The sequence below is a fragment of the Amycolatopsis alba DSM 44262 genome (assembly GCF_000384215.1).
Lineage (GTDB): Bacteria > Actinomycetota > Actinomycetes > Mycobacteriales > Pseudonocardiaceae > Amycolatopsis > Amycolatopsis alba.
Genome location: NZ_KB913032.1, coordinates 9,516,481 through 9,572,818, shown reverse-complemented (window position 1 = coordinate 9,572,818; position 56,338 = coordinate 9,516,481). Strand labels below are relative to the sequence as shown.

Sequence of the window (56,338 nt, the reverse complement as noted above, 5' to 3'; positions counted from 1 at the left end):
CCAGGGATTCCCTCCAGGTGGCGGGGGAACTGCCCGGAACGACGCCCCGGTTCCAAGCCTGGATCCCGTCCTCGACGCTGTTCCTGCGGCGTGCCGACGGGTCTCCCGTCTCCGGGCCGTCGGTGGCCAGTTCACCGGTGGTGCTCGCGGTCCAGGAGCCGGTCGCGAAAGCGCTCGGCTGGCCCGGCAAATCGCTGACCTGGGCGGATGTGCTCGGCAGTGCCGGGATCGCCGCCGGGATGCCGGATCCCGTGCGTGACCCCGTCGGTGTTTCCGCGCTGCTGGCGCTCCGCGACGTCGCGAAGGACTCCGTGGATCCCGCCGCCGCGTACGTGGCCCTGCTCCGGAAGTTCTCCGCCGGGGCCTCGCCGACGGTGTACCCGGCGTCGGAGAACGCGGTGCTGCGGCACAACTCCGAGCTCTCCGGGGGCGAGGTCGCGCTGGTGGCCGCGTACTCACCGGCTGCCCTGTCGCTCGACTACCCGTTCGTCGAGCTCGCGGGCGCGACCCCGCAGCAGGGCAGGGCCGTCGCGGAACTGAAACGTGCCCTGCTCTACGGCTCCGCGACCAGCACGCAGTCCGGGCTTCGCGGTTCGGGCGGGCAAGCGTTGCGGCTGCCCGAAACCGATCGGCGCGTCGAGGCGCAAGGGCAGCGCAGCGCCGAGATCCCGGCCGCGGTCGAGGTCGACAAAGCGCTCAGCGCGTGGGCCGGGGTGACCGCGAGCGCACGGGTCCAGGTGCTCATCGACGTTTCCGGTTCGATGAGCGCGCCGGTCCCCGGCACCGGCAAGTCCCGGCTGCGGATCACGCTGGAAGCGGCGGAGAACGCCCTGCACTTGTTCAAACCCGCGTCACAGATCCGTTTCCTGGCTTTCGCGACCAAAGTGGACGGTGAGCGTGACTACCGGGAGATCCTGCCGATGGCGCCGGTCGGGCAGCAGCTGAAGGCGGTGGACCGGTTGCGCGCGGTCCGCGCCGTCCCGGACGGGCAGACCGGGCTCTACGACAGCGTCCTCGACGTCTATCGGCTGGCGCGCAAGGAATGGGAGCAGGGGAAGCTGAACCTGGTCATCGTGATGACCGACGGCCGCGACACCGATCCCGACGGCATCGGCCGCGAGAAACTGATGGCCGAACTGGGAAAGCTGCGCGACCCGGAGCGCCCGCTGCCGTTGATCGCCATCGGGATCGGCCCGGAAGCCGACGAGACCGAACTCGCGCAGCTCGTCGCGCCGTCCGGTGGCCAGACCTTCCTCAGCCGCGATCCCGCGAAGATCGGAGAGGTGTTTTACGGGGCACTCGGCCGGATCGCCGGCGCTGGATGAAATAGACGCCGAGGATCACCGCCAGGCTGATCAGGCTCAGGTACAGCTGGGCGCGCGTGTCCGAGTCCACGAACAGCATCGACGCGACCACGGCCAGCGTCCCGGCGAGGGTGAGCCAGCTCAGCCAGGGGTAGCCCCACATGCGCAGCTTCAGCCGTTCCGGCGCTTCGGCCTCCAGGCGGCGTCGCATCCGCAGCTGCGAGCCCGCGATGATCGCGTAGACGAACAACGCGACCGCCCCGGCGGAGTTGATGATGAAGTAGAAGATCTTGTCCGGTGATACGAAATTCATCACCACGGCCACGTAACCGACCGAAGTCGACACCAGGATCGCCTTCCACGGCACGCCGCGCCGGTTCGTGTCCGCGATCCACTTCGGTGCCCAGCCGTTGCCGTGCAACGCGAACAGCATGCGGGAAGCGGTGTACAGCCCCGAGTTCAGCACGGACAACACGGCCGTCAGCACCACCGCGCTGACGATCGTTTCGGCGGCGGGGATGCCGAACCGGCCGAACGCGGCGGCGAACGGGCTGGTCGTGGTCGGGATGTCACGCCAGCCCGTGATCATCACCAGCAGGGTCACGGATCCGACGTAGAACACGATGACCCGCCAGACGATCGACGAGGTCGCCTTGCGTACGGCCGTTTCGGGCTCCCGCGATTCGGCGGCGGCGATGGTGACGATCTCCGCACCGAAATAGGAGAAGATCACGATCACCACGCCGTGCACCACCGAGAACGGGCCGTTGGCGAGGAAACCGTCCTGCGCGATGGTGCCGACCGAGAACGATCCGCCGGGCCAGGCCCCGAGCACGAACAGGATGCCCACCACGAGGAACACCACGATCGTGGCGATCTTGACCGACGCGAGCCAGAACTCCGTCTCCCCGAACGAACGGGCCGAGGCGAGGTTGGTCGCGGTCAGCAGCAGCATCAGTACCAGCGAGAAGATCCATTGCGGGACAACGGGAATCCAGATCTGGAGGATCTTCGCGCCGGCGACGGCCTCGAACGCGACCACCCCGACCCAGAAGTACCAGTACAGCCAGCCGACGGTGAAGCCCGCCCAGCCGCCGAGGGGGGTCCGCGCGTATTCCATGAAGGAACCCTGTGACGGCGCGGCCGTCGCCATCTCGCCGAGCATCCGCATCACCAGCACGACGATCAGGCCGCCGATGGCGTAGGAGAGGACCGCCGCCGGGCCGACGGTGTGGATGACCGCGCCGCTGCCGATGAACAGGCTCGCGCCGATGATCCCGCCGAGGGCGATCATCCGGACGTGGCGTTGCCGCAGGTCCGGGCGCAGGCCCGCTCGTTCGGGGGTGGTTTCTGCGCCCATTTCGCGGTTGCCTCCTGTCGGAGTGACTGCGGATCGCGGGATTGTCGCACCGCAAGCGCGAAAGGAAAAGTGTTTGCGCAACCCCCGGTGAACAGGTCGAAAAGGACTCTGCCAACCTAGGTCCCTCCACCGCGCGTTCCGAGGAGCTCTTCGATGCCGCACGCCGTCCTCCGGTCCCTGCCCGTCGCTCTGGCCACGGCACTGGCCGCCGTCGTGCTCGCGGGCTGCTCGGACGAGGCACCCCAGGCGCAGACGGCGCCTGCCGGGTCTTCACCGATGGCGCAGCAGGCCGCCGTTCCGTTCAACGACGCCGACCTCACGTTCGCGCGGCAGGCCCTCGCACATCACCAGCAGGGCGTGGATCTGGCTTCTCTGGCGGAAACCCGTGCGGCGAACGACCAGCTGAAGGCGCTCGCGAGGCGGGTCATCGACACGCACGAGCCGGAGATCGCGCGGCTTTCCGGGCTCATCGAGTCCTGGGGACAGCCCGCGCCGGACGACCCGAACCTCGAACACGTCCAGCGCGACGGGTACCTCAGCCCGGACGACATGGCGGCACTGACCGGACTGTCCGGAAAGGACTTCGACCGCCAGTTCGTCACGCGGCTGCTTCGCCAGCGCGAGGCGGGCGTCCGCATCGCCGACGCCGAAACCCAGCACGGCCGCAACCCCGACGCGCGCGACCTCGCCGCGACGACGTCACGTTCGCAGCAGCAGGAGATCAGCGACCTACGGGGCCTCCAGCACGGTTGAGTCCGTCTGGACCACGTTCGTGGTCAGCTGGACGATGTACGCGCCGGTCAGCAGTACCACCGCGCCCGCGGCCTGGATCCAGCTGAGCGCCTCGCCGAGCAGCAGCCAGGCGGCCGCCGCCGCGATCAGCGGCTCCACCAGCCCCACGACGCTCGCCACCGACGCCGGAAGGTGACGCAGCGCCGCCATGCCCGTCGCGTACGCGATGACGGTCGCGATCAGCACCAGCGCGACCAGCAGCGACCACACCGGCGGCCGCCACGGCCCGAACGTCGTCGCGTCGCCGAGGACGCCCCACGGAATCGTCCACGGCGGGGCGACCGCGCAGACCAGGACCGCGCCGATCGTCATCCCCCAGGTGACCATGCCGAGCGGATCCCGGTCCGCGACGCCACGCTCCCCGAGCAGGAAGTAGCCCGCCGAGCAGAAGGCCGCGCCCAGCCCGGCGAGCAGCCCGACGACGTCCAGGCTGAGTCCTTCCCAGACCTGAGCGACCAGGACGAGCCCGGTCATCGCCAGCGCGATCCCCGCCCACATCGCCTTCGGCAACCGCACCCGCCGCACGAACCGCACCCACAGCGCGATCAGCACCGGCGAGGTGAACTCGAGCAGGATCGCGATCCCGACCGGGATCCGGCCCGCCGCGAGGAAGTACATGAGCTGGACACCGGCCACGCCGAGCGAGCCGTACGCCAGCAGCAACGGCCATTCGCGTTTCGTCACCTTGAGCAGGTTCGGCCGGAAGACCGCGACGAGCGCGAGCAGGACGATCGCCGACAGTCCGATGCGGATCGCCGCGACCTGCTCCGGTGACAGGCCCGCCTGCATCGCCGGTTTGCCCAGCACGCCCGAGGTTCCGAAGAAGAGCGCGGCGAGCAGGATCAGCGTGATACCCCGGCCGCGATGCGCGACGTGCGGGGCGGGGGCGGCGGCGAGTTCGGCGGTCACCGCCGGAGGCTAGACGCCGACCCCCCACAAGGCGACCGCTTTTTCCCAGCCACTGGCCCTGGCCGGATGCCCCGAGCGCCACGCTCGGGACGCTGGGCGTCTCAAGCGTGGCGCTCGGGGCGTTCCCGGTGCCCGCGTCAGTAGCTCAGTAGGTCAGTAGGAGGTGCCGCCGTCGGTCCAGTTGGTCTGGGTGAAGTCCTCGTCGTCGACGGGGGCACGCCGTGGCCTGCGGGCGGGCGCCGGTTCCGGGGGAGCGGCGACGGGGTGCTCGGGTTCGGCGGCTTCGAGCGCCTCGGGTTCGGGGGTGCCGTTCGGCCAGACGCACGGCGAGGTCGCGCCGACGTAGAACTTGCCGAGATCGTTCGCCTGGACGGACATGTCGAAGGCGTCCACGTTGCTCCGGACGAACACGTACTGATCCTTCGGCCGCGAATCGGTCAGGACGGTGAAGTCGTGAGCCGACCACCACTGGACGACGGCGTCGAAGTACTCCGCGAACCGCGCCGGTTCGAGACCGGCCACCTCATAGGTCGAGGAAATCTCGAAGCGCCCGTGAGGACCGTCGTCGGTGGGGTCGGTGCATTCGGACCTGTTCCGGGTGAACGGCTTCAGCTCCGCTGTGCCGGGCAGCGCGGCGAGCACGGCTTTGAGGTATCCCTCCACCCTTTCCGTCGCCTGTTGTTCGGTGATGGTCGGTTTCACGGCGTCTCCACCTCCGGGGGAACAAGCCGACAAGAGCACGAGCAGAGCGGTCAGGAGCGGGAGTTTCACGAGGCGGGTTTCCCCGCGATGATCAGGCCGATGTTCCGCAGCGACGGGTTGTTGTCTTCCCAGTATTCGCTGTGCGCCTCCGTGCTGTACCTGCCCCATCCGTCCGTGCCCGGCGCCGAAGTGAACACCTGCCCGCCGAAGTCCGCGTCGGTCGGGTCCTGGCCGAGGATCGGGTCGTATCCGGCGATCTCGACGTTGGCCAGATTGATCATGTCGTGTTCGGCCACGGTCGCGTGCACATGCTTGCCGGTCTCGCCGGGGTCCACTCCATCGAGGTGCAGCTGGCTCACGTCGTGCGCGCCGACGCCGGGGCTCGCCACGAAGACGAGTTCGTCCGCGGCGAGACCGCCGTCGCGGGCCGCGTGGCCGACGACGGTGGTGCCGTAGCTGTGCCCCAGCACCGTGTTGTGCGAAGGCGGCCCTTGGTGTGTTTCCCTGAGCCCGTCTTGGAATCCGGCCAGTGCCGCCTTGCCGCCGTCGGCGTACTTGGCGCTCGCGGCGTCGGTGATCGCGTTCGGCGCGTCGTAGCCGAGCCAGGTGACCACGGCGGTCGACGGGGAGCCCGCGGTCGTCGCCATGGCCCACATCTTGTCGGAACGGTTGAGATCGCCGCCGATCTTGGCCAGTTCCGAGCCGGTCCCCGGCACATAGGTCGCGACATTCGCCGCCGTGTCGGGATTCCCCGCCGAAACGATCGCCTTCCCGTCGCCACTGGTGTCCAGCCCCAGCAAGAAAGCCGGCGGGTCCGACCGGTCCAGTCGCTGCTGGATGGCTTCCAGGCCCTTGAGTTTGGGATCGCCTTGGAGCCGCGCGATCTCGCTGGCGAGGACGGCGCGGTTGGCGGCATCGCGATCGGCCGCCGGGACGCCGTCGAGATTGCCGACCAGCCCCGGATTTCCCCGCAGCAGCGCGACTTTCGCGGTATCCGACAGGCTCGCCCACCAGGCCTTGTTGTCGCCGGGGGAGCCGTTCTCCGGCGGGCCGATGATCGACAGTCCGCTTTGCGCCGCTCCGGCGTCCGCGGCCTGGGCTAGGGTGCTGCCACCTTGTTCGGTGATCTCGCCGCGCAGGGCCCGGCGCAGGATGGCCGCGAAATCGGCGTCGACGTCGGTGGCGCGGCGCAGGATCTGCTCGATCCGGTCGGCGAGTTCCGCCTTCACCCGAGGTTGATCGGGCCGCGCGGGGCCTGATGGCCGGATCTCACCCCCGGCGTCGATGGTCAGGCCGTTCCGCTGCGCGAGTTCTTCGGTCTCCCGCACGTACGCGACGATCCGGTCCAGCGCGATCTGCACCTCGTGCGCGCCCCGCCGGACCGCGGCCGCCTCGGCCACCAGCCGCTCCAAAGTGGAGGTCAGCGACTTGCCCCGCGTCGACGCGGCGATGGCGGCGTCCCCGGACCAGTCCGTGAAACGGGCCATGGTCTCGACGTCGTCGTTCGCGGCGATGATCCGCGTGCAGCCGTCGTTGAGCGCGTCGGCGACCCGGCCGATCGCGGCCGGATCCCACCGGCGCACGTCACCCCAGGTGAGCATCAGACGCGAAGTTCCCGTGACGCCGCCAGCTCGTTCGAGCGGTAGCGGGCGGCCGCCTCGTCGAGTCGCGCGGCGTAGTCCGCGGTGTTCTCGGCCCAGCCCGGCACCGCACGGCCCCAGGCGTCCGCGAGCAGCCGCGCTGCTTCACCCGACACACCGCCCGGCAAACCCGCCGCGACGTCGGCGAGCGTGGCCGCCAAGGCCACCCGCCCGACGTCGTCCGAAGCCCGTTTCGCCGCGCTTGACGCGGCGCCGATCGCTTCCAGGACCACCTCGTACCCGCCGGCCATCCCGCTTCCTCCCCGTGGAGTGACGCTGTGTGACCACACTACGACGCAGGAGAAGAACGCGCGGTTCCCTTCACCCGTCCTTGAAAAGACCGTCGGCGACGTAGCGCGAGACGGTGGCGAGCCGCCGGCCCTGCAGGCGGAGGGCGTCCAGGGCGAGGTCGTCGGGTTCGGCGGATTTGCGCGAGACGAACGAACCGCCGTAGGGATTGCCCGATTCGAGTAGTCGCGGGTCGGTGTAGCCGAGCGGCAGGACGATGGCGCCCCAGTGATAGAAGATGTTGTTCGTCGCCAGCACCGTCGCTTCGAGCCCGCCATGCGCGGTGGACGCGGTGGTGAACGACGTCGCGACCTTGTTCACCAGCTTTCCCTTGGCCCACAGGCCGCCAGTACTGTCCAAAAAGGACTTCAGCTGGGCGGCGGGGCCGCCGAACCGGGTCGGGCTCCCGGCCGCGAAACCGTCGGCCCACTCCAGGTCGTCCAGCGTCGCGATCTCGTGGTGCGGCCCCGCGTCCACCCACGCCTGCCAGCGCGGATTGCTCGCCACCGCACCGGGTGGCGCGGTTTCGGGAACCGTGCGGACGCGGACTTCTGCCCCGGTCTCACGAGCGCCGTCGGCCAGCGCCGATGCCAGTTTCGCGGTGTTGCCTGTCGCGCTGTAGTAGGCGACGAGAATGCGGGTGCTCACGTACGCCGACCTTAGGCGAGCGTGAGCACCCGTCCCATGATCCGGAACTCAGTGCTTCTTCCAGGGACTGACCGTGTCGGTCGGCCGTGTCGGGTCGTGGAATCGCGGCTTGTGCAGTTCGTCGCGGCGCAGCGGCACCATGCCGTCGGTGATCGCCTGCATGATCTTGGCGTGCGCGCGGACCCCGGCGCCCGGCCGCTCCGGCTCGACGTCCGAGAGGTCCACCGGATCACCGAAGTGCACCTTGAACCGCGGGCGCCGCATGGGCGCGCTCAGCCCGGATTTGGCGAGCGGTACCAGATCGGCGGGCCCGTTGACGGTTTCCGTGCCCCAGTACACGGCTTCGTGCGCGCCCCACTGGCTGATCGGGATCACCGGGACGCCCGCCGCGAGCGCGAGCCGGGCCGCGCCGGTCTTGCCGCGCTCGGGCCACAGGCCGGGGTCGTGGCTGATCCGGCCCTCGGGATAGACGATCAGCGGGTCGCGGGTGGTCCGCAGCGCCTCGGTCGCTTCGGCGAACTGGCCGATGGCCGTCGAAGCCTCCTTGCGGTCGACCCGCAGGTGACCGCTGACCCGCAGCGCGGGGCCGATGACCGGCGCGTCGAGGATGCCGCCCGCCAGCATGAACCGCGGGTTGATGCCGATCCTTTTGCAGGCCGCCATCAGCACGAACGCGTCGAACACGCCGATGTGGTTGGCCGTCATGAGCAGGGGCCGCCGTCGCAGTTCCGCCGGGACACCGCCGGTCACGGTGAGTTTGCCGACGAAATTGACCAGCCCCCGGTCGATGTTCAGCATCGTGCGCCAGATCGCGGGGGCGCGGCGAGCCGAATTCTCATCCTGATGCAGCGCGAACATGGGTCAGAGCATGTCATGTACCGCTTTTCACCCGGATGGCCGCTCAAGCTGTGACCTGAGACGAATGTTCAGGATGTGCTCCGAGTGGCAGCCGGGGCTGGAGGGTCGAGGCGGTTACCGTGGAGACATGGCTAGCGGGTCGACGACCAGGAAGCGGAGTACGGCGCGAAGCGGCGGCAGCAAGGGGCCGGCGCGAAAGCCGCGTACCCCGGCGAAGCCCAGGTCAACGGCTGCGAGGAAGCCCGCTCCACGGCGTCCGGCGCCCCGGAAGAAGTCGTCCGGCACGTTCGCCAAGGGCGTGCGTGGCACCTGGAACCTGCTCGCGAAGGGTCTCGGCACCCTGGCGCGGACGGTGGGGCGCGGCCGCGAACTCGAACCCGAACACCGTCGCGACGGTCTCGCGCTCGGTCTCATCGCGCTGGCGCTGGTGATCGCGTTCGGCGTCTGGTGGCGGGCCGCGGGCCCGATCGGCGGCTGGGTCGAGGTAGGCGCCCGCTCGCTGCTCGGGGCCGGAGCGGTGACGCTGCCGCTCGTGCTCACCGTCGTCGCCGTCGCGCTGATGCGCTCGGAACCGGTGCCGGAGGCCCGGCCGCGGATGGTCATCGGCACCATCCTGGTCATCCTGGCCGTGCTCGGCATGCTGCACATCTTCACCGCGCTGCCCGAGACCAACGACGGCCGGATGTACGCGGGCGGGGTGATCGGCGCGTTCTCCGGCGGCCTGCTGACCATGGGCGTCACGACGTGGGTCGCCGTGCCGCTGCTGGTCCTGGCGCTGCTGTTCGGCACGCTCGTGTTCACCGGGACCCCGGTCCGCGAGATCCCGCACCGGCTGCGCAACTGGGGTCTCGACCCCGAAGAGATCGAAGAGGCCGAGGCCGAGCGCCAGGCCATCCACGAGGAACGCAACGCCGTCACCGAGGCCGATCCGAAGTCGGTCCGGCTGCGGAAACCGTCGCGGCGCCGCCAGGCCTCGGGTGACCACGAAGGCGAGCAGCTCGACATCGAGGCGGCTCTGGCCGAAGCGCCGACGCCGCTGCGCCCGCCGAAGGCCGTGCCCAAGCCTGTCGAGGAGAAGAAGCCGAAGAAGGCCGAGGCGCCGCTCTCGGTCACCAGGACCGTCGAAGGCGACTACAAGCTCCCGTCGCCGGACCTGCTGAAGCTCGGCGACGCGCCGAAGTCCCGCAGCAAGGCCAACGACGCCATGATCGAGGCGATCACCGGCGTGCTGGAGCAGTTCAACGTCGACGCGCAGGTCACCGGCTTCACCCGCGGCCCGACGGTCACGCGGTACGAGGTCGAACTCGGCCCCGGCGTGAAGGTCGAGAAGATCACCGCGCTGACCAAGAACATCGCCTACGCGGTGGCGACCGACAACGTCCGGCTGCTGGCGCCGATCCCCGGCAAATCCGCGGTCGGCATCGAGGTGCCGAACTCGGACCGCGAGATGGTGCGCCTCGGCGACGTCCTGCGCGCGCCGTCGACGGTCAAGGACAACCACCCGATGGTCATCGGGCTCGGCAAGGACATCGAAGGCCATTTCGTCACCGCGAACCTGACGAAGATGCCGCACCTGCTGGTCGCGGGGTCCACCGGTTCCGGTAAGTCGAGCTTCGTGAACTCGATGCTGGTGTCGCTGCTCGCGCGGTCGACGCCGGACGAGTGCCGGATGATCCTGATCGACCCGAAAATGGTCGAGCTGACCCCGTACGAAGGCATCCCGCACCTGATCACGCCCATCATCACCCAGCCGAAGAAGGCCGCCGCCGCGCTGGCCTGGCTGGTGGAGGAGATGGAGCAGCGGTATCAGGACATGCAGGTCAACAAGGTCCGGCACATCGACGACTACAACAAGAAGGTGCGTTCCGGCGAGATCACCGCGCCGCCCGGCAGCGAACGCGTGTACTCGCCGTACCCGTACATCATGGCGATCGTCGACGAGCTCGCCGACCTGATGATGACCGCCCCGCGCGACGTCGAGGACGCGATCGTCCGGATCACCCAGAAGGCGCGTGCCGCCGGTATCCACCTGGTCCTGGCGACCCAGCGCCCGTCGGTCGACGTCGTGACCGGCCTGATCAAGACCAACGTGCCGTCGCGGCTGGCGTTCGCGACCTCCTCGCTCACCGACTCGCGGGTCATCCTCGACCAGCCCGGAGCGGAGAAGCTCATCGGTATGGGTGACGCCCTGTACCTGCCGATGGGCGCCGGGAAACCGGTCCGTATCCAGGGCGCCTTCGTCGGCGACGAAGAGATCGCCGCGGTGGTGAACTTCGCCAAGGAACAGGCGCAGCCGGACTACACCGACGGCGTCACCGCGGCCAAGGCGGGCGAGAAGAAGGAGATCGACTCCGACATCGGCGACGACCTCGACGTGCTGTTGCAGGCCGCCGAACTGATCGTCACCTCGCAGTTCGGCTCGACGTCGATGCTGCAGCGGAAGCTGCGGGTCGGCTTCGCCAAGGCCGGGCGCCTGATGGACCTGCTGGAAAGCCGGGGCGTCGTCGGGCCGTCCGAGGGGTCGAAGGCGCGGGACGTGCTGATCAAGCCGGAGGAACTGGAGTCGGTGCTGTTCATGATCCGCGGTGGCGGGGATGCGAACGGCGGGGACGTCTCCGACGACTGAGTCTCACCCTCTTGAGTGGCGAGGCTGGTTGGGGCGGACCGGTATTTGCCTAATCTTCCCCGCTCGACCGCGCCGCCATCCGGTACAGGCTTCACTCGGCACCGAGACCGAGCGTGGAGGATTCAGGACGTTCAACGTCCCAAATCCTCCACACTCGACCGCCAGTCGCACCAATGGGCAGGTAAATCCGGGTCCGTCGGAACCGTCCTCACCACTCACGAGGAACCTCAAGAACCGATGCAACGGACCGGGGCCTCCGTTACGTCCTGACTCCGTGGACCCCAAGAAGCTGCTCGTCGTCCTCTGCGCCCTGGTCGGCTTCGCCTGTGGAGCCGGCAGTTCCGCCGCGCGTGAACAACCCGTGGCGACCCAGCCCACGCTGGTCCGGCCCGCGCCTGCGCAACAGCCGGTGCAGAGGCCTCAAAGCACTGTCGAGCTGGGGGAGACCGTCGTCCTCAAGGCCGGCGACACGACCGAGGTCGCGTCGAAGGACGTCAGTATCCGCTTCGCCCGGCTGGTGTCCGATTCCCGCTGTGCCGAGGGAATGGTCTGTGTCTGGGAAGGGGAGGCCGTGATCGAGCTGACCCTGGCCGAACCGGGACGCGGCGAGCGGACGACGGCGGAAGTCGCCTCCACCGGCCGGGGTGGCAGGCAGTCCGTCGAGTTCGCCGCCTGCCGGGTCGACCTGGTCGCCGTGAGTTCGGGGGGCGACCAGGTCACCCTGCGGGTGTCCAAAGCCTAAAGCGCGTTACCCCAGCCATCGAGATACGCGACTTCGGACAGCGGCACCCGCGACGCGGGCTTGAAGTCCGCCACCGTCGTGTACGCGACCGGCAGCAGCCCGACCTGCGTGACATCGGCGGGGATGCCGAGGATCTCGGCCGCTTCCGCCTCGTGCGTCAGGTGATACGTCGTGAGGGTCGAGTGCCGCCTTTCAGTGCCGCGCCGTCAGGAAGCGGTCGATCAGCTCGCTGATCGGTTCGACGTCCTCTTCCAGCGCGAAGTGCCCGGTGTCGAAGAAGTGAACCTCCGCCGAGGGAACATCATCCCGGAACGCCTCGGCCCCCGCCGGGAGGAAGAACTTGTCGTTGCGGCCCCAGACGGCGAGTACGGGCGGCTGGGTTTCCCGCAGCCATGCCTGGAACTTCGGGTACACGGGCGGGTTGTTCCGGTAGTCCCACAGGAGGTCCTGCATGGCCTCCGCCCGGCCGGGACGATCGAGGAAGTACTTGTCCAGCAGGTAGTTCGACGGATCGATGGTCTCCGGATCGCGGGCGCCCTCGGTGTACTGCCACTTGACCTGCTCCAGTCTGAGGATCTCCGCGAACCCGCGCTTCGCCTCGGCTTCGTCGGTCAGGTTCGCGAAGTCGGGCATCGCGGGCCCGAGCCCTTCGACGTAGGCGTTGCCGTTCTGCGTGATCAGCGCTGTGACCTGGTGCGGCCGTGAGACGGCCAGCCGCAGGCCCGCCGGAGCGCCGAAATCGAAGACGTAGAGCGCGTACCTGCGCAGTTCCAGCGCGTCGACGAAGTCGCCGAGCACCTCCGCGAGCCGGTCGAAGGTGAACGTGAACCCCTCGGGTGTGACGGTCTCGCCGAAGCCGGGCAGGTCCGGCGCGACGAGCCGCCACCGCCCGGCGAGGCGGCGCATCAGCCGTGTGAACTGGTGCGACGACGTCGGGAAGCCGTGCAGCAGGAGCAAGACGGGCGCGCCAGGATCGCCGGCCTCGCGATAGAAGACCTCGACGTCGCCGAGCTGGACGGAACGGTGCCGGATGGTCGCCATGAACGCTCCTAATGGTTAGAACTGTCTTGAACCATTAGTACCTGATAGTGTCAAGGCATGCTCGATCTGGACTCGCTCCCCGGTGACGATCTCGCGGTGAACCTCGCCGACACCGTCCTGCTGGCCGTCTCGCCGTCGATCGACCTGCTCGACGACGGTCACGCGAGGTTCTGGTCGGCACAGGCGTCTCTGCTGCCCGAAGGCGCCCGGCCGCCGTCGGTCGAGCAGACGAGGCGGCTGCGGTCGGCGGTGCGTGAGGTGCTGGAGGCGGCCGTGGCCGCGCGGGAGCCCGAGGCGTGGGCGGTCGAGCGGGTCAACGCGGCCGCGGCCGCCGTCCCGGTCAGTCCGCGGCTCACCGCACGGGGAGCCGAGACGATCTGGCACGGCGAGGACGGCGGCGAGATCGCGCTCGCCGCCGTGGCGGTGGCCGCGATCGACCTCGTGTCCGGACCGCGTGCCGCCCGGCTGCGGCGATGCGGCGCGCACGACTGCTCGATGCTGTTCGTGGCGGCCAACAGCAGGCGGGTCTGGTGCACGCCGTCGCTGTGCGGTAACCGGGTCCGGGTCGCCCGCCACGCGAAGAAGGCCTAGAGCTCCAGCAGCATCCGGCTGTTGCCCAGCGTGTTCGGCTTCACGTACGGCAGGTCGAGGAACTCCGCGACCCCAGGATCGGCCGAGCGCCGCATCTCCTCGTAGACCTCCTGGGTCACCGGCGTGCCGTCGATCTCGACGAAACCGTGACCCGCGAAGAAATGGGTTTCGAAGGTCAGCACGAACAGCCGCTTCAGCCCGATCTCGCGGGCGAAGTCGATCAGCTGCCCCACCAGCGCGTGCCCGATGCCGCGGCCGCGGGAGTCCTTGTCGACCGCGATGGTGCGCAGCTCGGCGATGTCCTCCCACAGCACGTGGAGCGCGCCGCAGCCGAGCACGTCGTCACCGTCTTCGACCACCCAGAACTCCTGGACGTTCTCGTAGAGGGTGACGAGGTCCTTCTCCAGCAGCACCGTCCCCGCGTCGGAGTCGACCAGCGCCTTGATCTTGCGGACGTCCGCGATCCGGGCGTGGCGAACGGCGGGGCGGCGGTGGAGGAGCGGGTCTGACGGCACGTCCACCATTAAGCCATCCCCGTGGCCCGGCCCGGTCGAGGGCTCGCCCGAGCGAGCGATCGGCGACCCCGCGAACAGGCCAGCTACCCTAAGGCACGTGCCTTCTCCCACCACAGATCCTGTCGCCACTCGCCGCGTGTCCTTGCTGACCCTCGGTTGCGCCCGCAACGAGGTCGATTCCGAGGAACTCGCCGGACGGCTGGCGGCGGGCGGCTGGGAGCTCGCCGCCGAGCCCGAGGACTCCGACGTCGTGGTCGTCAACACCTGCGGCTTCGTCGAGTCCGCCAAGAAGGATTCGGTCGACACGCTGCTCGCGGCGTCCGACACCGGCAAGAAGGTCGTCGCCGTCGGCTGCATGGCGGAGCGCTACGGCAACGAGCTGGCCGAGAGCCTGCCCGAGGCCGACGCGGTCCTGGGTTTCGATCACTACGCCGACCTCGCCGAGCGCCTCGACGACGTCGTGGCGGGCCGCAAGGTCGAGTCCCACACGCCGTCCGACCGCCGCAAGCTGCTGCCGATCAGCCCGGTCCAGCGCCCGACCGCCGCCGAGTCGGTCGAGGTGCCGGGGCACGCGCAGCACGGCTGGGGCCCGCGCGTGCTGCGGACCCGGCTCGACACCTCCCCGGTGGCCGCGCTGAAGATCGCCTCCGGCTGCGACCGCCGCTGTTCGTTCTGCGCGATCCCGTCGTTCCGGGGTTCCTTCGTGTCCCGGCAGCCGGACGAGATCGTCGCCGAGGCGATGTGGCTCGCGGAGAACGGCGTCAAGGAGGTCTTCCTCGTCTCGGAGAACTCCACCTCCTACGGCAAGGACTTCGGCCGTGACGGCGCCCGCGCGCTGGAGCTGCTGGTCCCGCGTCTGGCCGCGGTGCCGGGCATCGAGCGCGTCCGCGTCTCCTACCTGCAGCCCGCCGAGACGCGTCCTGGCCTGGTCAAGGCCATCGCGACCACGCCGGGCGTCGCCGACTACTTCGACCTGTCCTTCCAGCACTCCAGCGAGACCGTGCTGCGCCGCATGCGCCGCTTCGGCTCCACGGACTCGTTCCTCGCGCTGTGCGACCAGATCCGCGAGTACTCGCCGAACGCCGGCATCCGCACCAACGTCATCGTCGGGTTCCCCGGCGAGACCGAAGAGGACGTCGCCGAGCTGGAGCGCTTCCTGAACGGCGCCCGGCTGGACGCGGTGGGCGTGTTCGGCTACTCGGACGAGGACGGCACCGAGGCCGAGACCTTCGACGGCAAACTCGACGAGTCCGTGGTGAACGAGCGGGTGGCGCGGATCTCCGCGCTGGTCGAGGAGCTGACCTCGCAGCGGGCCGAGGACCGCATCGGCGACTTCGTCGACGTCCTGATCGAGCAGGCCGAGGACGGCGAGGACCCGATCGGCCGCGCCGCGCACCAGGCCCCCGAGGTCGACGGTGAATGTGTCCTGATCGAGACGGACGACCTGCCCTCGCTGGCGGTGGGTGACTTCGTGCGCTGCGAGGTCGTCGACTCCGAGGGTGTCGACCTGATCGTGCGGCCCGCGCCGCCCGAGGCCGACCGGTGAATGCCGCCCCGAGCGACGCCGGGGCCGGTGAGGGGACGGGCGGTGAGCACGCACGGGTACCCGAGGCCACTCCGGTCCCGACCCTGAACCTGGCGAACCTGCTCACGATGTCGCGGCTGGTGCTGGTGCCGCTGTTCGTGATGGCGCTGTTCACCGGCGACGGGGCGGACACCTTCTGGCGCGCGGTCGCCACCGCGCTGTTCGCGATCGCGTCGTTCACCGACCAGGTCGACGGCTGGGTCGCGCGCAAGTACGGGCTGATCACCGACTTCGGCAAGATCGCCGACCCGATCGCGGACAAGGCGCTGATCGGGGCCGCGCTGATCGGGCTGAGCGTGCTCGGCGAACTGGGCTGGTGGGTCACCATCGTCATCGCGGTCCGCGAGATCGGCGTGACGCTGCTGCGGTTCTGGGTGATCCGGCACGGCGTCATCCCGGCCAGCCGGGGCGGCAAGGCCAAGACGCTCGCGCAGATCGCGGCGATCACCGCGTACCTGCTGCCCCTGCCCGTCTCCGCCGAGCCGGTGCGGTGGGTTCTGATGGGTCTCGCGCTCGTGCTGACCGTCGTGACCGGGCTCGACTACGTCGTGCGCGCGGTCCGGCTGCGCTCCGCGGGAAGGCGTGCCGCGGGCGCATGAACGTTGAGACCTTGATCACTCACCTGATCGAGCGAAGGGAGACGGTGGCGACGGCCGAGTCGCTGACCGCCGGGCTGGTCTGCGCGACATTGACCGAGGTCCCCGGCTCGAGCGCCGTCGTCCGGGGCGGGCTGATCGTCTACGCCACCGACCTCAAGGCTTCGCTCGCCGGGGTCGACGCGGACCTCCTCGCCGCGCATGGCGCCGTCCATCCCGAGGTCGCGGCCCAGTTGGCCGCCGGCGCGCGGGACCGGTGCGGAGCCACCTGGGGCCTCGGCCTGACCGGTGTCGCGGGTCCGGCCGGACAGGACGGCGTCGCACCCGGCACCGTCCACGTCGGTCTCGCCGGGCCGGACGTGCTCACCGTCCGTACGCTGCGCTTGAGCGGCGATCGAGCCTCGGTCAGGGCAGGCGCGGTCCGCGGCGCGTTCGCCCTGCTGGGGGAACAACTCGCATGATCGCCGCGTTCGCCCTTGGCGTATTGCCGTGTCAACACCTGCGCCCAGGGCACCGCTCTGGGTAACGTAGGGGGTAGTCAGTCCTGGAAGGGAGGCGCGTGATGACCGTGCTGTTGCGCGAGGCGATCGGCGACCGGCTCCGACACGCCCGCACGAACCAGCGTCGAACGCTGCGGGACATCTCCCGCGCCGCCAGGGTGAGCCTCGGTTACCTGTCCGAGGTCGAGCGCGGGCAGAAGGAGGCGTCCAGCGAGCTGCTGGCGTCCATTTGCGATGCCCTGGACCTTCCGCTGGGTGAACTCCTGCACAAGGTCGCGGCGGATGTCTCGGCGATCGACAACGTCGAGGTCGCCCCGGTGGACGAGAAGGTCGAGGCGAGCAAGAGGCGTGCGCCGGAGCGCGAAAGCGCCGAAGCGGGTCTCGAAGGTGGCCGCCTGGTGTCCGAGCTGATCGGCAACGATCTGGCCGATCTGCGGATCTCGCCGCCGCCGCGGATGAGCCCCGCCCTGCGGACGACCATCTCCGCGCCGAAGATGGTCGCCGCTTAGCAAGCTGTGAACGCCGAGAGGCCCCAGGCAGTCCGCCTGGGGCCTCTCGGCGTTTCGCCTGGTCAGCTCGCGACGCTGTCGAACGTGCCTGCCTGGTAGGAACCACCCTTGGTATGCGTGATCACGAGCAGCCGGTTGGCGGCGTTGATCATGGCGACCAGGTAGACCAGCGCGGCGATCTGGTCGTCGTCGTAGTGCTTCCGCACCTGTGCCCAGGTCTCGTCCGAGACACCTCGGTGCGCGTCGGCGACGCGGGTGCCTTCCTCCGCGAGGGCGAGCGCGGCCTGCTCGGCCTCGGTGAACACGGTGGACTCGCGCCAGGCGGCGACCAGGTTGACGCGGACCGCGGGTTCGCCGGCGGCCGCCAGGTCCTTGGCGTGCGCGTCGACACAGAACCCGCAGCCGTTGAGCTGGCTGGCCCGCAGCGACACCAGCTCCTGGGTGACCTTCGGCAGCGTCGACCCCTTGATGGCGACGCTTGCGCCAGCGAAGCGCTTGCCGATCTTGGCGCCGAGCTCGTTGCTGTTCAGATCGAATCGGGAATCCATGACTTCGTCCTCATTCGTGGTCGTCGGTTGAACCGGACGACCACCAGATGCCGGTGGCCGGGGCACGCTGACAGGACGGGGACGTGACGTGTGCCACGGCGCCGAGGTGTCAGAAACCGGCCGGGCCCGGTGTCTGGTGAGAGACACCCGCGAGAGGGAACAGGAGTCGTCCATGTCCGCCACGGAGGCGTTCGTCGCCCACCGGAACCTGCTCTTCACCGTCGCCTACGAGATGCTCGGCTCGGCCGCCGACGCGGAGGACGTCCTCCAGGAGACCTGGCTGCGCTGGTCGGGCGTCGACCTCGGGACCGTGGAGAACCCGCGCGCGTACCTGGTCCGCATCACCACCCGGCAGGCGCTCGGCAGGTTGCGCACGCTCGGCCGCCGCAAGGAGTCCTACGTCGGCCCTTGGCTGCCCGAACCGCTGCTCACCACGCCCGACGTGGCCGAAGACGTCGAGCTGGCCGACAGCGTCTCGATGGCGATGCTGCTGGTGCTGGAGACCCTCACCCCGACCGAGCGCGCCGTGTTCGTGCTGCGCGAGGTGTTCGACGTGGGCTACGGCGAGATCGCCGAAGCCGTCGGCAAGACCCCGGCCGCGGTCCACCAGATCGCGCACCGGGCGCGGGCGCACGTCGCCGCCCGGCGGCCGCGGGGCGCGACGTCCCCGGCCGAGACCCGTGGCGTGCTCGACGCCTTCCACCGGGCGGTCCGGACGGGGGACCTGCAGGGACTGCTCGACGTCCTCGCCCCCGACGTCGTCTTCCTCGGCGACGGCGGGGGAGTGGTGCAGGCCGTGCTGGAACCCGTGGTGGGCGCCTCGCTGGTCGCGCCGCTGCTCGCCGCGAGCCGCCCGGCCCGCGACGACACCGCGACGATGCGGACGGTGCAGGTCAACGGCCACCCCGCGCTGATCCTCCGGTTCGGCGGCGAGGTCGACACCGTCATCGCGCTGCGCGTCGACGACGGGCTCATCACCGGGCTCTACGCGGTGCGCAACCCTGAGAAGTTGTCACGCATGGAAGAGGAGACCGCGCTGCGCCGCTGACCCAGGCCGTCTTCACCCAGGGTCACCGGGTGGTGAACCCGAAAGGTCGCGGACATCACAGTCAGGGGGATCCCTGAATTCCGTCGGGGTCGCCTGGAACGCGGGACGCCGACCTGACACGATGGAACTCAACGCCGGGGTCGGGACGTTGCAACATCACAGAGGGGACGCCCCACCTCGAGGTAACAGCCCGTGGGATGCGAGAAGGCAGGCGGAGGAGATGGCCAACCCGTTCGTGAAGTTCTGGAAGTACATGATGGCGGCGTTCTCGTCGAAGATCGACGAGCACGCTGACCCGAAGGTACAGATCCAGCAGGCCATCGAGGAGGCGCAGCGCAATCACCAGGCGCTGACCCAGCAGGCCGCCTCGGTGATCGGTAACCAGCGTCAGCTGGAGATGAAGCTGAACCGCCAGCTCGGTGACGTGGAGAAGCTGCAGGCTTCGACCCGCCAGGCGCTGGTGCTCGCCGACGAGGCGCGTGCCAAGGGCGATGAGCAGAAGGCGACAGAGTTCGAGAACGCGGCGGAGAGCTTCGCCGCGCAGCTCGTCACCGCCGAGCAGAGCATCGAGGACCTGAAGACCCTGCACGACCAGTCGCTTCAGGCTGCGGAGCAGGCGAAGAAGGCCGTCGAGCGCAACGCGACCATGCTGCAGCAGAAGCTGGCCGAGCGCACCAAGCTGCTCTCGCAGCTGGAGCAGGCGAAGATGCAGGAGCAGGTCTCCGCTTCGCTGAACCAGATGAGCCAGCTGGCCGCGCCGGGCAACACCCCGTCGCTGGAGGACGTTCGCGACAAGATCGAGAAGCGCTACACCACGGCGCTCGGCTCGGCCGAACTCGCTCAGAACTCCGTCCAGGGCCGGATGATGGAGGTCCAGGCCTCCACGACGCAGCTCGCGGGACACTCGCGACTGGAGCAGATCCGCGCGTCCATGAAGGGTGACTCCGTCGCTCAGGTGACCGACGGCAAGACCGCCGCCGCGCCGAAGGCGTCGAGCGGTGCGGACATCCAGCGTGAGATCCAGGCACGGGTTCAGGCCGAACAGGGCAAGAACCCCGCCTGACATACCTTGAGCCGGTCCCGTACCCCCCGCGGGTACGGGACCGGTCTCACCGACCAGAGGGGCGAGGGCAATGGGGCAGGGCAGGCGCAAGGACTTCGGGGAGTTCACCGCCAAGCTTGAGAAGCACATCGAGAAGCTTCCCGACTACGCCCAGCGCGCGCAGGAGAAGCTGCAGCGCTACATCCCGCCCTCCGAGCAGGGTTCTTCGCGGCCTTCTCCGCCGCCGCGGCCGCGTCCTCAGATGCCGCAGATGCCTGCCATGCCGAAGATCTCGCAGCAGCTGACTTCGATGGCGTCGGGGCAGATCCCGGTGGTCGCCGAGGCGAAGGCCAAGTGGGCCCGCTGGAACGAGCCCGCCGCCAAACTGGAGAGACAGAAGCGCCGCACTTCCCGTGCGCTGACCTTCTGGATCCTCCTCACCATCCTTTGTGGACTGTACGCGTTCGTCGCGGGCGCAGGCCTGCTGAAAGCGGGCCAGGCTGACGTCCTCCAGGCCATCGCGGGCGGCGCGTTCACCGTCATCTTCGGCACCTTCGGGGTCAAGTCGGGGTTGCGGCTGCGGGCGCTCAAGCGCACCGTCCTGCCCGCCGCGCCCGCGGCTCCGCCGCCGCTGCCCCCGGCGCGCTCCGTCGCGCGGGAGCCAATGGAGCGCCTCGCCGAGAGCGAGGCTTCGCTGGCGGAGCTCCTTCGGCAGCTTTCGCAGCCGACGTCACTCGGCACCATGCCGGTGTCGGAGATCGCCGTGGCGGACGCTCGGACCACCGCTTCCGAAGCGGCGCAGGCCCTGCGCGGCCTCGCGGGCCGCATCCAGGCCATCGAACGCGGGCGTGACGCCGCGCCCGAGCGGGAACGAGGGGCCCTCGACGCCGCCGTCAAGCAACTGCGCGAGCAGCTCGACGACGGCCTCGATGGCTATGGCGGTCTCGTCGCGGCCGCCGGGCACACCGTCGCCGCGAGCTCGGACGGCATGACGTCGTCCAAAGAATCGCTCTCCGACGCGACCGACAAGCTCGCCGGCCTCGCCATGGCCCTGCGCGAACTTTCCTGAACCCGTATCTCGCGAGATCCGCCTACAATCACGTGAGTTCCGCCTTCAAGCACGCGAGATCGGTCTTGGAGCACGCGGGCTGAGCGGCCGCTTTCCTGGACAATCGTCTCATTCGTCGTCGCTAATACTCCATTGCGTAACGACTCGCTCACTGGGTGATACCGAAACGCTCGCGTAACCCGAAACCGCTGGTGACGGCACCCCGCGATGCCTAACGTCTCTGTCATGCACGCAGTGCTTCTCCCAGCTCGGGCCTGAACCCAGCCCGCGTGAGCGGGCGTCCCAGGGTGGCGGACCGGACACAGTGGATCTCGCGCAGTGGTCTTTCTCGTCCCCCCACCGAGGAAAGGACGCCCAGTGACGACGCTCCCCCCTGAACCAGAGCCGATCCCCGTTCCGCCTCCCAGCGCCTACCAACGCGCCATCGCGGCCTACGACCGGATCGCCGAGGTCGACCGGCCCGATGTCTGGATCACCCTCCGCCCCGTGGAAGACGCCCTCGTGGAAGCGAAGGCCGTCGACGAACGCGTACGCGCGGGCGCGGACCTGCCGCTCGCCGGAATCCTGGTGGCGGTCGCCGACGTCATCGACGTCGCCGGTCTTCCCCTGACGGGGGAGGAGGCCCGCGAGGTCGGCGCCACCGCCGTGACCCGGCTGACCGCGGCCGGGGCGGTGGTGATCGGCAAGACCAACTGCGACCGGTTCGGCAGCGACCTCGAGCACACCCGCAGCCCGTACGGCCCCGTGAGCGCCGCACTGAACACCGCCAAGGTCTCCGGGAGCGCGAGCAGCGGCGCGGCCGTCGCCGTCGCGCTCGGCCTCGTCGATCTCGCGGTGGGCACCGACACGGCGGGAGCGGGCCGGATACCCGCGTCGCTCAACGGGATCGTGGGGCTGAAGCCGACACTCGGCCTCGTGCCCAAGACCGGTGCCGCACCGTGCGGCGGGATCGCCGTGTTCGCGCGCAGTCTCACCCTGGGCCAGCGCGCGCTGGGGCTGATGACCGGTCCCGACGGAACAGACCCGCTCGCCCGCGACTGGCCACCCGACGTCCGGCTTTCGGCGGGGGATCGGCCGAAAGTGGCGATCCCCGGCTCCGAAACACTCACCGGCCTGTCGCTGCAGTCACGAGCCGCTTTCCTCGGCGCCGTCTCGGCGCTGCGGGCGTCCGGGGCGTTCGTGGAGACGGTGGAGGTCTCGGCACTGCTGTCGGTGGGTGAGCTGATCCACGACGACGGTTTCACCGCCGACAGGCAGCGCGTCGCCGAGGCCGGGATGCTCGCGCTCCGGATGCTGTCCGAGTACGACGCCCTGGTCCTGCCGACCGTCGCGGATCATCCCGAGGTCTCCGAGGCGCTGTCCGATCCGGACGGTGTCGCGAGACGGCTGGAGCGGTTCACGGCGTTCGTCAACCTGCTCGACCTCGCCGCGGTCACGGTGCCGTCGTCACCGTCGGATCTCGGGCCGTACGGGGTGTCGGTGGTGGTGCGGCCGTTCGACGACCAGGTCGCCATCGACCTCGCCGCCGTGCTCACCGACGAACAGGCCGATTTCCCTTATCCCGCACCGGGTGCGGATCTCGTGGTGTTCGGCGCGCATCTGCGCGGGCAGCCGTTGAACGAGCATCTGGTCACCGCGGGGGCGCGCTTCGGCGGGCTGGTCCAGACCGGCGAGGGCTATCGGATGCTGTTGCTGCCCACCGAGCCACCCCAGCCGGGCGTGGTACCGGTGAGCGCCACGGGCGAGCACACGATGCTTTCGGGTGAACGCTGGCGGCTCTCACCCGCCGCCCTCGGCGCCTTCGCGGCCACGCTGCCCGCCCCGTTCGTCCTCGGCCGGATCCGCCTGGAGAACGGGGAGACGCCACTCGCCGTCCTTTGTGACCAGGCGGCCACGGCGACGGCGCCGGAGCTGACGCGATACCGGTGCTGGCGGGCCTACCTGCGGTTCGTCAGTACGGCCGGGCCGCGAGACCTCGGGCGACCCGCTTGACCAGACCGGGACCGTGCAGGGCGAAACCGGTGTAGAGCTGGACGAGACCGGCACCGGCGTCGAGCATCCGGGCGGCGGCGCCGGCGTCGAAGATCCCGCCGACGCCGATGATCGGCAGCTTGCCGCCGGTTTCGTCGTGCACGAACCGCACCACCTCGACCGAGCGCGCGGTGAGCGGGCGGCCGGAAAGCCCGCCGGCCTGCTCGCCGACCGAGGCTTCGGTCGGAGCGATCCCTTCGCGGGACAGCGTCGTGTTGGTCGCGATCAGCCCGGCGACACCGTGGTCGAGGCAGACCGCCAGCAGTTCCGCGAGCGCCTCGTCGGTGAGATCGGGGGCGACCTTGACCAGCACCGGAGTCGGTTTCGCTTCGCCCGCGAGTTCGGCCGAGGTCTTCCGCAGTTCGGCGAGCAGTTCCGCCAGCGCGGACTTGTCCTGCAGTGCCCGCAGCCCCGGCGTGTTCGGCGAACTGACGTTGATCGCGAAGTAGTCGGCGTACGGGTACAGCGCCCGCAGCGAGAAGCGGTAGTCCTCGACGGCCTCGTCGAGCGGCGTCACCTTGGACTTGCCGATGCTGACCCCGAGCGGCACCGGCGGCTTCCCGCTCGCGGCGAGGCGGGCGGCGAGCGCTTCCGCGCCTTCGTTGTTGAAGCCCATCCGGTTGATCACGGCGTCGGTCTCGGCGAGGGTGAACAGCCGCGGCTTGTCGTTGCCCGGCTGCGGATGCCGGGTGACGGTGCCGACCTCGACGAAGCCGAAGCCGAGCGCGGGCCACGCGTGCAGCGCGCGGCCGTTCTTGTCCATCCCGGCGGCGAGGCCGACCCGGTTCGGGAAGCGGAGACCGAGGAAGGTGACCGGATCGTCCGTCCGGTAGACGCGGCCGAGCGCACCGAGCGCGGGGGACACCCGGCTCAGCCTGGCGAGCGTGCCGATGGTGCGTTCGTGCACGGTTTCGGGGTCGCTGCCGGAGACCCGGTACAGCGCGGGGCGGACGATCTTGTCGAAGAACACGCGCCCATCATGCCTGGTGAGCTCTAGCGGCTCGCCTTCCACTCGTCCTCGAGCATGGCGAAGACGAGTTCGTCACACCACTCGCCCTTCACGATCTCGTTCTGCCGCAGATGCGCTTCCTTCTTCATGCCGAGGCGTTCCATCAGCGCGGCCGACGCGGTGTTGCGTCCGTCACAGCGACCGATGATCCGGTGCAGGCCCAGTTCTTCGAAGCCGAGCCGCAGCAGTTCGGTGGCGGCCTCCGCGGCGAACCCCTTGCCGTGGTGGTCGGGGTGGAAGACGAAGCCGATCTCGCCCTGGCGGTGCTCGCTGCTGAGGTACTCGAGGTTCAGGTCGCCGATCAGCCGCCCGGTCTCGGTGAGGGTCACGGCCACCGCGAGAAGCTGGCCTTCCTTCGACAGGGTGCTGCTGTGCACCCGTTTGGCGAGCGCTGCGGCGGATTCGGCCCGGCTGCGCGGACTCCAGTAGAGGTAGCGGGCGACGTCGGCGCGGGACTGGAAGGAGTTCAGTTCGTCGAGATCCGCCGACGTGAAGGCGCGGAGGGTCAGGCGCGGGGTGGTGATCGGGAAGTCGGGCCTCAACATGGCGTCAGGCTATCCACTCTGCGAGGTTCCGTGGCGGGAACAGCGGCGGGCGGTTCTCCGGGGCGGTGGGTGGTCCTTCCGGCCTCTCGGAAGGGAAATAAGGGTACCCCCGAGGCGGCTCCCGGACGCCGGAATCGGCGGCCGGGCCCGAGCCGGACCGGTGCTCGGGAACCTCGGGGGCCCGGTGACTGCCTGGTATTCGCTATCAGGCATCACGCGAAGCAGAGATGACGAGCCGAAGGTGGCTCCAACTTGCGTTGTATCGCTGCTCGGAAGTCCTACGCGTGCCGTCCGCTAGCGGACAGTCACCTCACGAGTCCTGTTGGAATACAACTTTGGACCACCTCCTCTCTCGTGTACCGCCACGCTATGCGAGGGGTTCGTGGTCCTGCAACAAGATTTCGTCGATCTCCGCCAGCAGGCCGGTCTTGTCCGCCGACGGCAGAAAAGACGCTTCCACGGCGTTCGTCGCGAATCGGGCGATTTCGGCCGCGGTCAGGCCCAGGGTTTCGGCGACCGCCAGGTACTCGCCGTCGAGGGTGGTCCCGAACATCGGCGGGTCGTCGGTGTTGAGCGTGACCACCACGCCATGGTCGAGCAGCCGCCGCACGGGATGCGCCTCGATCGACCTGAACTGTCCTGTTCGGACATTCGACGTCGGGCAGACCTCCAGCGGGATCCGTTGTACGGCAAGGTATTCCAGCAGCGCCGGATCGGTGTGCGCGCCGACGCCGTGCCCGATCCGCTCGGCGCCGAGATCGTGCACCGCCGACCATACGGTGGCGGGCCCGGTGGTCTCGCCCGCGTGCGGGACGCTGCGCAGCCCCGCCTCCCTGGCCGTGGTGAAGAACGGGGCGAACTGCGCGCGGCCGACGCCGACCTCGGGACCGCCGAGCCCGAAGGACACCAGGCCCTCGGGGCGTTCACGGAGCGCGAACACGACCGTCTCGCGCCCGGCGACGACCCCCTTCTCGCCGGGAATGTCGAAGCACCAGGCCAGTTCCACTCCGTGGTCCGCCCGCGCCGCCGCCCGCCCGGTGGCGAGACCGGTGAGGAGATCGTCCGTGGACATGCCGTCGAGAACGTGGTTGTACGGCGTCACGGTCACTTCGGCGTAGCGGGCGTTCTGTGCGGCCAGGTCGGCCGCCAGCCCGGTGACGAGGGTGTGGATGTCGCGGGCGTCGCGCACCAGCGACGTCACCGCCAGGTAGTTGCGGAGGAAATGCGGGAAATCGCGGAAGGTGAAGAACTCGGCGAGTTCCGCGGGCTCGGTCGGCACCCCCGCGGACGGGCGGCGGCGCGCCAGTTCCAGCACCGTGGGCAGGCTCGCCGAACCGACGAGGTGGACATGGAGTTCGACCTTGGGCAGGGCGTGCACGAACGCGCGCAGCGCCTCGCCCGTGAGGATTCCGGGCATGACAAAGCTCCCTGGGACAAAGAAGAGAAGGGTGACGTGCGGAGGGAGCGGGCGGCTCAGGGAGCGAGGTCGCCGCGTTCGGTGTCGGCCCCGTAGAGCGGGAGCTTGAACAGCGTCACGGGACCCAGCTTACCGGTCCGGGCGGGGTCCCGGCTGGCAATTCGGGCAGAACCAGGTGGGCCGCTGCTGGTATCCGGTGCCCTGCTGGAGCACCTCCACCTTGCCGCCGCAGCGGAAGCAGCCCTGCCGGGTCCGCTCGTAGACCCACTGGCGCCTGCCTCGGCGCGGGTCGCCGGTGGTGATCTGCTCATGCCGCCAGGCGTTGGCCACCAGCAGCTTCCGGCCGAGCGCGACGGCCTTCGCCGGGTCCACTTCGGACACCGGCGTCCACGGGGAGACCTTGAGCAGGAAGCAGATCTCGACCTTGTACAGGTTCCCGACGCCCGCCATGATCCGCTGATCCAGCAGGGCGTCGCCCAGTTCGCGAGCCGGGTCCGCGGCCAGCGCCGCGGCGGCGCGTTCCGCGAGTTCGTCCGTCCACTGTGGATCGAGCAGATCCGGGCCGAGATGGCCGACCAGGCGGTCTTCTTCGTCGGTGGGCACGAGTTCGAGGTCGTGCACGCGGAAGCCGATCGCCTGCAGGTCCTCGGTGGCGAGGATGACCCGCGCCTGATGCGCCGGGCTGTGCCAGCGCGCGCCCGTCCGGTAGACGTCCCATTTGCCGTCCATGCGCAGGTGACTGTGCAGGGTGAGATCGCCGGAGAACCGCGTCAGCAGATGTTTGCCGACCGTGCCGACGCCGAGGACGTCACGTCCGGAGAGATCCGTCGTCGCCAGCTGAGGGACCCGGAACTCGCCCCTGACGAGGGTTTTCCCGGCCAGTGCCTTGTCCAGGACCTTGCCGGCGAGGAAGACGGTGTCGCCTTCGGGCATCGGCGCCTACCCCGTGCCGGTGTCGCTCAGCTTGGCGGACTCTTCGGTCGTCTCGGGCTCTTCGTCGCCGCGGACGCGATGCCGTCCGGCCCGGCTGGAGCGGAGGACCTTCGCCAGCACCATGTTGAAAGTGAGCGCGATCTCCTGCGCGCCGGGGGAGTGCCACTCGTGGATCGGGCTGCACGCGCCCTGCGCCTGCTGCACCGCGAGCCTGTCCGGGATGGCCGTCGGCATCACCAGCGGGCCGAAGTTCTCCCGCAGCTCCGCCACCCGGAACTGATGCTCGTAGGAGCGCACGCGGAGCTTGTTGACCACGACGCCGATCGGCCGCAGCCCCGGATTCTGCTCCTCGCGGATCTTTTCGATCGCGTCGAGCGCGCGGCGGGCGCCGGAGACGGCGTACATCGTCGGCTCGGTGACGATCAGGGCGCTGTCCGCGGCCACCAGCGCCGACCGGGTCAGCCTGCCGAGTGACGGCGGGCAGTCGAGGATCACCAGTTCGTAGGGTTCCTCGCGCAACGGGTTCGTGTGCAGTTCGTCGAGCGCGCGGGAGAGGTTCTCCAGGCGGCGGCTGTCGGCGTCGGGCTCGTTGAGCATCTCCAGCTCTTCGGCGCCGACGAGGACGTCGATCTGGTCGCTCCACACGCTGGGCGCGATCGCGCGTTCGAGGACCGACCGCACCGGCGTCTCCAGGACGTCGGCCAGCGTGCGGTCGGTGAAAGGCGGGTCCAGCGAGGTCGTGGCGTTGCCTTGCGGGTCGAGGTCGGCCACGAGAGTCCGGGCGCCCCTACGCAGCGCGGCGGACGCGACACCGAGGGCTACCGTCGTTTTACCGACGCCACCCTTCAGGCTGAGAACAGCGACCGTGTGCACTCGATACAGCCTACGGGCAGTCGGCGGGGTGGCTCCTTGGCAAGGTGTCGAACACCGCATCGGACTACACCCGGCGGCGTCCGGAAGGCGGGCATTACCCTGTGCGTTTATGAAGACGGACACCGTGGCCACGCGGGGATCGGGGGCGGTTCGCCGGGTTCTCGAAGCAGAACTCCGGGCCGCACGGGCGCGAGGCGCACAGCAGCCGGACGTCGTCGACGTCGGCGGCGGCAGCGGCGGCTGGGCGGTGCCGCTGGCGTCGGCCGGCTGCCTGGTGACCGTGGTCGAACCGAACCCCAACGCCCTCGCGACCCTGCGTCGCCGCGCCGAGGAAGAGGGCGTCTCCGGCAGCATCACCGCGATCGCCGACGACTCCGACGCGCTCGGAGCGCACGTCGCGGCCGGATCGGCGGACCTCGTCCTCGCGCACGGGCTGCTCGAAGTCGTCGACGATCCGGCGCGGGTGCTCGCCGCGCTGGCCGCCGCGGTCAAACCCGGTGGCGCGGTCTCGGTGCTGGTGGCGAACCGTCACGCCGCGATCCTGCAGCGGGCGCTGGCCGGACGGCTCGGCGAGGCGCGGGAACTGCTCGCGGCCGAGAGCGGCGTGCTGGGCGGCGGCCGGGAGACCGTGCTGCGCCGCTTCGACGCCGAGGCCCTCCGCGCGCAGCTAGTTGCGGTAGGGCTCGAGGTGGCCTCGCTGCAGGGCGACGGCGTCGTGGCGGACTTCGTGCCCGGCGGGGTGCGGGAAGAGGACCTGGCCGAGTTCGAGCTGGCGGCCGCGTCCGTGTCGCCGCTGCGCGACATCTCCAGCCGGCTGCACGTCCTGGCGCGCCGACCCGCCTGACCGCGCCGCAGCACGGGACTCCCGTGCCCGGACACGGGACACGCGTGATCGGAGCCGGAACTCATGTGATTGGAGCCGGAACACGCGGGAAGGCGGAGTCGGCATCGTGTTCCGGTTCCGGACACGCGAGTCACGGCTTTGATCACGCGAGTTCCGGGCCGGCGCACGCGAGTTCGGTCACACGAGCACGCCGCGGCCGGAATTGTCGGTGGTCCGGGCTAGCTTTCGCACGTGGGACGAAACGCTGAGCTGCCGGGAGGGATGGCCCGGTACCGGGTGACCACCGGGGCCACCACTTGGCCGGACGACACCGGATGCGGCCTGCTGCACGTCGACATGGACGCCTTCTTCGTGTCCTGTGAGCTGCGCACGCGTCCGGAACTGGAGGGCAAGCCGGTGGTCGTGTCCGGCGGCGGCCCGAGGTCGGTCGTCGCGGCCGCGAGCTACGCGGCGCGCGAGTTCGGCGTCCGGTCGGCCATGCCGTTCTCGACGGCCAAACGGCTCTGCCCGCAGCTGATCTGCATCACGCCGACACCCGGTCTCTACGGCGAGGTGTCCCAGGGGGTCATGGGGATCTTCCGTGAGCTGACGCCTCTGGTGGAGCCGCTGAGCCTGGACGAAGCCTTCCTGGACGTCAGTGGCGCGCTCAAACGGCTGGACTCCTCGCCCGCGCGGCTCGGCGCCTGGATCCGGGAGCGGGTGGCCGCCGACTTCGGGATCAGCTGCTCGGTCGGCGTCGCGAAGGTCAAGTTCGTCGCCAAGCTGGCGTCCGGGATGGCGAAACCGGACGGCATGGTCGTCGTCCCGGCGGCCGAGACGCTCGCGTTCCTGCACCCGCTGCCGGTGTCGGCGCTGTGGGGCGTCGGCAAGCGCACCGAGGAGCATCTGCGGCAACTGGGCCTCGACACCGTCGCCGACATCGCCACCGCACCACTGGCCCGGCTGCGGCGCTCGCTGGGCCGGGCGCTGGGGGAGCACCTGTGGGCGCTCGCGAACGGGCACGACGAACGCGAGGTGGTCCCGGAGACCCCGGACAAGTCGGTCGGCGCCGAAGTGACCTTCGACGTCGACCTCCACGACCGCTCGGCGCTCGGGCTGGAGCTGCTCCGGCTGTCGGAACGCGTCGCCGCCACCCTGCGCCGCCGGGGGCTGCGCGGACGGACGGTGTCGATCAAGGTCCGGTTCGCGGATTTCAAGACCATCACCCGCGCCAGGACAACCGCCGTACCGGTGGATGTGGCCCGCGACATCCACCGCACCGCCGTCGAACTCCTCGCCGAGCACGCGCCGGCGGGCGCAGTCCGCCTGATCGGCGTAAGAGTCGAGGGCTTGGACACGGAGAGTAGTGGAGAACAGCTGCTTTTCGACTCACCCGAACCCCGTTGGCGGGATGCGGAAGTGGCCGCCGACGTCGCGAGGTCGAAGTTCGGCGCCGCCGCGGTGCGGCCCGCGTCACTGCTGACCCCCCGTGACCAGTGACATTGCCTGCTCAACCGTCTTCGAGAGAGCCGAGTCGGGTGGTTTCGCCCAATTCGATCCCTTCCGGATACGGGATCGGGTAGTCGGACGAGCGCGGGGCTCGTATCCTGGACAGAGACACCCCGCCTGGGGTTGTCTGTTGGGTCCATGACGTTGCGCGGCCCGGCGCCCGCGACAGCTGTGCCGGAGGAGGAAAGATGCCACTCTCCGAGCATGAGCAGCGGCTGCTCGATCAGATCGAGCGCGAGCTCTATGCCGAGGACCCCAAGTTCGCATCCACGGTGCGAGGCACCCGGTTGCGCCGCCCCGCCCGCCGACGGCGTTTGCAGGGCATCGCCCTGTTCGTAGTGGGCGTCGCACTGTTGGTGCTCGGCGTGGTGGTCAACATCCGGGTGGCCGAGATCCCAGTGATCAGCGTGCTCGGGTTCCTCGTGATGTTCTTCGGAGTCATGATGGCCGTCACGTCGATTCGGCACGGAGCCGAATCGGAAGGCGGTAAGGACAGCGGTGGACAGGGAGCGGGCGGAGGTGGCGGCGGTAAGGCGTCCCCACGCCGGAGCTCCTTCACCCAGCGCATGGAAGAGCGCTTCCGCCAGCGCTTCGAGGAGCAGTAGCTCTCACACACGCGAACATGCCGACAGGGCTCTGCCTTGTCGGCATGTTCGCGTTGTCGGGCTGGGTCTCGTCGCGTTCTCTTGACGGGTAAGGCGACCATGGCGTGTTCAGCCGCTCGCCTCTGCGCCTGGCTCGGTGTCGCGAAAGCCACTTTCGGGACATCTGGTGTCCCGAAAGTGGCTTTCGCGACACCTCCGCCGACTCCACGGGGCCGGGTCTCGTGAGTGGCAAGTGTCGTTTCTAACCGCCCTTGCCACTCACGACCACGAGACCGGACAGGCGCCGGCTACTTGTCCCGCCGCCGAAGCGACCGCGGGAACAGCCGTCCCTTCCAGGACATGGGCGCGTTCCGCTTCAGGCTCTTGCGGACCTCGTCGAAAGCCGGGCCCAGCGCCTGATCGTCCGCGGGCTTGTCCGAATACCAGGACGCCTCCACGACACCGATGACCGTCCGCAGCCCGGAGCGGCCCTCCTCGTCGAGACGATGCTTTTCGACGACCTTCCGGCCCGCCACGCGCACGGTGTCGCCATCGGAGAGCGGCAGGCCGCGGTCCGCGCATTCGTCCATCAGCTCGCGCCACGCCGCGTCGGCCGCGGCGGAGGAGTGGGACGCGATCTTCTGCAGCCGCAGCCGTCGTTTGATCTCCCGGATCGTCGTCGGCGTGCCCAGCCCGCCGAGGACGACCACCAGGGCCAGCGCGAACCACCACGACACCCACGCCGCCAGGAACGCGAACGCCACCACCCACAGCCCGATCGCGATCAGCGGCAGCCAGTTCGTCACGTTCTGGTTGTCGAGGAACCCGTGGTCCGGGGAAGGCGCCGAGCGCATCAGCGCCCGGTATCTCAATCGCGACCGCACGATCGCGACCACGGTCAGCGCGGCGGCCAGCCCGCCGAGGACGCCGGCGAGGATGGCGGGCCACAGCGGCTCTTCGTCCTGCTGGTTCCCGCTGCCGTCCGCGCCGGTGTCGGCGCCGGGGTCACGGGGCGTGCCGGTCGCGGGGGCGCTCGACGCGGGCGCGCTCGGCACTTCCTGCGTGTCGTTGGCCGAAGTGCTGCTGGGATCGGTCTGCAGGTACGGCGGGACGACCGCGCGGCCGTCGACCAGCGGGGTCGGGTCGAAGCTGACCCAGCCCTTCGTCTGGAAGTAGACCTCGACCCACGCGTGCGCGTCCTCGGAGCTGATCGAGAGGTGATCGCCCTTCGGGGTGCCGGAGGTGAAGCCGATGGCGACCCGCGACGGGATGCCGACCGACCGCAGCATCACGGCCATCGCGGACGCGAACTGCTCGCAGAACCCGCGTTTGCCGTTGAGGACGAAGTCGGCGAGCGCGTCGGAGTCGGTGGCTTCGGCGGTCTTGGTGTCGTAGACGAAGCCGTTCTGCGCGGTGAAGAACGACCAGATCGCCTGCGCCTTGTCGAAGTTGTTGGGCTCGTTCTCGGTCAGCTGCTTGGCTTTCGCGGCCACCCTGGGGTCGACGCGGTCGACCTGGACGAACTGCGGCGGCACCTCGGCCAGCTGGGCGTCGTCGTTCCGGAGTTCGTCCTTCGACGGCTCCTTGATCGCCGCGGTCTCGGTGTAGGCGGGCGCGCTCTGCTTGGTCGTAGTGAACACCGCACCGCCGACGGGGTCGTACAGCCAGTTGTCGGCCAGTCCGCCGATCGTCCGGGGCACCCCGTAGATCGGCAGCCAGTTGTCGACCCAGTTCGTCGGCTCGATCCGGATCTCGCGTCCGGGACCGGCACCGTCGTCGCCCTTGACGGGAGGAAGCGGCAGATTGGCCTGGACACCCTGCTGGGCGCGGCCGTTCTGCGCCAGGCCCCAGCCCTTGTTCGGGGTGTAGGTGTCGAGGGTGAACGCGCGCAGCAGCCGCTTGTCCGCGCCCATCCCGTAGACCTTGAACAGCTCCACGTTCTCGCCTTGGTCGAGCAGGCCGCGCAGCTGCGTGAACGGCTCGACACCGAAGCCGCCCGCCCCGCCGCGGCCGGATCCGTCGGCTCCGGGGAGCCTGCCGACCGTGCCGACACCGGTGACGGCCATGCCGATGACCAGGCCCATCGCGATCGCGGCGGCCACCACGCCGACCGGGGCGGACAGCGTGCTCGCCGAGTTGCCCAGTCCGGGCGCGTCCCGGTTGCGCCAGCGGCGATGCCGGTGATTGCCGTCGACGGCGAGCAGCCCGGCGAACGCGGCCGCGCTGAGCAGGAACGTCCACCACGGCAGAATGTCTTCGGCGATCGCGGCGGGCACGGCGTAGACGCACAGCAGCACCAGGCCGGTCGCGGCGGGCGCGGCGGCGGCCACGGCGAGCGTGTCGACCAGCACCGCGACCAGCCCGATCGCGATGGTGATCAGGCAGAGGATCGGCGGCGTGCCCTCGACCGGCGGCAGTCCGACGCGGATCTGCTCGGCCGCCGCGGCGAGCACGCCACGCAGTTCGTCGAGCGCGGCCGGGCCGGGGATGATCTTCAGGATCCCGCTGGTGGTGAACGCCCCTGTGATCAGGAACAGCAGTACCAGCAGCTGCGCCAGGCCGACGAGGACGGTCGGCGCGCGCAGCGACCGCAGGGCGAGCCCGGTGGAGGCGATCAGCACGACGGCGACCAGCAGGTAGCCGAACCACGCCCAGCCGGAGACGACACCGGTGAGCGATGTCGAGGCGAACAGCGTGGCGAGCCCGGCGGCGATCGGCGCGAGCACGCTGCTCGTCCAGACCGGCGGTGGCGCCGCGGGACGCGGCTGGGGGGTGTGCGGCCGGGGTGGCGCGGTCGCGGTCACAGGCCGCCTCCGATCAGCGTGCCCCGGCGGGTGGCGGTCTGGCAGAGCTCGGCCCAGACCTGCTGCATGGGCGAGCCGGGGCCGGCGACGACGACGCCCCAGCCCGCGGCGCGCAGCAGCGCCACCGACTCTTCGGTGGCGGCGGCGCGGTTCTCGGGCCGGTTGACGCCGGAGGACCAGCCGGGGGTGTCGAGCAGCACGGCGAGACTCCGGATCCCGCGCGGGCGGTACCGGGACAGCTCGTGCACGGATTCGTTGCTGACGGTGCCGAGCACCGCGATGAGTTCCTGTCCCTCGGCCGGATCGTGGCCGAGGGTGATGTCGCGCTGGTGCGCGGGCTGGAGCGCGGCGAGGACGTCGAGCACGATGTTGTCGTAGTGCTCGCCACCCTCGCCGGGGGTGTCGGCCAGGGTCTGGCCGTGTTCGGTGATCAGCCGGACGCGGTGACCGGAGCGGCGCAGATGCAGCGAGACGGAGGCGGCGAACGAAACCGCCCATTCGAGGCTCGCGGCGGGGCCGGTGCCGTGGTGCGCGGCCGCGCGGTGGTCCAGCAGCACCGTGGTGCCGCCACGCCACGGCCGCTCCTCGACGCGGACCATGATCTCGTCGCGGCGGGCGGTCGAGCGCCAGTGGACCTTCCGCAGGTCGTCGCCCTGGCGGTACTGCCGGACGATCACGTCCGCCTCGCCCTGTCCGGCGTGCAGGCGGATGCTGCCGTCGTCACCGGCGCCGATCCCGGCACCGCTGGGCAGGCCCCACAGGCCGACCACCTTCGGCACGACGACCAGCCGGGAATGCCCGATCAGCTCACGTTCGAACTCGCACAGCCCGAACGGGTCGGTGATCGTCGCCCGCAGCGGGCCGACCTGCTGGATCCCGCGCAGGACCGGCTGCAGCGGATACCGCAGCGCGACCCGCCGGTCGTGGGGCAGCCGTTCGACGACGAACCGCGGCCGCGAACCCAGCGCGTACGGCACGCCGTCTTCGAGCAGCACCTCGCCCGCCGGGAGCCTGCCGTTCCGCCAGAGTTCGAGCTGGACTTCGCCGGGCGAACCGACCGAGACCCGGTCCGGGCGCAGCGCGCGCGCCGCGCCCAGCTTCAGCCGGGTCGCCGAGATGAAGAAGGCGACCAGCAGGGGCAGGGCGACGACGAACACCGCGACCCGCAGCAGATCCCGCTCGTTGAGCACGAACGAGCACACCGCTGCGGCGACCCCGGCGGCGAGGAGGCAGCGGCCGCGTGTGGTCAGGCCTGACAGAGCACGCAGCATGGCTCCGGAATCCAATCAGCCGAGCGAAGCTCACCCGTCGAGGGCGGTGGTGGGGGCATGGATGGACCTTTGCTCAGCGGTGGTTCGTGCCCGTGGAGCCCTGTGGAACGGGAACACGGTGCAGGATCGCGCGGACCACGTCGGTGGCCGACCGGCGAGCGGCGGCCGCCTCGGTGGTGAGCACCATGCGGTGCGCCAGCACCGGGACCGCGACCGTGTGCAGGTCGTCCGGGACGACGAACTCGCGGCCGGAGAGCGCGGCCTGCGCCCTGGCCGCGCGGACCAGCTGCAGGGTCGCCCGCGGCGAGGCGCCGAGCCGGATCTCCGGTACCTGCCGGGTCGCGGAAACCAGATCGACGGCGTACCGGCGGACCTCCGGCGACATGTGCACCGAACGCACCGTCTCGATCAGCCGCTGCACCGACTCGCGGTCGGAGACGGGTTCGAGATCGGCCAGCGGGTTGTGCCCGGCGTGCTCGTCGACCATGGCCAGTTCGGCCTGCTGGTCGGGGTAGCCGATGGACACCCGCGCGGTGAACCGGTCCCGCTGGGCTTCGGGCAGCGCGTAGGTGCCCTCCATCTCGATCGGGTTCTGGGTGGCGATCACCATGAACGGCTCTTCGAGGTGATACGTCGAGGTGTCGACGGTGACCTGGTGCTCTTCCATGCATTCGAGCAGGGCCGACTGCGTCTTCGGCGAGGCGCGGTTGATCTCGTCGCCGACCACGATGTTCGCGAACACCGGGCCGGGCCGGAACTCGAACCCGCCGCTCTGCCGGTTGTAGATGGACACCCCGGTGACGTCGCTGGGCAGCAGGTCGGGGGTGAACTGGATCCGGCTCACGGTGCAGTCGATCGAGCGGGCCAGCGCCTTCGCCAGCGAGGTCTTGCCGACTCCGGGGACGTCTTCGACGAGGAGATGGCCTTCGGCGAGCAGGGTCACGAGCGCGATGCGGATGACGTCGGGTTTGCCGACCAGTACCCGCTCCACGTTGGCGGCGATCCGCCGCGCCGTCTCGTGCAGTTCGTCGAGCGACGCCCTGCCGTCACGACCGTTCTGCCGGCCGCTGACCGAGCCTGCGGCCGTGGGGTACGGCGCTTGCCCGGTTGCCTGCTCGCCCTGCTGTTCGCCGGGCGTCGCAGACTGGATTCTCGACGTCACTCGACCTCCTGATGCCGCGTGGCTGGATGTCCGCTGGTGTCTGCTGAAGGGCCAGCTTTCAGTCCCCGAGTAGTCCCCTGGGCAGCGGTCAGCCTCCCACGAAGTGTGTCAAACTCGGGCGAACTCGTGGGGGGAACCCCGCCAACCCCAGTCGATGACTCTGTGCAACCGGAGAGCTTACCTCGAACGGGTGAGTTGAGCGCGTTTTCAGGTGCTCCCGCTGACACCGGGTTTTGTCGTATGCTCCGTTGCGAGGTCGCTCGACTACGGAGAGGCGTAATCGCATATGAGCGAGGTGAGTACCGCCAAACCCCGGTTCGATCTGAGCGGATTCGCGGTCGCCCCGGAGCTGGCGTCGGACGCCCACGTGAAGATCTCCGCCCTGCAGGACGTGGTCGGCCAGATGGTCCGCGAGGCCAAGGTCCTCGGCCGCACGGTTCCCCTCGGCGGGGGATACGCGGACGAGGTCGGCAGGTTCATGGCGCAGTACGGGATCGGGGCCGACGGCTCCGCGGTCGAGGCGCTCACCGCGTTCGGCAGGGAACTCGAGGCGCTCAAGAACCGGATCGAGAAGGCGCTGGCCCGGTACACCCGACAGGATGAACAAGCGGCGGCGGACGTGGACTGTGTCGGCGGCTGACCCCATGCGCTCACGCCTCCCTCTCGTCGCCCTCTTCGTCCTTACAGTGTCCGCTTGCGGGCAAGGGGCCGCAGGCCAGGCGCGGATTCCGGCCGCGGACGACGGTGGGGGCCCGGCTTCCTCGTCTTCAGCGCCCGCGCCGGACGGCGGAGTGGATCCGTGCTCGCTGCTCGACCCGCAGGACCGGTCGACGGCCGGGGTGAACGTGCTCGGCGTGCCGAAGGAGATCAACGGCGCCCGCGCCTGCGACTGGACGGTGCCCGCGACCTTCGGCGTCACCATCACGGTGGACGAGCGGAACGGGCTGAAAGACCTCGAGGTCGCGCGTAAGACCGCCACGAAGACCAAGGTCGGTGACCGCGAAGCGCTCAAGGTCGCCGACAAGAAGGCCGCCGACGGAACCTGCGCGGTCCTGCTCGGCATGGGGGAGAAGGCGAGCGTCCAGATCGACGTGAGCAACACGAACTTCACCGACACCCCGCTCGCCTGCGAGCGCGCGGTGAAGGTGGCGGGACTGGCCGAACCCAAACTGCCTTAGGAGAACTGTCGTGCCTGAAGGAGAGACGCCGGGCCGCGAGGTCCCGGTCGCGGCCACGCGGTACGAGGCCTACAGCCACGAGGCGCTGGCCGCCGAAGTCGAGGCGGGCAACGACCCCGAGGCGGCGGGTGGCATCGGTGCCGCCTGGGACGCGCTCGCGCGGCGTATGCACGACGCGACGGCGGACCTGGCCGGGCTGGCCGGAAGTAGCGAAGAGAACTGGCGAGGAGAAGCGGGCGACGCGCTTCGCGGTGTGCTGTCCACGGCGTCCGGCTGGCTGACCTGGTCCGCCGATCTCTCGTCCGCTCTCGGACAGGCGGTCTCCGGGCAGGCCGAGGCCGCGGCGCGGGCTCGCGCGGACATGCCGCCGCCGGTGGACTACGACCCCGGCGCGATGATCCGCGACGCCGCCGCCGGCGGGAACCTCGCGCTTCTCGCCGCGCTCGCCGACGAGATGGAGGCCAAGCACGCGGAGGCCGAGGCGGCCCGCCGCAAGGCCGTCGACGTGATGAACACCCGCGACACGTCGCTGCGTTCGCTGACCCCGCAGGTCTCCTTCGGGAAGCCGCCCCGGCTGGGGCGGTCTTGATCCGCGTTTCCGCGTCGGCGTTCGATGTCCTCTGGTCCGACCTGGGGCACGCGGCCCCGCCGTGGCCGCTGTCCGTCCGCAGCGTCGGCGCCACGGAAGCGGAACGAACCGAGATCCGCGGCGCGGTCTACGAAAACCTCGCCGAACGAGGCCTCTATGACGGTGACCGGCTCGACGCCGCACTGGAAGCACGGCTCGACCTGCTCGCGCGGGCCGAGGTCTACGTCGAATGCGAGGCGCTGGCCGACATGACGGCCGAAGCCCCGTTCCGCGCGGTCGCGGCCGCGCGCGGACGGCACGGCGTGCTGGCCACCCAGCCCGAGCAGACCATCGCGCTTTCCGGGATCGGCGACGGCGAGGTGTTCGGCGCGATCGTCGACGTCCTGCCGGAGCTGCGGCCCGGCCCCGGCTACGGGATCAGCCTGCCCGCGGCGCGCTTCGGCGGTGACCTGGAGGATCCGGTGTTCGGCGACGGCGGACGGTCGTCGGCTTCGGACAGTCAGCTGCGCGAGGTGCTCGCCATCCAAGCGCGGCCCGTCTACAGCGCGGGCCAGTTCACCGTGCGGACCCGCGGCCGCGACGGCCGGGCGCACCGGGCGGGTGGCCTGACCTGGTTCGACACCGACGTCGGCGCGTACTGTGCGGCCCGGACCGAAGGCCGCGGCGGGCAGGCGTGGGTGAACGTGTCCCCAGTGGACGGTCCGCGACTGGCCGCGCGATTGGCTTCGCTGCTGGACCCGGACCGCTAGGTTGTCCGGAGCCTGGGGAGTCTTCGGAGACAGGCGCGAAAGCAGGAAAAGCGGCCTTCTCACGTTGTGGCTGATGTTCTCCTTCCAGTGGCTGGTCGGTTTCGAGCCATGGGGCACGCTCACCAGGACAGGTACCGCGCGGGTCGAGCAGTGCGGAAGGAGCGCGGTCCACATCTGGATGACGTACTCGTGCGAGGCGGAAGTCCAGTGGGACACCGTTTCCCCTGGTGAAGAGCAGGTCTCCAGGACGACCGTCACCTCGGTCTCCGCGTTGGCAGGCCGTGTGCCGGTCGAAGAGTTCAAGTACCGGAAGAAGAACAGTTCGCGGAGCGGACTCTCCGTGGTCCCGGTCGACCGGCCGTCGTGGCCGGTCGCGGGCGGCTGGTGGATCCTGCTCGTCTTCGTGAGCGTGATCCCCGGCCGGCTCGCCGGGTTCCGGGTCGGTGGTCGCCTCGGCCGGCTCCTGCCGGAACCGAAGGAGAAGCCCAAGGACTGGCGCGGCGTCAGCCGTCGCATCACCTCCGGTATGAACGGACGCCGCAGGCACAAGCGCTGAAGTGTCCGATTAGGACAGCGGGTTCCCTGGGTGAACCGATCGTCGCCGTCCGCGTTGGTCAGGCTCCTGAGTGAAGAGGACGATCAGAACCGTCATTACCACTCGCGAGGCTCGCTGGGAAGTCCCTTCTGGTACGGAATCCGTCGCGGGTGACACTCCACAATGCCCCCACCGCTGCCCCCACCGCGCACCACCGGATTCCCCACTTTCACCCCCACTCCGCCCCACGGCAGGGTTCCGGCTGCCGATATCCGGACGCATCAGGCATGGGTGAGGTTGCTTCGATACCCGCCCAGGGGGATCTTGGCCACCGTCCCCCACCACGCCCCCACCTGGCCCCACCTGGCTGACCAGCGGAAACGCCTGACACGACGGAGTGGTCGCGGCTTTTGACGCGTTGACTGTGGTGAAAAGTGGGGTACGGTGGTGCGCAGTGGGGCAGAAGGGAGCCCCGTGGCCGGCCTTGGTTGTTCGCAGCCAGGATCGGTAGGGAGGTGGAGCCGGTGTTCCTCGGCACCCACACCCCGAAACTGGATGACAAGGGGCGGCTCACGCTGCCCGCGAAGTACCGCGACGCGCTCGCCGGTGGGCTGATGATCACCAAGGGGCAGGATCACTGTCTCTTCGTCTTTCCACGGGCCGAGTTCGAGCAGATGGCGAGGAAGGTCGCCGACGCCCCGTTCACGAACGAGGCGGTCCGGGCCTATCAGCGTTATCTCTTCGCCGGTACGGACGAACAACGCCCGGACGGGCAAGGACGTATCGCGATCGCGTCCGAGCTCCGACGCTATGCCGGGCTGAACAAGGAGTGCGTGGTGATCGGGGCGATCACCAGGCTGGAGATCTGGGACGCCCAAGCGTGGCAGGGCTACCTGGACGAACACGAGGACAGCTACGCGAAGGCTCGAGAGGAAGTTCTGCCGGGCGTCTTCTAGACGTGGCCGAGGAAGCACCCACGCCGTCGGGGGGCGCGGGTTCACGCTTCGGACACGCCGGAAACCGCCCACACGGATGCCGTGAGGCCTCTGTCCGCTCAGTGGCCCTGGTACACCTTCCCCGGTACCAGGTCAGTAAGCGGGCGGACAGGGACCTGACGGCATCCGGCATCTTCCCCGGCACTACAGGAAAGGGGGGAAGACATGGCAGACGAACACGAGCACGTTCCGGTGCTGCTCAACCGCATCGTCGAACTGTTCTCGCCGGTCTTCTCCGACCGCGAGGCCGTGCTGGTCGACGCGACCGTCGGACTCGGCGGTCACTCGGACGCGCTGCTCACCGCGTTTCCCTCGTTGCGCCTCGTCGCGCTCGACCGCGACCCCAACGCGCTGGAACTCTCCGCGAAACGTCTTGCGCCGCACGGTGATCGCGTCGACTTCGTGCACGCCGTCTACGACGAGATGCCGTCCGCGCTGCAGGGCCTCGGACTGTCCAGAGTGGACGGGATCCTGTTCGACCTCGGCGTTTCCTCGATGCAGCTGGACCGGGCCGAGCGCGGTTTCGCCTACTCCAAGGACTCCCCGCTCGACATGAGGATGGACCCGACCACCGGGATCACCGCGGCCGACGTGCTCAACACCTACGGCCCCGGCGAGCTGATCCGGATCCTTCGTGACTACGGCGAGGAACGCTTCGCCCAGCGGATCGTCAAAGCCGTTGTGGCGGAACGTGAGAAGGAACCTTTCACGCGCAGCGGACGGCTGGTGGAACTGCTGTACGACGCGGTCCCCGCGGCGAGCAGGCGCACCGGCGGGCATCCGGCGAAGCGCACCTTCCAGGCGCTGCGGATCGAGGTCAACGGCGAACTGGAGGTGCTGCGGCGGGCGATGCCGCGGGCACTGTCCTCGCTCGCCGTCGGCGGCCGCATCGTCGTCGAGTCCTATCAGTCCCTCGAAGACAGGCTGGTCAAGCAGGCCTTCGCGGAACTGGCGAAATCCCGGACCCCGGAAGGGCTTCCGGTCGAACTGCCGGGCCACGGCCCGGAACTGAAACTGCTCACCAGAGGGGCCGAGAAGGCCGGCGAGGCGGAGACCGAACTGAACACGCGGGCCGCCTCCGTGCGGCTGCGAGCCGCCGAACGGATCGGAGACCGAGCACGATGACCGCTCCCGCGAAATCCCGCGGCCGCCGGACACCGGCGCCCGGACGGCGTGCCCGCGCGACCAGCACGGTCGAGGAAACGCCGGACGCCACCGAGACCAAGCCGTCCACTCGCGCCTCCCGCGGCCGGACGTCGGCGGCGGAACGCGCCTACGCCCGCCGCGCCCAGCGCGCCGATCTGCTGCAGCGCGACCAGCGACGCAACCGTCCCGACGCCGAAGGCGGCACGGGCAAGGAAGAGCCGAAGAAGAAGTTCAAGCTGCGTTGGCCGCGCTCGCGCGCGTCGTTCGTGCTGATGATGATGGGCATGCTCGCCGTCGGCGTGGCGTGCACGCTGTGGCTGACCACTCAGGCCATCGCCGACTCCTACCGGCTCGAACAGCTCCGCACTACCAACGCAGGGCTCGCCGAGTCGAAGGAACGGCTGCAGCGCGAGGTCGCGAAGGCCGAGTCGCCCGCTTCCCTGGCGCCCAAGGCCAGGGAGCTGGGCATGGTGCCCGGCGGCGACCCCGCGCACATCGTGGTCGGCACGGAAGGGCAGTCCACTGTGGTCGGTGAGCCGAAGAAGGCCACCGGGGACACGCCCGCCCCCCAGACCGCGGCACCGCCGCCCGCCGAGGGCACCCAGCAGGGTGCGCCGATCGAAGGTGACCAGCCCGCCGTGCCGCAGGAGAACGCGCCGCCCCCGGCGCAGGGAGGCCAGTGATGTCACCCGTCCGTCCGGCGCAGCCCAGGGCCCGGTCGGCGGGGAGCGCGCGGCGGACCTACGCCGCCGGGACCCGTCGTGCCACCGCCCGGCGAGGCAACGGAGGGAACCGGAGCCGGTTCACCGGTGTCCGGATCCTGCTGATCGTCGTGATGGTGCTCGCCGGCCTCAAACTGGTGCAGGTGCAGTGGTTCGAGGCCGGTGCGCTGTCCGAGGCCGCGGAACGGCAGCGCACGTCGGTGATCGAAAGTCCCGCGCAGCGCGGGTCCATCATGGACCGCAACGGGACGAAGATCGCCTTCAGTGTCGAAGTGCGGACCCTCGCGGTGAGCCTGAACTGGCTCCACAAGACGTGGGACGAATTCGCCGTCAAGAACCCGACCAAGGGCAAGAACTTCGAAACCGAGGTGGCGGGGGCGGCGAAGCTGATCGCGGCGAAGCTGCCGGGAGTGATCACCGAGCAGGAGCTGCTGGAGAAGTTCCACAAGCCGGACGGGTTCACCTACCTTGTCCACGACATCGAACCGTCGGTCGCCGACGCGATCGTCAAGCAGTACCCGTGGATCACCGTCGAGAAGCGCTCGAAGCGGGAGTACCCCGGCGACTCGGTGGGCGCGAACATCATCGGTTACGCGAACTGGCGCACCGACGACAAGGACCTCTCCAAGCACAACCTGCACGGTGGCTACGGGCTGGAGGCTTCGCGGGACTACGATCTCGCCGGAACGCCGGGCCGCAAGATCGTCAACACCCGGAACGGCAACGACAACCTCGTCATCCCCGGTACCGAGCGGGACATCCAGAACGCCGTCCCCGGTTCGGACCTGCAGCTGACGATCGACACCGATCTGCAGTACGAACTGCAGCGGCAGCTGAGCGAGTACGTCGTCAAGTCGAAGGCCAAGGGCGGCCAGGCCGTCATCATGGACTCGAAGACCGGCGAAGTCTACGCGCTGGCCAACGACAAGACGGTCAATCTCAACGACCCGGCTTCGCGCAGTGAGACGGAGAACCTCAACAACCGCGCGGTGAGCACGCCGTTCGAACCCGGTTCGGTGAACAAGGTCGTCACCGCCGCGGGCGCGATCGACGAAGGCATCACCACACCGGAGTCGGTACAGGCGGTGCCGGGTTCGCTGCAGGTCGCGGACAAGATCGTCAAGGACGCCTGGCATCACGGCACGCAGCAGTTCACCACCACCGGCATCTTCGCGAAGTCGTCGAACGTCGGGACCCTGTTGCTGGCGCAGAAGATCGGCGAGGACAGGTACGCGGACCTGCTCAAGAAATTCGGTCTCGGCCAGCGCACCGGGCTCGGCCTCCCCGGCGAGAGCCCTGGCGTCGTGCCGCCGCGGAATCAGTGGTACGCCACGACCTTCGGCAACCTGCCGATCGGGCAGGGGCTTTCGATGACCGTCGTGCAGATGGCCGGGATGTACCAGGCCATCGCGAACGACGGGCTGCGCGTGGAACCGCGGGTGGTCAAGGCGAAGGTCAACCCGGACGGGACCGTCGTCCCCGAACCGGCGCCGAAGACCGTGCAGGTCATCAGCCCGCAGGCGGCGAAGACCGTGCGCGACATGATGCGCGCGGTGACGCAGAGCGGCCGCGGGCAGCAGAGCGGCACCGGGCCGAAGGCGGCGCTGGAGGGCTACCAGGTCTCGGGCAAGACGGGCACCGGCCAGCAGGTCGACCCCCAGACGAAGAAGTACAGCAGCCAGCTGTACAACATCACCTTCGCCGGGATCCTGCCCGCCGACAACCCGCGTTTCGTGGTCGGCATCCGGCTCGACGCGCCGGACACCTCGCTGCCTGGCGGGGGCTCGTCCGCGCCGCTGTTCCACTCGGTGGCCGCCTACCTGGCGCAGCGGTTCCAGATCCCGCTCTCGAACGGCCCGTCACCCCAGGTGCCGCTGGTACTTTCCTGACGTAACACGCGTGCTTGGACACGGAACTCGCGTGCTTGGAGCCGGAACTCGCTCATCCGTCCCGAGACACGCGAGTTCCGGCTCCAGACACACGAGATACGGCTCCGAGCACGAGAGATACGGCTTCGGTCACCCAGGCTGAGCGGCCCGGCACCCGCGTTGCGAAAGCCACTTTCGCAACCTTCAACGTTGCGAAAGTGGCTTTCGCGTCATCCACGACCGGCACGGCGTCACAGCTGCGTGGCCGTCGCTGTGCGTGAACGGTTCCCTGCGCGGGCACCGTCCAGAAGACCGGGCGCGCCCGCACCCGCAGTCCTCAAGCGACAGTCGGAAGTCCTTGCGTGCCAAGGAGAGCTCACGAAACCCATTACCACGAGCATGATCGGCGCGCTTACACCCCGCACCGCTTCAGTCACCCGAATGCCGCGCCGGTAACCTCCTTGGCTGTGTCGGTGCCTACTTCAGATCCCCGCAGCGGTCCCGCCGTCGAAAGCGGGTCCGGCGCGACGGCTGCCCAGGTCCCGGACAGCCCGGTCAAGGCCGTCGCCGCGCCCCCTCGTCCGGCCAGGATCGAGCCGATGCCGCTGGGCACGCTGCTCGCCAGGGCGGGCGCCCGGCTCGTCGTCGGTGACGACGACTACACGGCCGCGGCCGAGCTGACGGTCACGGGCAGCACGCTGCGCGCGCAGCACGTCCTGCCCGGTGACCTCTTCGCCGCGCTTCCCGGCGCCCGCGCCCACGGCGCGGACTTCAGCGATCAGGCCATCGCCGCCGGCGCGGCCGCCGTGCTCACCGACGAGGCGGGCGCCGAGCGGCCGGTGCTCCGCGACGCCGGTGTGCCGATCCTGGTGCACCCGGACCCGCGTGCCGCCCTCGGCGAGATCGCCGCCTGGATCTACGGCGAGCCGTCGCTGGAGCTGTCCGTACTGGGGATCACCGGGACGTCCGGCAAGACCACGACGTCGTACCTGGTCGACGCCGGGCTCAAGGCGGCCGGGCTCACCACCGGGCTGATCGGCACGGTCGAGACCCGGATCGCGGGTGAGCGGCTGGCCAGCGGGTTCACCACCCCCGAGGCGCCGGATCTGCAGGCGCTCCTGGCGGTGATGGTGGAACGCGGGGTCACGCACGTCCCGATGGAGGTCTCCAGCCACGCGCTGTCGCTGGGCCGGGTCAACGGCACGCGCTTCGCGGTCGGGGCCTTCACCAACCTCTCCCAGGACCACCTCGATTTCCACAAGGACATGGAGGAGTACTTCGCCGCCAAGTCGCTGCTGTTCGACGGCCGTTCCACCGCCGAGGTGATCGTCGTCGACAGCGCCTGGGGCCAGGCCCTCCTCACCCCGCACACGGTGACCGTCTCCACCGAACCGGGGACGGACGCGCTGTGGCGCGCCACCGACCTGACCCCCACCCCGGCGGGGGAGCAGACCTTCACCCTCCACGGCCCCGACGGTCTCGCCGCGTCGGCGAAGATCCCGCTGCCGGGTGAGTTCAACGTGGCGAACGCCGTGCTCGCGGCCGCGATCCTCAACACCGCCGGTGTCCCGCTCGAAGCCATCGTCGCCGGGCTCGCCTCGGTCGAGGTCCCCGGCCGGATGGAGCGGGTCTACCTCGGCCAGCCGTTCACCGCGGTGGTCGACTACGCGCACAAACCGGCCGCGGTCGCGCAGGGCCTCGACGCGCTGCGTGCCCGCACCGAGGGCCGGATCATCACCGTCCTCGGCTGCGGCGGCGACCGCGACACCGCCAAGCGCCCGGTGATGGGCGAGGCGGCGGTCCGGCGCAGCGAGGTGCTGATCGTGACCGACGACAACCCGCGGTCGGAGGATCCGGCCGCGATCCGGGCGGCCATGCTGGCCGGCGCCCGCAACGCAGGACCCGCCCTGGGTGGCGAGATCCTCGAGATCGCCGACCGCCGCGAAGCCATCGTCCACGCGGTCGAGCTCGCCCGGCCCGGCGACATCGTGCTCATCGCGGGCAAGGGCCACGAGACCGGTCAGGAGATCCAGGGTGTCGTGCACCCGTTCTCCGACCGGGACGAGCTGGCTTCCGCCATCCGCAGACGTCTGGAGACAGTGTGATCGTGCTCAGCCTGGCCGAGATCGCCGCCATCGTCGGCGGCAGGCTGCATCGGACCGACGGGACCGCCGAGGTCACCGGAAGCGTCGAATTCGACACCCGCGAGATCACGCCGGGCGGCCTGTTCATCGCGCTGCCCGGCGCGAAGGTCGACGGCCATGACTTCGCCGCGCAGGCCGTCGAATCCGGCGCCGTCGCCGTGCTCGCGGCGCGTGAGGTCGACGCCCCGGCCGTGATCGTGCCGCCGCTCGACGCCGGCGTCGCCCACGACCGGGCGTTCGCGCTGGTCTCGGACAAGGACGGGGCGGGCGCCGCGGTGCTCGCCGCGCTGGCCAAACTCGCCAGGCACGTGATCCGGAAGCTCTCCGGTGACCACCTGACCGTCGTCGGTGTCACCGGTTCGGCCGGCAAGACCTCGACCAAGGACATCATCGCCCAGCTGCTGGAGCCCCTCGGCCCGACGGTGGCGCCGCCGGGATCGTTCAACAACGAGCTGGGCCACCCCTGGACGGCGCTGCGGGCCGACGACTCGACCCGGCAGCTGGTGCTGGAGCTGTCCGCCCGCGGGCCCGGTCACATCGCCGAGCTGGCGGCCATCGCACCGCCGCGGATCGGGGTCGTGCTCAACGTCGGCACCGCGCACGTCGGCGAGTTCGGCTCCCGCGAGGGCATCGCGAAGGGCAAGGGCGAGCTGGTCGAGGCGCTGCCGAGCGCGGAGGACGGCGGTGTCGCGGTCCTGAACCTCGACGACCCGTACGTCGCGGGGATGGCGAGCCGGACCAGCGCGCGCGTGGTGTTCGTCGGCGAGAGCGCGTCCGCGCAGGTCCGCGCCGTGGACATCACCCTCGACGACGAAGCGCGCGCGTCGTTCCGCCTGGTCACCCCGGACGGCGAGGCGCCGGTGAAGCTGCCGCTCTACGGCGAGCACCAGGTCGCCAACGCGCTCAGCGCCGCCGCCGTCGCACTGGAGATGGGTTCGACGACCGAGGAGGTCGCGGCCCGCCTGTCGAGCCTCGAACGGCGTTCGGACCGCCGTATGGAGGTCACCACCCGCGCCGACGGCGTCACGGTGCTCAACGACTCGTTCAACGCCAGCCCCGAGTCGATGCGGGCCGCCCTCAAGGCGCTCGCGTCGATGAGCGCGACGCGCCGGTCCTGGGCCGTGCTCGGCGTGATGGGCGACCTCGGCGAGGACTCGGTCGCGGCGCACGACGGCATCGGCAGGCTCGTCGTCCGGCTCAACATCGACAAGCTCGTGGTCATCGGCCAGGCCGCCGCGGCCACGCATCAGGGCGCGCAGCAGGAGGGTTCCTGGGGCGAGGAGTCGGTACTGGTACCCGACGTCGAGGCCGCCATCGCCCTGCTGCATGATCAGCTCCGCGCGGGAGACGTGGTGCTGGTGAAAGCGTCCAAGGCCGCCGCACTGTGGCGAGTGGCCGACGCCGTGCTCGCCTCCCCCGAAACGAACGCTGAATCCCCTGTAGTACCCCCTTCCCCCTCTCAAGAACGCTCGAACGGTGGTGACGCGTGATCAGCATCCTGATCGCGGCCGCGGCGGGCCTGCTGGTCTCCATCCTCCTCACTCCCTATCTGATCCGGGTCTTCTCCCGGCAGGGCTTCGGCCAGGAGATCCGGGAGGAAGGACCGCAGGGACACAAATCCAAACGCGGTACCCCGACGATGGGTGGTGTCGCGATCATCGTCGCGATGGTCGTCGGGTATTTCGTGGCGCATCTGATCAGCGCGCTCAGCGGCGGCAACGGCACCGGCGGCCCGTCCGCTTCGGGCCTGCTCGTCCTCGCGCTGGCCGTCGGCCTCGGGATCGTCGGTTTCCTCGACGACTTCATCAAGATCCGCAAGCAGCGCAACCTCGGGCTGAACAAGACCGCGAAACTGGTCGGCCAGCTGGTGGTCACGATCGCCTTCGCGATCCTGGCGCTGCAGTTCGCCGACGGGCGCGGGCTGACCCCGGCGTCGGAGAGCCTGTCCTACGTGCGGGACCTCGCGCTGATCACCTTCCCGTCGGTGTTCTTCGTGATCTTCTGCTACATCGTCATCTCGGGCTGGTCGAACGCGGTGAACTTCACCGACGGCCTCGACGGTCTCGCCGGCGGCACCGCGGCGATGGTCCTGGCGACCTACGTCGTCATCGCCTTCTGGCAGACCCGCCTCTCGTGCGCGGTCTCCCCGCAGACCGCCTGCTACGACGTCCGTGACCCGCTGGATCTGGCCGTGGTGGCCGCGGCGGCGACCGGCGCCTGTGTCGGGTTCCTCTGGTGGAACGCGGCCCCGGCGAAGATCTTCATGGGTGACACCGGCTCGCTGGCCCTCGGCGGTCTCGTCGCCGGACTGTCGATGACCACCCGCACCGAACTGCTCGCCATCGTCATCGGCGGTCTGTTCATGGTCGAGATGATCTCGGTGGTCGCGCAGATCGCCGTGTTCCGCACGACCAGGCGGCGGCTGTTCCGGATGGCGCCGTTCCATCACCACTTCGAACTCGCGGGCTGGGCGGAGACCACGGTCATCATCCGGTTCTGGCTGCTGTCGGCCATCTGCTGCATGTTCGGCCTCGGCCTGTTCTACAGCGAACAGCTCAGCTTCGGGGGATAGCACATGGAGCTCGCCGGGCGTCACGTCCTCGTCGCCGGAGCCGGGGTCACCGGCAAGTCCATCGTCCCCGTCCTGGCCGACCTCGGCGCGCGGATCACCGTCACCGACGGCAACGCCGAACGGCTGGCGGAACTCGAAGGGCTCGGCGCGGAACTCGTGCCGGGCCTGACGGAACCGGCCGAAGGGGTCGAGCTGGTAGTGACCAGCCCCGGCTGGAAGCCGACCTCGCCGCTGCTGGTGGCGGCGGCCGAGGCGGGTATCGAGGTGATCGGCGACGTCGAGCTGGCGTGGCGTGTCGGGCAGCTGCGCGACAAGCCGCCGGTGTGGCTCGCGATCACCGGCACCAACGGCAAGACCACCACGGTCGGGATGCTGGAGTCGATCCTGCGTTCCGCCGGCGTCGACGCCGTGGCCTGCGGGAACGTCGGTTTCGCGGTACTCGACGCGGTACGGGCCGGGCACGAGGTGCTCGCCGTGGAGCTGTCGAGCTTCCAGCTGCACTGGTCGTCCACGCTGGCCCCGCACGCGTCGGTGGTGCTGAACCTCGCCGAGGACCACCTCGACTGGCACGGCTCGATGGCGGAGTACGCGGCGGCGAAGGGGAAGGTCCACACCCGCTCCCGGACCGTCGTGCACAACATCGGCGAGGAATGGTCCGTCCGGCTCGCCGACGAACACGCGCCAGCCGACGCCCGCCGCGTCGCCTTCGGCATGGACACCCCGCGCCCCGGTGAACTCGGGATCGTGGAGGACCTGCTGGTCGACCGAGCCTTCGTCGCCGACCCGGCGACCACCGCCGACGAACTCGGCACACTGGCCGACGTCCGGCCCGCCGGTCCGCACAACGTCGCCAACGCGCTCGCCGCGGCCGCGCTGGCCCGCGCGTACGGCGTCAACGGCGAGGACGTCGCCAAGGGCCTGCGCGAGTACCGGCCCGCCCCGCACCGGGCCGAGGAGATCGGCGAGATCGACGGCGTCCGGTACATCAACGACTCCAAGGCGACCAACCCGCACGCGGCGAGCGGCTCGCTGCGCGCGCATCTGGACGTCGTCTGGATCGCCGGTGGCCAGCTCAAGGGCGCGTCCGTGGACGAACTCGTCGGCTCGATCGCCGGGAGACTGCGCGGAGTCGTCCTGTTCGGCGTGGATTCACCCGTGATCGCCGCCGCTGTTGCGCGACACGCGCCGGATGTCCCGGTCAACAGCCTCCCTTCGGGTGACGATGACACCATGACTGCGGCGGTGAAGGCGGCCCGCGCCCTGGCGCGCCCTGGAGATGTGGTGCTGCTGGCCCCCGCCGCGGCGTCGTTGGACATGTACCGCTCCTACGGCGAGCGCGGCGACGCGTTCGCGCGTGCGGTCCGTGTCCTGCGCGACGGTGCGGGGGAGACCAGTGACGGCGGTTGAGGAAAAGAAGCGCGAGGCCGCGCCGCGTAAACGACGCGAGCGCAAGGAAAGCCCGTTCGTCGCCTTTCGCACCGCGCTGACGGCGTGGCTTTCGCGGCCACTCGCCTCGTTCCATCTGGTGCTGGCGCTCACCGGCGTGCTGACCGTGATCGGCGCCGTGATGGTGCTGTCGGCTTCGTCGGTCGCTTCGTACAACCCGAAGACCGGCACCGGCGTGTACGCCCAGTTCAGCAAGCACATCATGTTCGTCGCGATCGGCGCGGTGGTGTTCTGGATCGGGCTGAGGGTCCCGCTGGAACGCGTCCGGCGGCTGTCGGCGACGGCGACCGTGGTCTGCCTCGGGCTGCTCGTGCTGGTGCTGACCCCGCTCGGCTCCGAGTTCAACGGCTCGCAGGGCTGGTTCCGGCTCGGCGGGTTCGCCTTCCAGCCGGTCGAGGCGGCCAAGGTGGCGCTGGCCTTCTGGGGCGCGCACATCCTGGTGATCAAGTACAACATCATCAACCAGTGGCGGCATCTGCTCGTCCCGGTCGTGCCGATCGCGCTGCTGATGTTCGCGCTGGTCATGATGCAGCCCGACCTCGGCGGCACGATCACCCTCGCGGTGGTGCTGCTGGCCCTGCTGTGGTTCGCGGGCGCGCCGAAACGGCTGTTCGGCGTCATCCTCGCGGGTGGTCTCGTCGGTGTGCTGGTACTGGCCATCATCGCCCCGTACCGGCTGGCGCGGGTCATGTCGTTCGTCTCCGACGCCCCGGACACCAGCGCGGACGGCTTCCAGGCCAACCAGGCGAAACTCGCGCTCGCCGACGGCGGTTTCCTCGGCAAGGGCCTCGGCCAGGGCCAGTCCAACTGGGGCTACCTGCCCAACGTGCAGAACGACTTCATCTTCGCCCTGATCGGCGAGGAACTCGGCTTCGTCGGCTGTGTCGTGGTGCTGGGGCTGTTCGCCGGGGTCGCCGTCGTGGGCCTGCGGATCGCGACCAGGAACCTCGACCCGTGGATCCGCATCGTGGCGGGCACGCTGACCGTCTTCCTGGTCGCGCAGGCGGGGATCAACATCGGCTACGTCGTCGGCCTGCTGCCGGTCACCGGGGTCACGCTGCCGCTGATCTCCTACGGCGGCACGTCGCTGGTGATCACCATGCTCATCATGGGGATCCTCGCCAACGCCGCCCGGCACGAACCGGAGGCGGTGGCCGCACTGCGCTCGCAGGGGCCAGGTAAATTCGGACGCCTGCTGAGGCTTCCCGCGCCCGAGCCGTACCGCCCGCCCGCCAAGCGGAAGGGCACCGCGGCCCGAGGTGGCGCCGCCAAGGCGGCGAGGCCCGCGCCGAGGACGGCGAGGCCTTCGCCCGCCCAGGAACGGCGCCGGTCGGTACGGGAACCCGGCAGGAGGACGGCCGCGCGAACCGCGGTGAACCGCGGTACCGCGAAACGGGGTACCGCAAACCGGAGAGGTCATAGGTGAACAACCCCGTCAGAGGTGGCGCCGGAGCCGAGGTCGAAGGCAAGGCGCCGGTGGTCGTGGTCGCCGGCGGCGGTACCGCAGGGCACATCGAACCGGCACTCGCCCTCGCCGACGCGGTGATGCGCCTGCGTCCCGACGCGAAGGTGATCGCGCTGGGCACCGCGCGCGGGCTGGAGAACAAGCTCGTCCCGGCGCGCGGCTACCCGCTCGAGCTGATCCCCCCGGTCCCGATGCCGCGCAAGCCGACACCCGAACTGCTGAAGATGCCGCTCAAGGTCCGGGACTCGGTCAAGCGCACCCGCGAGATCCTGGAGCGCGTCGGCGCGGACGTCGTCGTCGGCTTCGGTGGTTACGTCGCGCTTCCCGCGTACCTCGCCGCGCGCGGGCGTACGCCGATCGTCGTGCACGAGGCCAACGAGAAGCCGGGCTTGGCGAACAAGGTCGGCGCGCGGTTCGCCGTCCGTGTCGCCGTCGCCGTCCCTGGAACGCCACTGGCGAAGGCCGAGGTCGTCGGCATCCCGCTGCGCCGTTCCATCACCTCGCTCGACAGGGCCGCGCTGCGCGCCGAGGCCCGTGAGTTCTTCGGCCTCGACCCCGACGCCCCGACACTGCTGGTCTTCGGCGGTTCGCAGGGCGCGGTGTCGATCAACGGCGCGGTCTCCGGCGCGGCCAAGGAGTTCGCGGACGCCGGTGTCGGTGTCCTGCACGCCCACGGGCCGAAGAACACGCTGGTCGTCCAGGAATTCCCCGGCAAGCCCGCGTATGTCCCGGTGCCGTACCTGGAGCGCATGGACCTGGCCTACGCCGCCGCCGACGCGGTGCTGTGCCGGTCCGGCGCGATGACCGTCGCGGAGGTCTCCGCCGTCGGCCTGCCCGCGGTGTTCGTCCCGCTGCCGTACGGCAACGGCGAACAGGCGGTCAACGCCCGCCCCGCGGTCGACGCGGGCGCCGGGCTGATGGTCGCCGACGCCGACCTCACCCCCGCCAAGGTCGCGGAACTGGTGATCCCGCTGGTGTCCGACGCCGGCCGGATCACGAAGATGAGCGCGGCCGCCGTCGGCCTCGGCCACCGCGAGGCCGACGAGACCCTTGCCAAGATCGTGCTGGAGGCCGCAGGTGCCTGACCAACTCCCCGACACGCTCACGCGTGCCCACCTGATCGGGATCGGCGGCGCCGGGATGAGCGGTATCGCCCGGATCCTGCTGGCCCGCGGGGCCAAGGTCTCCGGTTCTGACGCCAAGGAGTCGCGCGCTTTCCTTTCGCTGCGTGCCCAGGGCGCCGAGATCGCCGTCGGCCAGAGCGCCGAGAACCTCGACGCGTTCCCCGAGGGCCCGTCCTCGGTGATCGTGTCGACCGCCATCAAGGACGACAACCCGGAACTGGTGGCCGCGCGGGACCGCGGGATCACCGTGCTGCACCGCGCGCAGGCGCTGGCCGGGCTGATGGAAGGCCACCGCGTCGCCTGCATTGCCGGGACGCACGGCAAGACGTCGACGACGTCGATGCTGACCGTCGCGCTGCAGCATTGCCACCTCGACCCGTCGTTCGCCATCGGCGGCGACCTCAACGAGTCGGGCGCGAACGCGCACCACGGCGAGGGCGGTGTCTTCGTCGCCGAGGCCGACGAGAGCGACGGGTCGTTCCTGGCCTACTCGCCGTCGGTCGCCGTGGTGACGAACGTCGAGCCGGACCACCTGGACCACCACGGCACGGCCGAGGCGTACGTCTCGGTGTTCACCGACTTCCTCGGCCGGATCGAACCGGGCGGGCTGCTCGTCGTCTGCGGTGACGACGAAGGCGCCGACGCGCTGGGCACGCAGGCTTCGGCGCAGGGCATCCGCGTCCGCCGCTACGGGCGTTCGGTCACCGGTGCCGACGACGCCAAGGTCCTGGACTTCGTGCCCGCACCGGACGGTGGCGTTGTCCGGATCTCCTTGCAGGGCGAGGAAATCGTCCTCCGGGTCGCGGTGCCGGGCGAACACATGGCGCTGAACGCGATCGCCGCCCTGCTGGCCGGGATCGAACTCGGCGCGCCGGTCGACGGGCTCGCCGACGGGCTCGCCGCGTTCGGCGGTGTCCGGCGGCGGTTCGAGTTCAAGGGCCGCTCGGGCGACGTCCGGGTGTACGACGACTACGCGCACCACCCGACCGAGGTCGACGCGCAGCTGCGCGCGGTGCGGACGGCCGCCGGCACGGGCCGGGTCGTCGTGGTCTTCCAGCCGCATCTGTACTCGCGCACGAAGACGTTCTCGAACGAGTTCGCGGCCGCGCTGTCGCTGGCCGACGAGGTCGTCGTGCTGGATGTCTTCGGGGCCCGCGAGAAGCCGGAACCCGGCGTGAGCGGCGCGCTCATCGCCGACCGGATCTCCGGGGTCCCCGTGCACTACCAGCCCGCGTTCGACGTCGCGGCGAAACTCGCGGCGGACCTGGTCAAGCCCGGCGACCTGCTGGTGACCATGGGCGCGGGCGACGTCACGCAGCTCGGCCCGGAGATCCTGGCCGAACTGGACCGGCGGGCGGGCTAGCCATGACATCGGCCGGCGGGCAGCCATGACACAGACCGGGGAACGCCGCCGCCCGGCCGAACCCGGTCGGCGTCCGCGCGGCGAACGGGTCAAGCGGACTCCACGGGCCGAGCGGACACAACGGCTGAAGGAGCGGCGCGGCAGGCGGTCCGTGCACGACCGCCACCGCACAGCCCGTCCTGCCCGGCACAAGGAGATGCGGCGGCGCTGGGTCGCAGTGCTTTCGCTGCTGACCATCGCCGCTCTCGTCTACCTGCTGTGGTTCAGCTCGATGCTGGGCGTGCGGCAGGTGGACGTCGCCGGGGCGAATTCCGTGCCCGCGGAACAGATCCGTGCCACGGCGGCGGTGCCGGACCAGAAACCGATGCTGCGCGTGGACACCGACGAGATCCGGGACCGGGTGGCGCAGATGCCCGGTATCGCCACCGTCGACGTCTCCCGGTCCTGGCCGGGCACCCTCGAGATCACCGTGACCGAACGCGCCGCGATCGCCTTCTTCGACAGCGGCCCCGGCGGCGACGGTGTGCACCTCGTCGACGGCGCGGCGGTCGTGTTCAAGACGGTCAAGGAACGGCCCGCGGGACTGCCCGAGCTCAAGCTGCCGTCGGTGTCGGCCGACGACCCGGTGACCCGTGCGGTGACAGGCGTCCTCGGCGTCATCCCGCAGCAGCTGCTCAAACAGGTCACCACCGCGACGGCGAAGACGCCCGGCAGCGTCGAGTTCACGCTGGCCGACGGGAAAACCGTGCGGTGGGGGACCTCGGCGGACACCGAACGCAAGGCGAAGGTCCTGGCCGCGCTGCTCACGCGCGAGGGCAAGGTCTTCGACGTCTCGGCGCCGGATCTGCCCACCGTCTCCTGAACCGCGCTCAGCGGGCGACGAGCGCTTCGATGCCGTCCAGCATGCGCTCGAGCCCGAACGTGAAGGCCTCGTCGGCGGCTTCGCAGGTCTCCGCCTCGTAGCCGCCGCTTTCCCACAGTCGCGTCATCGCCGGATGCCGCTTGACGTCGAAGTACTTCTCCCAGAACACCGACCGCTGCCCCCACCAGGCGTCGGTCGTCTGCCCGGTCTGCTGCTCGACCTGCGCCGTCTCGGCGAACAGGGTCGCGTTCGCCTGGACGTAGATCTCGATGCTGTTCGCGGCGGCCGCCGCCTTGCGCGGGGGCAGCCCGATGTCCGACACGGCCGCGATCAGGTACTCCTGGCCCGCCATCAGCCCCGGCCCGAGCACCGGTCGCACCATCGACGTCGAGCGCAGCCACGGATGCGCCCGGAACACGGCCAGCGTGCGTTCGGCGTAGAGCCGCACCTGCTCGCGCCAGCCGTCGGGCCGCGGGGCGCCGGGGCCGGGGAGGTCGCGTTCGGCGAGCACCGAGTCCACCATGAGGTCGAGCAGTTCCGTCTTGCCGGGGACGTAGGTGTAGAGCGTCATCGTGCCGGCGCCGAGCTCCTTGGCGATCTGGCTCATCGACACGGTCGCCTCGCCCGCGCCGTCGGCGAGCGCGACGGCGGTGGCGATCACCTGGTCGAGGGTCAGTTTCGGCTTCCGCCCCCTGGTCGGCTGCCGGGTCTCGCCGCTGTCACGCCACAACAGTTCGAGGCTGCGCTCGAAGTCCATCCACACTCCACTCGGCCGTGAAACTGGATTCTACATTCTCGTATGAGGTACGGTTAAAGCATTACCGTAGGACGTACGAAAAGGAGTGGGGAATCGTGACGATCCTGGTGACCGGTGCGACCGGAAGCGTCGGCAGGCTGCTGGTCAACGAACTGGTGAAGGCCGGGGCGCCGGTGCGGGCGCTGACCGTCAACCCGGTGAAGGCGGCGCTCCCGGAGCAGGTGGAGGTCGCCAAGGGCTATCTGGGCAAGCCGGAGACCCTGCCGGAAGCCCTCGAAGGCATCGAGACCGTGTACCTGGCGCCTCTGGCGGACACGGTCGACGACTTCGTGAAGCTGGCGAAGGAGGCAGGGGTGCGCCGGGTGGTGGCGCTGTCGGGCAGCAACGCCGACGACCCGGTGGAGAACTCGAGCGGTGTGGCGTACGCGATCATCGAGAAGGCGGTCCGGGAGGCGGAGTTCGACTGGACGTTCCTGCGGCCGGGCGCGTTCATGAACAACACCCTCGGCTGGGCGGAGACGATCAAGGCCGAGCGGGTGGTCCGCGACGCCTACGCCGAAGCGACGATGACGCCGATCGACCTCGCGGACATCGCCGCCGTCGCGGCGCACGTCCTCCTGACCGAGGGGCACGTCGGCAAGAAGCACACGTTGAGCGGCCCGACGGCGATCAGTCAGCGTGAACAGGTCGCCGCCATCTCGGCCGCGCTCGGCGAGAAGGTGACCTTTCAGGAGCTCACCCGTGAAGAGGCGGAGAAGCAGTGGGCCGGCGCCGGGATCCCGGCGGAGATCGCGGAGTGGCTCCTCGACGGCTTCGCGTACTTCACCGAGAACCCCGACAAGCCGACGGGTGTCGTCCAGGAGCTCACTGGACGGCCCGGTGTCACCTATGCGGAATGGGCCGTGGCGAACGTCGAAGCGTTCCGCTGAGCCATCACCCGGAACTCACG

53 protein-coding genes (1 of these 53 cut by a window edge) are annotated in these 56,338 nt (G+C 70.0%); 34 read left to right on the top strand and 19 right to left on the bottom strand.

Annotation, left to right across the window (positions count from 1 at the left end; all coding sequences use genetic code 11):
• Window positions 1-1,325: the 3' portion of a substrate-binding domain-containing protein gene (locus AMYAL_RS0144170; RefSeq protein WP_026467963.1), read on the top strand. Its footprint begins 232 nt before the window's first position; the window shows 1,325 of its 1,557 coding nt (coding positions 233-1,557); its start codon lies beyond the left edge, outside the window; it ends in the stop codon at window positions 1,323-1,325.
• On the opposite strand, the gene AMYAL_RS0144165 is transcribed toward AMYAL_RS0144170, so the two are convergent.
• Window positions 1,255-2,664, bottom strand: coding sequence for an amino acid permease (locus AMYAL_RS0144165; RefSeq protein WP_020637724.1), 1,410 nt, complete (start codon window positions 2,662-2,664; stop codon window positions 1,255-1,257). The genes AMYAL_RS0144170 and AMYAL_RS0144165 overlap by 71 nt on opposite strands.
• A 153-nt stretch (window positions 2,665-2,817) precedes the next feature.
• On the opposite strand from AMYAL_RS0144165, the gene AMYAL_RS0144160 reads away from it, so the two are divergent.
• Window positions 2,818-3,417 carry a DUF305 domain-containing protein gene (locus AMYAL_RS0144160; protein WP_020637723.1) on the top strand — a complete coding sequence of 200 codons (600 nt, stop codon included), beginning with the start codon at window positions 2,818-2,820 and terminating at the stop codon, window positions 3,415-3,417.
• On the opposite strand, the gene AMYAL_RS0144155 is transcribed toward AMYAL_RS0144160, so the two are convergent.
• The 6 genes from AMYAL_RS0144155 to AMYAL_RS0144130 form a co-directional block, all read right to left on the bottom strand.
• A complete protein-coding gene (locus AMYAL_RS0144155) occupies window positions 3,394-4,365 on the bottom strand; it encodes an EamA family transporter (RefSeq protein ID WP_020637722.1) in 972 nt (323 codons plus the stop codon). The genes AMYAL_RS0144160 and AMYAL_RS0144155 overlap by 24 nt on opposite strands.
• A gap of 153 nt (window positions 4,366-4,518) precedes the next feature.
• Window positions 4,519-5,067, bottom strand: coding sequence for a hypothetical protein (locus AMYAL_RS0144150; RefSeq protein ID WP_039796126.1), 549 nt, complete (start codon window positions 5,065-5,067; stop codon window positions 4,519-4,521).
• 65 nt (window positions 5,068-5,132) lie between these two features.
• A complete protein-coding gene (locus tag AMYAL_RS0144145; RefSeq protein ID WP_020637720.1) occupies window positions 5,133-6,668 on the bottom strand; it encodes an alpha/beta hydrolase in 1,536 nt (511 codons plus the stop codon).
• Window positions 6,668-6,958 carry a hypothetical protein gene (locus AMYAL_RS0144140; protein ID WP_020637719.1) on the bottom strand — a complete coding sequence of 97 codons (291 nt, stop codon included), beginning with the start codon at window positions 6,956-6,958 and terminating at the stop codon, window positions 6,668-6,670. Before AMYAL_RS0144140 ends, AMYAL_RS0144145 begins: the two co-directional genes overlap by 1 nt.
• Window positions 6,959-7,028: 70 nt before the next feature.
• On the bottom strand, window positions 7,029-7,643 hold the full coding sequence (gene wrbA, locus AMYAL_RS0144135; protein ID WP_020637718.1) for an NAD(P)H:quinone oxidoreductase: 615 nt from the start codon (window positions 7,641-7,643) through the stop codon (window positions 7,029-7,031).
• Between the two features lie 48 nt (window positions 7,644-7,691).
• Complete coding sequence (locus AMYAL_RS0144130) at window positions 7,692-8,501, bottom strand: lysophospholipid acyltransferase family protein (protein ID WP_020637717.1); 810 nt, start codon at window positions 8,499-8,501, stop codon at window positions 7,692-7,694.
• Window positions 8,502-8,799: 298 nt separating this feature from the next.
• Here AMYAL_RS0144130 and AMYAL_RS0144125 point away from each other — a divergent pair, with 298 nt between their 5' ends.
• Together AMYAL_RS0144125 and AMYAL_RS0144120 are read left to right on the top strand one after the other, a co-directional pair.
• Window positions 8,800-11,127, top strand: coding sequence for an FtsK/SpoIIIE family DNA translocase (locus AMYAL_RS0144125; protein ID WP_020637716.1), 2,328 nt, complete (start codon window positions 8,800-8,802; stop codon window positions 11,125-11,127).
• Window positions 11,128-11,401: 274 nt separating this feature from the next.
• A complete protein-coding gene (locus AMYAL_RS0144120; RefSeq protein WP_020637715.1) occupies window positions 11,402-11,869 on the top strand; it encodes a hypothetical protein in 468 nt (155 codons plus the stop codon).
• Between the two features lie 192 nt (window positions 11,870-12,061).
• Here the strand turns inward: AMYAL_RS0144120 and AMYAL_RS0144115 are convergent, their stop codons facing one another.
• Complete coding sequence (locus AMYAL_RS0144115; protein ID WP_020637714.1) at window positions 12,062-12,910, bottom strand: alpha/beta fold hydrolase; 849 nt, start codon at window positions 12,908-12,910, stop codon at window positions 12,062-12,064.
• Between the two features lie 57 nt (window positions 12,911-12,967).
• On the opposite strand from AMYAL_RS0144115, the gene AMYAL_RS0144110 reads away from it, so the two are divergent.
• Window positions 12,968-13,501 carry an ABATE domain-containing protein gene (locus AMYAL_RS0144110; RefSeq protein WP_020637713.1) on the top strand — a complete coding sequence of 178 codons (534 nt, stop codon included), beginning with the start codon at window positions 12,968-12,970 and terminating at the stop codon, window positions 13,499-13,501.
• On the opposite strand, the gene AMYAL_RS0144105 is transcribed toward AMYAL_RS0144110, so the two are convergent.
• Window positions 13,498-14,025 carry an amino-acid N-acetyltransferase gene (locus AMYAL_RS0144105; protein ID WP_020637712.1) on the bottom strand — a complete coding sequence of 176 codons (528 nt, stop codon included), beginning with the start codon at window positions 14,023-14,025 and terminating at the stop codon, window positions 13,498-13,500. The genes AMYAL_RS0144110 and AMYAL_RS0144105 overlap by 4 nt on opposite strands.
• A gap of 88 nt (window positions 14,026-14,113) precedes the next feature.
• Between AMYAL_RS0144105 and rimO the strand changes: the two genes are divergently transcribed.
• The 4 genes from rimO (at window position 14,114) to AMYAL_RS0144085 (ending at window position 17,206) form a co-directional block, all read left to right on the top strand.
• Window positions 14,114-15,562: a 30S ribosomal protein S12 methylthiotransferase RimO gene (gene rimO / locus AMYAL_RS0144100; RefSeq protein ID WP_026467962.1), complete on the top strand. Its 1,449-nt coding sequence runs from the start codon at window positions 14,114-14,116 to the stop codon at window positions 15,560-15,562.
• Window positions 15,559-16,200 (top strand): CDP-diacylglycerol--glycerol-3-phosphate 3-phosphatidyltransferase, encoded by a 642-nt coding sequence (gene pgsA, locus AMYAL_RS0144095; RefSeq protein WP_020637710.1) that lies wholly within the window; start codon window positions 15,559-15,561, stop codon window positions 16,198-16,200. The genes rimO and pgsA overlap by 4 nt, the downstream gene beginning before the upstream one ends.
• Entirely contained in the window at window positions 16,197-16,658 is a 462-nt protein-coding gene (locus AMYAL_RS0144090) for a CinA family protein (RefSeq protein ID WP_020637709.1), read from the top strand. The genes pgsA and AMYAL_RS0144090 overlap by 4 nt, the downstream gene beginning before the upstream one ends.
• A 101-nt stretch (window positions 16,659-16,759) precedes the next feature.
• The gene (locus tag AMYAL_RS0144085) at window positions 16,760-17,206 is read left to right on the top strand and encodes a helix-turn-helix domain-containing protein (protein WP_020637708.1); all 447 of its coding nucleotides are present in this window, start codon (window positions 16,760-16,762) and stop codon (window positions 17,204-17,206) included.
• 62 nt (window positions 17,207-17,268) lie between these two features.
• Here AMYAL_RS0144085 and AMYAL_RS0144080 read toward each other — a convergent pair whose 3' ends face one another.
• Window positions 17,269-17,754: a carboxymuconolactone decarboxylase family protein gene (locus AMYAL_RS0144080; protein ID WP_020637707.1), complete on the bottom strand. Its 486-nt coding sequence runs from the start codon at window positions 17,752-17,754 to the stop codon at window positions 17,269-17,271.
• Between the two features lie 172 nt (window positions 17,755-17,926).
• Between AMYAL_RS0144080 and AMYAL_RS0144075 the strand changes: the two genes are divergently transcribed.
• From AMYAL_RS0144075 to AMYAL_RS0144060, 4 genes are all read left to right on the top strand, one after another.
• The gene (locus AMYAL_RS0144075) at window positions 17,927-18,802 is read left to right on the top strand and encodes an RNA polymerase sigma-70 factor (protein ID WP_020637706.1); all 876 of its coding nucleotides are present in this window, start codon (window positions 17,927-17,929) and stop codon (window positions 18,800-18,802) included.
• 220 nt (window positions 18,803-19,022) lie between these two features.
• Entirely contained in the window at window positions 19,023-19,865 is an 843-nt protein-coding gene (locus AMYAL_RS0144070; RefSeq protein WP_020637705.1) for a PspA/IM30 family protein, read from the top strand.
• Window positions 19,866-19,935: 70 nt separating this feature from the next.
• A complete protein-coding gene (pspM, locus tag AMYAL_RS0144065; RefSeq protein WP_020637704.1) occupies window positions 19,936-20,913 on the top strand; it encodes a phage shock envelope stress response protein PspM in 978 nt (325 codons plus the stop codon).
• A 357-nt stretch (window positions 20,914-21,270) separates the two neighbouring features.
• A complete protein-coding gene (locus tag AMYAL_RS0144060) occupies window positions 21,271-22,905 on the top strand; it encodes an amidase family protein (protein WP_020637703.1) in 1,635 nt (544 codons plus the stop codon).
• Here the strand turns inward: AMYAL_RS0144060 and AMYAL_RS0144055 are convergent.
• The 5 genes from AMYAL_RS0144055 to AMYAL_RS0144035 form a co-directional block, all read right to left on the bottom strand.
• A complete protein-coding gene (locus AMYAL_RS0144055) occupies window positions 22,865-23,914 on the bottom strand; it encodes a quinone-dependent dihydroorotate dehydrogenase (RefSeq protein WP_020637702.1) in 1,050 nt (349 codons plus the stop codon). The two genes, AMYAL_RS0144060 and AMYAL_RS0144055, sit on opposite strands and share 41 nt — an antisense overlap.
• Window positions 23,915-23,937: 23 nt before the next feature.
• Window positions 23,938-24,498: a GNAT family N-acetyltransferase gene (locus tag AMYAL_RS0144050; RefSeq protein ID WP_020637701.1), complete on the bottom strand. Its 561-nt coding sequence runs from the start codon at window positions 24,496-24,498 to the stop codon at window positions 23,938-23,940.
• A gap of 367 nt (window positions 24,499-24,865) precedes the next feature.
• On the bottom strand, window positions 24,866-25,915 hold the full coding sequence (add, locus tag AMYAL_RS0144045; protein ID WP_020637700.1) for an adenosine deaminase: 1,050 nt from the start codon (window positions 25,913-25,915) through the stop codon (window positions 24,866-24,868).
• A 129-nt stretch (window positions 25,916-26,044) separates the two neighbouring features.
• A complete protein-coding gene (locus tag AMYAL_RS0144040; RefSeq protein ID WP_020637699.1) occupies window positions 26,045-26,848 on the bottom strand; it encodes a DNA-formamidopyrimidine glycosylase family protein in 804 nt (267 codons plus the stop codon).
• A gap of 6 nt (window positions 26,849-26,854) precedes the next feature.
• Window positions 26,855-27,721 carry a ParA family protein gene (locus AMYAL_RS0144035; protein WP_026467961.1) on the bottom strand — a complete coding sequence of 289 codons (867 nt, stop codon included), beginning with the start codon at window positions 27,719-27,721 and terminating at the stop codon, window positions 26,855-26,857.
• A 109-nt stretch (window positions 27,722-27,830) separates the two neighbouring features.
• Between AMYAL_RS0144035 and AMYAL_RS0144030 the strand changes: the two genes are divergently transcribed.
• The 3 genes from AMYAL_RS0144030 (at window position 27,831) to AMYAL_RS0144020 (ending at window position 30,658) form a co-directional block, all read left to right on the top strand.
• A complete protein-coding gene (locus AMYAL_RS0144030) occupies window positions 27,831-28,565 on the top strand; it encodes a methyltransferase domain-containing protein (RefSeq protein ID WP_020637697.1) in 735 nt (244 codons plus the stop codon).
• A gap of 261 nt (window positions 28,566-28,826) precedes the next feature.
• A complete protein-coding gene (gene dinB, locus AMYAL_RS0144025) occupies window positions 28,827-30,044 on the top strand; it encodes a DNA polymerase IV (protein ID WP_020637696.1) in 1,218 nt (405 codons plus the stop codon).
• 197 nt (window positions 30,045-30,241) lie between these two features.
• Entirely contained in the window at window positions 30,242-30,658 is a 417-nt protein-coding gene (locus AMYAL_RS0144020; RefSeq protein ID WP_020637695.1) for a DUF3040 domain-containing protein, read from the top strand.
• Between the two features lie 287 nt (window positions 30,659-30,945).
• On the opposite strand, the gene AMYAL_RS0144015 is transcribed toward AMYAL_RS0144020, so the two are convergent.
• From AMYAL_RS0144015 to AMYAL_RS0144005, 3 genes are all read right to left on the bottom strand, one after another.
• The gene (locus AMYAL_RS0144015; RefSeq protein WP_026467960.1) at window positions 30,946-33,441 is read right to left on the bottom strand and encodes a transglutaminase TgpA family protein; all 2,496 of its coding nucleotides are present in this window, start codon (window positions 33,439-33,441) and stop codon (window positions 30,946-30,948) included.
• The gene (locus tag AMYAL_RS0144010) at window positions 33,438-34,712 is read right to left on the bottom strand and encodes a DUF58 domain-containing protein (RefSeq protein WP_020637693.1); all 1,275 of its coding nucleotides are present in this window, start codon (window positions 34,710-34,712) and stop codon (window positions 33,438-33,440) included. Before AMYAL_RS0144010 ends, AMYAL_RS0144015 begins: the two co-directional genes overlap by 4 nt.
• Before the next feature lie 73 nt (window positions 34,713-34,785).
• Complete coding sequence (locus AMYAL_RS0144005; RefSeq protein WP_020637692.1) at window positions 34,786-35,874, bottom strand: AAA family ATPase; 1,089 nt, start codon at window positions 35,872-35,874, stop codon at window positions 34,786-34,788.
• A 286-nt stretch (window positions 35,875-36,160) separates the two neighbouring features.
• Between AMYAL_RS0144005 and AMYAL_RS0144000 the strand changes: the two genes are divergently transcribed.
• The 17 genes from AMYAL_RS0144000 (at window position 36,161) to AMYAL_RS0143920 (ending at window position 54,632) form a co-directional block, all read left to right on the top strand.
• Window positions 36,161-36,514, top strand: coding sequence for a hypothetical protein (locus AMYAL_RS0144000; protein WP_020637691.1), 354 nt, complete (start codon window positions 36,161-36,163; stop codon window positions 36,512-36,514).
• Window positions 36,474-37,052: a DUF3558 domain-containing protein gene (locus tag AMYAL_RS0143995; RefSeq protein WP_342364867.1), complete on the top strand. Its 579-nt coding sequence runs from the start codon at window positions 36,474-36,476 to the stop codon at window positions 37,050-37,052. Before AMYAL_RS0144000 ends, AMYAL_RS0143995 begins: the two co-directional genes overlap by 41 nt.
• A 10-nt stretch (window positions 37,053-37,062) precedes the next feature.
• A complete protein-coding gene (locus tag AMYAL_RS0143990; protein ID WP_020637689.1) occupies window positions 37,063-37,641 on the top strand; it encodes a hypothetical protein in 579 nt (192 codons plus the stop codon).
• On the top strand, window positions 37,638-38,390 hold the full coding sequence (locus AMYAL_RS0143985) for an ESX secretion-associated protein EspG (RefSeq protein ID WP_020637688.1): 753 nt from the start codon (window positions 37,638-37,640) through the stop codon (window positions 38,388-38,390). The genes AMYAL_RS0143990 and AMYAL_RS0143985 overlap by 4 nt, the downstream gene beginning before the upstream one ends.
• 73 nt (window positions 38,391-38,463) lie before the next feature.
• Window positions 38,464-38,946 carry a hypothetical protein gene (locus AMYAL_RS0143980; RefSeq protein WP_020637687.1) on the top strand — a complete coding sequence of 161 codons (483 nt, stop codon included), beginning with the start codon at window positions 38,464-38,466 and terminating at the stop codon, window positions 38,944-38,946.
• Between the two features lie 503 nt (window positions 38,947-39,449).
• Window positions 39,450-39,881, top strand: a complete 432-nt coding sequence (gene mraZ, locus AMYAL_RS0143975) for a division/cell wall cluster transcriptional repressor MraZ (protein WP_026467959.1) — start codon at window positions 39,450-39,452, stop codon at window positions 39,879-39,881.
• Window positions 39,882-40,085: 204 nt separating this feature from the next.
• Window positions 40,086-41,045, top strand: a complete 960-nt coding sequence (rsmH, locus tag AMYAL_RS0143970; protein ID WP_020637685.1) for a 16S rRNA (cytosine(1402)-N(4))-methyltransferase RsmH — start codon at window positions 40,086-40,088, stop codon at window positions 41,043-41,045.
• Window positions 41,042-41,749, top strand: a complete 708-nt coding sequence (gene ftsL / locus AMYAL_RS0143965) for a cell division protein FtsL (RefSeq protein ID WP_020637684.1) — start codon at window positions 41,042-41,044, stop codon at window positions 41,747-41,749. Before rsmH ends, ftsL begins: the two co-directional genes overlap by 4 nt.
• Window positions 41,749-43,677, top strand: coding sequence for a peptidoglycan D,D-transpeptidase FtsI family protein (locus AMYAL_RS0143960; protein ID WP_020637683.1), 1,929 nt, complete (start codon window positions 41,749-41,751; stop codon window positions 43,675-43,677). Before ftsL ends, AMYAL_RS0143960 begins: the two co-directional genes overlap by 1 nt.
• Window positions 43,678-44,255: 578 nt before the next feature.
• Window positions 44,256-45,761: a UDP-N-acetylmuramoyl-L-alanyl-D-glutamate--2,6-diaminopimelate ligase gene (locus AMYAL_RS0143955; protein WP_020637682.1), complete on the top strand. Its 1,506-nt coding sequence runs from the start codon at window positions 44,256-44,258 to the stop codon at window positions 45,759-45,761.
• Entirely contained in the window at window positions 45,758-47,290 is a 1,533-nt protein-coding gene (locus tag AMYAL_RS0143950) for a UDP-N-acetylmuramoyl-tripeptide--D-alanyl-D-alanine ligase (protein WP_020637681.1), read from the top strand. The genes AMYAL_RS0143955 and AMYAL_RS0143950 overlap by 4 nt, the downstream gene beginning before the upstream one ends.
• On the top strand, window positions 47,287-48,372 hold the full coding sequence (gene mraY, locus AMYAL_RS0143945; protein ID WP_005156455.1) for a phospho-N-acetylmuramoyl-pentapeptide-transferase: 1,086 nt from the start codon (window positions 47,287-47,289) through the stop codon (window positions 48,370-48,372). Before AMYAL_RS0143950 ends, mraY begins: the two co-directional genes overlap by 4 nt.
• A 3-nt stretch (window positions 48,373-48,375) precedes the next feature.
• A complete protein-coding gene (gene murD, locus AMYAL_RS0143940; protein WP_020637680.1) occupies window positions 48,376-49,779 on the top strand; it encodes a UDP-N-acetylmuramoyl-L-alanine--D-glutamate ligase in 1,404 nt (467 codons plus the stop codon).
• A complete protein-coding gene (gene ftsW / locus AMYAL_RS0143935) occupies window positions 49,766-51,244 on the top strand; it encodes a putative lipid II flippase FtsW (protein WP_020637679.1) in 1,479 nt (492 codons plus the stop codon). Before murD ends, ftsW begins: the two co-directional genes overlap by 14 nt.
• Window positions 51,241-52,368, top strand: coding sequence for an undecaprenyldiphospho-muramoylpentapeptide beta-N-acetylglucosaminyltransferase (gene murG, locus AMYAL_RS0143930; RefSeq protein ID WP_020637678.1), 1,128 nt, complete (start codon window positions 51,241-51,243; stop codon window positions 52,366-52,368). Before ftsW ends, murG begins: the two co-directional genes overlap by 4 nt.
• A complete protein-coding gene (gene murC, locus AMYAL_RS0143925; protein ID WP_020637677.1) occupies window positions 52,361-53,770 on the top strand; it encodes a UDP-N-acetylmuramate--L-alanine ligase in 1,410 nt (469 codons plus the stop codon). Before murG ends, murC begins: the two co-directional genes overlap by 8 nt.
• 25 nt (window positions 53,771-53,795) lie before the next feature.
• The gene (locus AMYAL_RS0143920) at window positions 53,796-54,632 is read left to right on the top strand and encodes a cell division protein FtsQ/DivIB (RefSeq protein WP_026467958.1); all 837 of its coding nucleotides are present in this window, start codon (window positions 53,796-53,798) and stop codon (window positions 54,630-54,632) included.
• A gap of 7 nt (window positions 54,633-54,639) precedes the next feature.
• Here AMYAL_RS0143920 and AMYAL_RS0143915 read toward each other — a convergent pair whose 3' ends face one another.
• A complete protein-coding gene (locus AMYAL_RS0143915; RefSeq protein WP_026467957.1) occupies window positions 54,640-55,389 on the bottom strand; it encodes a TetR/AcrR family transcriptional regulator in 750 nt (249 codons plus the stop codon).
• A gap of 95 nt (window positions 55,390-55,484) precedes the next feature.
• Here AMYAL_RS0143915 and AMYAL_RS0143910 point away from each other — a divergent pair, with 95 nt between their 5' ends.
• On the top strand, window positions 55,485-56,318 hold the full coding sequence (locus tag AMYAL_RS0143910; protein WP_020637674.1) for an NAD(P)H-binding protein: 834 nt from the start codon (window positions 55,485-55,487) through the stop codon (window positions 56,316-56,318).
• Window positions 56,319-56,338 lie beyond the last annotated feature (20 nt).

Bases quoted from the DNA above. Each gene is read 5' to 3' on its own strand.
- AMYAL_RS0144110 (WP_020637713.1), top strand. From the start codon at position 12,968: ATGCTCGATCTGGACTCGCTCCCCGGTGACGATCTCGCGGTGAACCTC.
- pspM (WP_020637704.1), top strand. From the start codon at position 19,936: ATGGGGCAGGGCAGGCGCAAGGACTTCGGGGAGTTCACCGCCAAGCTT.
- AMYAL_RS0144030 (WP_020637697.1), top strand. From the start codon at position 27,831: ATGAAGACGGACACCGTGGCCACGCGGGGATCGGGGGCGGTTCGCCGG.
- AMYAL_RS0144115 (WP_020637714.1), bottom strand. From the start codon at position 12,910: ATGGCGACCATCCGGCACCGTTCCGTCCAGCTCGGCGACGTCGAGGTC.
- AMYAL_RS0143920 (WP_026467958.1), top strand. From the start codon at position 53,796: ATGACACAGACCGGGGAACGCCGCCGCCCGGCCGAACCCGGTCGGCGT.
- AMYAL_RS0143915 (WP_026467957.1), bottom strand. From the start codon at position 55,389: ATGGACTTCGAGCGCAGCCTCGAACTGTTGTGGCGTGACAGCGGCGAG.
- add (WP_020637700.1), bottom strand. From the start codon at position 25,915: ATGCCCGGAATCCTCACGGGCGAGGCGCTGCGCGCGTTCGTGCACGCC.
- AMYAL_RS0144075 (WP_020637706.1), top strand. From the start codon at position 17,927: ATGTCCGCCACGGAGGCGTTCGTCGCCCACCGGAACCTGCTCTTCACC.
- AMYAL_RS0144140 (WP_020637719.1), bottom strand. From the start codon at position 6,958: ATGGCCGGCGGGTACGAGGTGGTCCTGGAAGCGATCGGCGCCGCGTCA.
- AMYAL_RS0144105 (WP_020637712.1), bottom strand. From the start codon at position 14,025: ATGGTGGACGTGCCGTCAGACCCGCTCCTCCACCGCCGCCCCGCCGTT.
- AMYAL_RS0143995 (WP_342364867.1), top strand. From the start codon at position 36,474: ATGAACAAGCGGCGGCGGACGTGGACTGTGTCGGCGGCTGACCCCATG.
- rsmH (WP_020637685.1), top strand. From the start codon at position 40,086: ATGGCAGACGAACACGAGCACGTTCCGGTGCTGCTCAACCGCATCGTC.
- AMYAL_RS0144145 (WP_020637720.1), bottom strand. From the start codon at position 6,668: ATGCTCACCTGGGGTGACGTGCGCCGGTGGGATCCGGCCGCGATCGGC.
- AMYAL_RS0144020 (WP_020637695.1), top strand. From the start codon at position 30,242: ATGCCACTCTCCGAGCATGAGCAGCGGCTGCTCGATCAGATCGAGCGC.
- AMYAL_RS0144160 (WP_020637723.1), top strand. From the start codon at position 2,818: ATGCCGCACGCCGTCCTCCGGTCCCTGCCCGTCGCTCTGGCCACGGCA.
- dinB (WP_020637696.1), top strand. From the start codon at position 28,827: ATGGCCCGGTACCGGGTGACCACCGGGGCCACCACTTGGCCGGACGAC.
- AMYAL_RS0144050 (WP_020637701.1), bottom strand. From the start codon at position 24,498: ATGTTGAGGCCCGACTTCCCGATCACCACCCCGCGCCTGACCCTCCGC.
- AMYAL_RS0144010 (WP_020637693.1), bottom strand. From the start codon at position 34,712: ATGCTGCGTGCTCTGTCAGGCCTGACCACACGCGGCCGCTGCCTCCTC.
- AMYAL_RS0144085 (WP_020637708.1), top strand. From the start codon at position 16,760: ATGACCGTGCTGTTGCGCGAGGCGATCGGCGACCGGCTCCGACACGCC.
- murD (WP_020637680.1), top strand. From the start codon at position 48,376: ATGGAGCTCGCCGGGCGTCACGTCCTCGTCGCCGGAGCCGGGGTCACC.
- AMYAL_RS0144080 (WP_020637707.1), bottom strand. From the start codon at position 17,754: ATGGATTCCCGATTCGATCTGAACAGCAACGAGCTCGGCGCCAAGATC.
- AMYAL_RS0144165 (WP_020637724.1), bottom strand. From the start codon at position 2,664: ATGGGCGCAGAAACCACCCCCGAACGAGCGGGCCTGCGCCCGGACCTG.
- AMYAL_RS0143955 (WP_020637682.1), top strand. From the start codon at position 44,256: ATGCCGCTGGGCACGCTGCTCGCCAGGGCGGGCGCCCGGCTCGTCGTC.
- AMYAL_RS0143980 (WP_020637687.1), top strand. From the start codon at position 38,464: ATGTTCTCCTTCCAGTGGCTGGTCGGTTTCGAGCCATGGGGCACGCTC.
- AMYAL_RS0144130 (WP_020637717.1), bottom strand. From the start codon at position 8,501: ATGTTCGCGCTGCATCAGGATGAGAATTCGGCTCGCCGCGCCCCCGCG.
- ftsL (WP_020637684.1), top strand. From the start codon at position 41,042: ATGACCGCTCCCGCGAAATCCCGCGGCCGCCGGACACCGGCGCCCGGA.
- AMYAL_RS0144070 (WP_020637705.1), top strand. From the start codon at position 19,023: ATGGCCAACCCGTTCGTGAAGTTCTGGAAGTACATGATGGCGGCGTTC.
- AMYAL_RS0144040 (WP_020637699.1), bottom strand. From the start codon at position 26,848: ATGCCCGAAGGCGACACCGTCTTCCTCGCCGGCAAGGTCCTGGACAAG.
- AMYAL_RS0144090 (WP_020637709.1), top strand. From the start codon at position 16,197: ATGAACGTTGAGACCTTGATCACTCACCTGATCGAGCGAAGGGAGACG.
- AMYAL_RS0143960 (WP_020637683.1), top strand. From the start codon at position 41,749: ATGTCACCCGTCCGTCCGGCGCAGCCCAGGGCCCGGTCGGCGGGGAGC.
- AMYAL_RS0144000 (WP_020637691.1), top strand. From the start codon at position 36,161: ATGAGCGAGGTGAGTACCGCCAAACCCCGGTTCGATCTGAGCGGATTC.